We start from the raw sequence: 55,691 nt of genomic DNA, 5'->3' as shown, positions 1-55,691 counted from the left end.
CCGATGAGGGCTCGCGCCGCCTCGGCGAGGTCGCCCTGGTGCCGCATTCCTCGCCGATCTCGAAAAGCGGGCTTCTGTTCTTCAACACGCTCTTCGACGAGAACGCCGCCTGCCACATCGCGCTCGGCCAGTGCTATTCGAAATGCTTCATCGACGGCGCGAAGCTGACGCCCGAGCAGATCGCCGAGCAGGGCGGCAATAAGAGCTTCATCCATATCGACTGGATGATCGGCTCGGACCAGGTCGACATCGACGGCCTGCGCGCCGACGGCACGGCCGTGCCGGTCTTCAGACGAGGCGAATGGGCGTAAGCCGCCCCGACCCGCTCGGAGACTGTGTGGATACGTCCTGAGCCCTTGTCCTGAGGGGCTGGCCTGAAAAGGGTCAGGCTCTCAGGATGAGGGTTAGAGTTTCCAAGCGGGCTCTCAGCGCATCTGCAGCGGGTCGACCGAGATGGCGCGCTTCAGCGCCCTCAACCCGAAGGTCGTCCGCGTCTGCCTGATGCCGGGCAGGCGATACAGCGTCTCGCGCAAGAAACGCTCGTAATGGTCCGTGCCACTGACCACGACCTTGACCAGAAAATCATAGTCGCCGGTGACAAGATAGGCCTCGATGACCTCGGGCGTCCGCGCCAGCGCCTCGCCGAACAGGTCGAGCACCTTGTCGTCATGCTTGTCGAGCGTCACCTCGACGAAGACGGTGTTGCTGAGCCCGAGCGCGCCGTGGTTGAGCACCGCGACATAGTTCTCGATGACGCCGCTCTCCTCGAGCCGCTTGACCCGCGTCCAGCAGGGCGAGGGCGAGAGCCCGACCTTCTCGGCCAGCGCCTGCGTGGTCAGGCGCCCATCGGCCCGCAGCGCCGACAGGATCCGCCGATCGATGGCGTCGAGATCATCATGGCGTTTGGGTTTCGCAGCCATCGGGAATCCATTCTGTTAAAGGCGCAATCTACAGAAGATCATTCCGCCAGAATGTCATAACGCGGGCATTTACGGGAGATTTCTTTTCCTGAGCCGGGCTAGCCTTTTGTCCAAGGGAGAGAGCGGTGACGAAGCGCACGCAGAGGCGGATCGTGATCAAGGAACCGGCCGGCAGCGCTGCCGAAGCCGCGTTCTGCGCTGTCGTCTCACCCGTTCAGCCTATCCCGCTCGCTATGCCCACGGCACGCCGCCGCGTCGCGCCGGTCCCCGTGGACATCGGCCGTGAGCGGGCGTTTGATCTGCCCCGGGACCGGCGGCGAGGCGTGTTGCCCGCCCTTGCAGGAGTGCGGCCATGAGTCGGCAAACACCCAGTTCGCAAACGCCCAGTTCGCCAACACCCTTGCATTTCCATGTGCCCGAGCCGGCGAGCCGCCCCGGCGGCAAGCCCGATTTCTCCAATGTCGTGATTCCGGAGGCGGGCTCGGTGCGTCGCCCGCCGGTCGATGTCGACCCCAAGGAGATCCGCGATCTCGCCTATTCGATCATCCGCGTGCTCGATCGCGACGGCCAGGCTGTCGGCCCCTGGGTTCCGGAACTCGGCCATGACGAGTTGATCCGCGGCCTGCGCCACATGATGACGCTGCGCAGCTTCGATGCCCGCATGCAGATGGCCCAGCGCCAGGGCAAGACCTCTTTCTACATGCAGCACACCGGCGAGGAGGCTGTGAGCTGCGCCTTCCGCATCGCGCTCTCGCCCGGCGACATGAACTTCCCGACCTATCGCCAGGCTGGCCTGCTGATCGCCCACGACTACCCGCTCGTCGACATGATGTGCCAGATCTACTCGAATGAGCGCGATCCGCTGAAGGGCCGGCAATTGCCGGTGATGTACTCCTCGAAAGAGCACGGCTTCTTCTCGATCTCGGGCAACCTCACCACCCAGTTCGTCCAGGCCGTCGGCTGGGCCATGGCCTCGGCCATCAAGGGCGACACCAGGATCGCGGCCGCATGGGTCGGCGACGGCTCGACGGCGGAATCCGATTTCCACGCCGCGCTCGTCTTCGCCTCGACCTACAAGGCCCCCATCGTCCTCAACGTCGTCAACAACCAATGGGCGATCTCGACCTTCCAGGGCATCGCGCGCGGCGGCTCCGGCACCTTCGCGGCGCGGGGCCTCGGCTTCGGCATTCCGGCGCTGCGGGTCGACGGCAATGACTACCTTGCGGTCTATGCCGTGGCGCAATGGGCAGTCGAACGGGCGCGGCGCAATCTCGGGCCGACGCTGGTCGAATACGTGACCTATCGCGCCGGCGCGCATTCGACTTCGGACGATCCGTCGGCTTACCGGCCGAAGCATGAATCGGATGGCTGGCCGCTGGGCGATCCACTGATCCGCTTGAAGAACCATCTCATCGCAGCGGGGGCCTGGTCGGAGGAGCGCCACAAGCAGACCGAAGCCGAGATCCTGGAGACCGTCATCGCCGCGCAGAAGGAGGCCGAGAGCTTCGGCACCTTGCATTCCGGCTCGAAACCCTCGGCCCGCGACATGTTCGAGGACGTCTACGCCGAATTGCCGCCGCATCTGCGCCGGCAGCGCCAGCAGATCGGAGTCTGACGCGATGGCACGGATGACGATGATCGAGGCGATCCGCTCAGGCCTGGACGTCGCGATGGGACGCGACGAGAATGTCGTGGTCTATGGCGAGGATGTCGGCTTCTTCGGCGGCGTCTTCCGCTGCACCCATGGCCTGCAGCAGAAATACGGCGTCAATCGCTGTTTTGACGCGCCGATCAGCGAGGCCGGCATCGTCGGCACCGCGATCGGCATGGCGGCCTATGGGCTGCGCCCTTGCGTCGAGATCCAGTTCGCCGACTACATGTATCCGGCCTATGACCAGATCGTCTCGGAAGCAGCGCGGCTGCGCTACCGCTCGGCCGGCGATTTCACCTGCCCGCTGGTCATCCGCATGCCGACCGGCGGCGGCATCTTCGGCGGACAGACCCACAGCCAGAGCCCCGAAGCGCTCTTCACCCATGTCTCGGGCCTGAAGACCGTGGTGCCGTCCAATCCCTATGACGCCAAGGGCCTGCTGATCGCGGCGATCGAGGATCCAGACCCTGTGATCTTCCTCGAGCCGAAGCGGCTCTATAACGGCCCCTTCGACGGCCATCACGACCGTCCGGTGACGCCCTGGTCGAAGCATGATCTGGGCGAGGTGCCCGACGGGCATTTCGCCCTGCCGCTCGGCAAGGCCGCTATCCGCCGCGAGGGTTCGGCCGTCACCATCGTGACCTATGGCACCATGGTCCATGTTGCGCTCGCCGCCGTCGAGGAGAGCGGCATTGATGCGGAGGTGATCGACCTGCGCACGCTGCTCCCGCTCGATCTCGACGCGATCCTGACCTCGGTCCAGAAGACCGGCCGCTGCATCGTGCTGCATGAGGCGACGCTGACGTCGGGATTTGGCGCGGAACTGACCGCGCTGGTGCAGGAGCACTGCTTCTACCATCTCGAAGCGCCGGTGATGCGCGTCACCGGCTGGGACACGCCCTATCCGCACGCCCAGGAATGGGACTACTTCCCCGGCCCGGCTCGCGTCGGGGCGGCCCTTCGCCAGATCATGGAGAGCCGCTGATGGCCGAGCGCATCATCAAGCTGCCCGATGTCGGCGAGGGCATCGCCGAAGCGGAGCTGGTCGAATGGCACGTCAAAATCGGCGACATCATCCGCGAGGATGATCTGCTCGCCGCCGTGATGACCGACAAGGCAACGGTCGAGATTCCCTCCCCCGTCGATGGCGAGGTCACCTGGATCGGCGCCGAAATCGGCGACACCGTCGCGATCGGCTCGGCCCTGGTGAAGCTCAAGGTCGCGGGCGCAGCCGGCGCGGAAGAGCCAGCAGCCGCGCCCGAAGCGCCCAGGGAAGCGCCCAAGCCCGGCTCAAAGCCGGCAGCGGCGGCCGAAGCCCCGGCTGCGAAAGCCGAAGCGCTCAAAGCCGAAGCGTCAAAGCCCGCGCCAACCGTCGAGCCGCCCAAGGCGATGACCGTGCCCAAGCCGACGCGCGGCGTGGTCCAGGCGACCGCTCAAAACCCGGCGCCGCGCCGCGCGCCCGGCGAAAAGCCGCTCGCTTCGCCGGCGGTGCGCCTCAGGGCGCGCGAGGCCGGCATCGATCTGCGCCAGCTCTCCGGCACAGGTCCCGCCGGCCGCATCCTGCATGAGGATCTCGACGCCTTCCTGCTGCGCGGCCCCGAGGCCGAGCGCGCGCCTGGCCTGTCCCAGAAGAGTGCCGTCACCGACATCAAGGTCGTGGGCCTCAGGCGCAAGATCGCCGAGAAGATGGCGCTGTCGAAGTCGCGCATCCCGCACATCACCATCGTCGAGGAGATCAACGTCACCCCGCTCGAGGATTTGCGCGCGACGCTGAACAAAAAGCCTGCGCCCGAACGCCCGAAGCTCACCTTGCTGCCCTTCCTGATGCGGGCGATGGTCAAGGCGATCTCGGAGCAGCCGAACCTCAACGCGCTCTATGACGACGATGCCGGCGTCATCCACCAGCATGCCGGCATCCATATCGGCATCGCGACGCAGACGCCGACCGGGCTGATGGTGCCGGTGGTGAAGCATGCCGAGGCGCGCGACGTCTGGGGCTGCGGCATCGAACTCAACCGCATCGCCGAACGGGCCCGGGACGGCACCGCGACGCGCGACGAACTCACGGGCTCGACCATCACCATCACCTCGCTCGGGGCGCTCGGCGGCATCGCGACGACACCGGTAATCAACTATCCCGAGGTCGCGATCGTCGGCGTCAACAAGATGATGATCCGGCCGGTCTGGGACGGCACGACCTTCGTGCCGCGCAAGATGATGAACCTGTCGTCGAGCTTCGACCACCGCGTCATCGACGGCTGGGACGCCGCCATCTTCGTGCAGCGCCTCAAGGAGCTGCTGGAGAATCCGGCGACGCTGTTCATCGATGTCTGAAGCCGGAAACGCATCATGACCGAGATCGCGCTATGACAGAAATCACGTGCAAGCTGCTCGTCATCGGCGCCGGTCCCGGCGGCTATGTCTGCGCCATCCGCGCCGGCCAGCTCGGCCTCGACACCGTCATCGTCGAGAGCACCAAGCTCGGCGGCAGCTGTCTCAATGTCGGCTGCATTCCGTCCAAGGCGATGATCCATGTCGCCGAGGAATTCGAGAAGGCGGCCCATGCCGCGGCCGGCAAGACCCCGTTCGGTCTCACGGCCTCGGCTCCCAAGCTCGACCTGAAGCAGGCCGTGGCCTGGAAGGACGGCATCGTCCAGCGCCTCAACAACGGCGTCGCCGCGCTGCTGCGCAAGTCCAAGGTCAAGATCGTCCATGGCCGAGCCCGCTTCCGCGACGGCAAGACCGTCATCGTTGAGACCGAGACCGGGCCGCGGACGATCAAGGCCGAGACGATCGTGATCGCGACGGGTTCGGCTCCGGTCGAACTGCCCTTCCTGCCCTTCGGCGGCAACGTCATTTCCTCGACCGGCGCACTGGCGCTGACCGAGGTTCCCAAGCGCCTCGCCGTGGTGGGTGGCGGCTATATCGGGCTGGAACTCGGCACCGCCTTCGCCAAGCTCGGCTCGAAAGTCACGGTCGTCGAGGCTCAGGCAAGCATCCTGCCGCTCTATGACGCTGAACTCACCGCGCCCGTCGCCAAGCATCTCGCCGCGCTCGGCATCGAGGTCCTGCTCGGCGCGAAAGCCCGGGGCATGACGCCAAAGGGCGACGCGCTGCTCATCGAAACCGCTGGGGGTGACGAGAAGCGCATCGAAGCCGACAAGGTCCTCGTCACGGTCGGCCGGGCGCCGGTCACCAACGGGCTCGGCCTCGAGGAACTCGTGCTCGACATGGATGGCCGCTTCATCCGCATCGGCGATCGCTGCGAGACCTCGATGCGCGGCATCCATGCCATCGGCGACGTCACCGGCGAGCCGATGCTGGCGCATCGCGCCATGGCCCAGGGCGAGATGGTGGCCGAGATCGCCGCCGGCCTGCCGCGCGCCTGGGACAAGCGCTGCATTCCGGCGGTCTGCTTCACCGACCCCGAGATCGTATCGGTCGGGCTCTCGCCGGAGGAGGCCCGCAAGGCCGGGCTCGAGATCAAGACCGGGAAATTCCCTTTCGCGGCCAATGGCCGGGCCATGACCCGCCATGGCGAGCAGGGTTTTGTCCGCATCGTCGCGCAGGCGCAGACGCAGCTCGTGCTTGGCATCCAGGCGGTCGGCCAGGGCGTCTCGGAGCTGTCCTCGACCTTCGGCCTCGCCATCGAGATGGGCGCGACGCTGGAGGACATCGCCGGCACGATCCACGCCCATCCGACGCTTGGCGAAGCCGTGCAGGAGGCGGCCTTGATGGCGCTGGGCCACGCCATTCACATCTGAGAGCCGGCCCGCGCCCTAGAATCGCGCCATGCGCCGGTCGATCGCGTCCTGCAGATGATACCAGCCGCTGACGATCGGCAGGAACCAGGGCGTGCCGTTGTAGAGCGGCACCACCGGGAAAGCCGGATCATCGAAGGCGCAGGCCCGGTTCTGCCGGCCCAGCAGCTTCAGCGCCGATTGGTGGCCGAGATAGCTCATCAGCGCGACGCCGTTGCCGTTGCAGCCGATGGCGAAATCGACGCCGTCGCGGCGGCCCATATGAGCGATCTTGTCGGCGGTCATGCCGACCTTGCCGCTCCAGCAATGCGTGACCTTGTAGCCGGCGAGTTGCGGCCAGACCTTCAGCATCATCGCATGAAGCCTCGGCGCGGCCTCGCGCTCCGCCATGCTGAACATGCCCGGCCGGCTGCCGAAGAGGATGCGCGTGCCGTCCGGCGAGGGGCGGCTATAGATCAATTCGCGCTTGCTGTCGGTGATCATGCGCCGGCCGGGATTGATCTTGTCCATGAGCTCGGGCGGCAGCGGCTCGGTCGCGATCTGATAGCTGCGCACCGGCACGATGCGCTTCTGCAGATAGGGCTGCGCCTTGTCGGTGTAGCCATTGGTGCCGAAGAAGACGTTGCGGGCACGGATCATGCCGCGACCGGTCTCGACCATGTGGAAACCGCCCTCAGCCGGGCCGACCTTCAGCACCGGCGCGTGCGAACGCAAGGTCGCGCCATTGCCGGCGGCGAGGTGGCGCAGCGCGCGGTGGTATTTTGCCGGATGAAGCCCGCCATAGTCGTCGATGACGATGCCGCCATGATAGAAATCCGTCGCGGTGATCTCGTGCTGGCGGGCCTTGGGGATGTCGTGGACGGTGACGCCGGTGTGCTTCGCCAGGAGTTCGCCTTGACGGCGCAGGCGGTCGTAATGGCTGGGCACATGCGCGCCAAAATAGCGGCCAAGCACGGCGAGATCGGCATCGAGCCCCTGCTCGCGGATCAACGTCTTGAGATGATCGTAGGAAGCAAGCGAATCCTCCAGCAGCCTCTCCATCCGAGCCGCATCGACGCCCTTGATCGCGCCGCCGATGACGAGCTTCTGGCCGCTGGAGACCATGCCGCCGGAGCGGGTCGAGGCACCCGCCCCAAGCTCCTCGGCATCGACCACGGTCACATCGACGCCGTTGCGCGCAAGCTCGGCTGCGGCCGAGAGCCCGCAATAACCGGAGCCGACGACGAGCACATCGGTCCGCGTCGGCAAGGGATCGCGCGCCGACTCGGGCGGAGCCGCATCCCACCAATAGGGATCGGTGGTGAAGTTCGGCGCCAGCACACTGGTTTGGTCAGGCATGGTTCGCCTCCCCGAAGGATCTGATGTTGGACAGGAAGGCGCGCGTGCGCTCATGCCGTGGATTGGCGAAGAATTCGGCGGGCGGCCCCTGCTCGACGATGCGGCCATCGGCCATGAAGACGACGCGGTCGGCAACCTCGCGGGCAAAGCCCATCTCATGGGTGACGACAACCATGGTGGTGCCCTCGCGGGCGAGATCGCGCATCACGTCGAGCACGCTGGTGATGGTCTCGGGGTCGAGCGCCGAGGTCGGTTCGTCGAACAGGATCGCCTTGGGTTGCATGGCAAGCGCTCGCACGATGGCGACGCGCTGCTGCTGCCCACCGGAGAGCGCTGAGGGATAGTCATCAGCCTTATGGGCGAGGCCGACGCAAGCGAGCAGCTTGCGCGCCTCATCCTCCGCGACCGCGCGCGGCAGCTTGCGGCGGCGCTGCGGCGTCAGCGTCATGTTGCGCAGAATGCTGAGATGCGGAAACAGCGCATAATCCTGGAAGACCATGCCGATCTGCGTCCGCAACTCCTGCCAGGCGCCCTCGTCATGAATGTCGATGGCCCGGCCGGCGACCGTCAGCGAGCCCTCGTCGGGCCGCACCAGCCCGTTGATGCAGCGGATCAGCGTGCTCTTGCCCGAGCCGCTCGGACCGATCAGCACGACGACGCTGCCGGCCGCGACATCGAGATCGATGCCCTGCAGCGCGGCATGGGAGCCGAAGCGCTTGCCGATGCCTTTCAGCGAGATCAGCGGGCTGGGATTGCTCATGAGGCGAGCTGGCGCATGTCACGCTTCAGGGCCTCGCGCGCCTGCTGCAAGCGGCTGCGCTTGCCGGCAAGATCGGCGCGGCGCGTCTCCAGCCGCGCCTGGGCTGCTTCGACCGAGCGCGCGACGGCCTCGGGCGCCGGACCGCCCGGCAGGATGCGGGCCGCGACGCTGGCGGTCGGGTCGAGACTGACGCGCACCAGCTCCGGCGACAGGCCGAGCGGCCGGCCGATCTGGTCGCGGGCCGCGTCATCGACCATTTCGGTGGTGATGCCGTCAGCCGCGAGCCCGCGATCCATCGCCGCGCGTACGACGGCGCCGACGATATGATGCGCCTCGCGGAAGGAGAGATCGGCGTCGCGCACCAGCACGTCGGCAAGGTCCGTCGCCGAGGCGAAATCCTCGGTGACGCGGCGCTTCATCAGCGCAGCGTTCGGACGCCCGGTGGCGATGATCAGGTCGAACAAAGCAAGGCAGCGCAGGGCTTCCTCGCCCGCTTCCCAGACGCCGCGCATGCCCTCGCGGTTGCCGTCGATCGTGTTGGTGAAATGCGTGCCCTTCACCGCCGTGGCGGAGGCGACATAGAGTCCGAGCAGATGGCCGGCCTTGCCCTTGAGATGCTCCAGCACGACCGGGTTCTTCTTCTGCGGCATGATGCTGGAGGTGCCGGTGACGCGATCAGGGAATTCGATCGTCTGGAACTCATGCGAGACCAGCACGTGATAGTCCTGCGCGACGCGGCTCCAGCCGATCGCGATCTGCGAGAGATCGGCCAGGATCTCGAGGCCGAAATCGCGGGTCGCCACCGCATCGAGCGTGTTCTCGATCAGCCCCTCGAAGCCGAGCGTCGCGGCGACCGCATGCCGGTCGATGGCGAAGGTCGTGCCGGCAAGCGCACCTGCGCCGAGCGGGCTGATATTGGTGCGCGCCCAGGCATCGGCGAGCCGGCCGAAATCGCGCTCGAAGGATTGCGCCACGCCGGCGAGGTAGAAGCCATAGGTCACGGGCTGGGCCGGCTGCAGATGGGTGTAGCCCGGCATCACCGCGTCGCGGAAGCGGAAGGCGCCGTCGAGCGCATGTTCCTCGACCTGGAGCAGCGCCTGTCCGGCGTCGAGCAGGAGATCGCGGGCGCGCAGCCGGTCGAGTGCGGCGGTAAGGTCGTTGCGGCTGCGGGCGATATGCATGCGCCCGCCCGCATCCGTGCCGATCAGCTTGATCAGATGGGCCTCGTAGTTGAAGTAGGAATCCTCGCGCTGCGGATCGAGCTCGACGACCTCGGGCCCCTCCTCCTCCATGCGCAGCAGGCCGGCCGCGAGCGTCCTGGCGGCATCAGGCGAGATCAGCCCGCAGCGCGCCAGCATCAGCACATGGGCCTGGTTGAGATCGGTCATGTAGCCGAAGACGGCGCGGAAATCGCGGGCGAGGCGCGGCCCGTAGATATGGTCGCAGACTTCCTGCGCGACCGTCTCGGTCAAGCGGCGGCTGACTTTCGATTCCATGGCGATATCCTCAGGCGTTGTCTTGTTGTGCGGATGAGAGTCAGGGCAGCTGCGTCAGCGGCTTGACGAGCAGCGGGCCCACTGAGGCGGGCCTGCGCTGGTCGTTCTTCAGGCGGCGTTCGAGCCAGCGGCCGAACCAGGTCAGCGCGGAGCAGATGACGAAATAGATCAGCAGCACCGCGCCATAGACGGTGAAGGCCGGGTTCCAGCCCTCCATCATCGTGGTGCGCTCGACGATGATCTGGCCGACCTTGAAGAACTCGCTGACTCCGACGAGGGCGCCGAGCGACGTCGCCTGCACGAGCAGCGTCAGCAAGCCGACGAAGGGCGGCAGGATCGAACGCAGCGCCTGCGGCCCGGTGATGAAGAGATAGACCTCCCAGGGCTTCAGCCCGAGCGCGGCCGCGCTTTGCCACTGATGCCTGGGCACCGAGGCGAAGCCGGCGCGCACGATCTCGGTTCCGTTGGCGCTGCCCCAGAGCGAGAGGCCGACCGTGACGGCCGCAAAAGGTGACAGCTCCATGCCGAACAGCGGCGCGACGAAGAAGACGAAGAAGATGTTCACGATCAAAGGGATGTCGCGGAACAATTCGACATACGCCTTGACCAGCCAGCGCAGCCAGCGGAAGCGCAGGGTCGCCAGGATGCCCAGGATGAAGGCGATCACGGTCGAGATCAGCAGCGTCGCCAGCGCCAGCGCCAGCGTCATTCCGATGCCCTGGAGGATGAAGGGCAGGTTCTTGATGAGGAGTGTCATGCTCGCCTCCTCAAACCCGGAACGGCTTGTTCAGCCGGTTCTCGAGACGGTTGGCGAAGACGGAAAGCACCAGGACGAGCGCGAGATAGATCACGCAGATCGCGACGAACATCTCGATCGTGCGGAAATCCATCGAGATCCGGTCGATCGCGACATAGGTCAGCTCGGCCAGCCCGATCGCCTGGAGATAGGACGAGTTCTTCAACAGCGAGATCGAGGTGTTGAGCATCGAAGGCAGGCCGACCCGGATCGCCATCGGCGCCGCGATCAGGCGGAAGAAGCGCCAGGGCGTCAGGCCCAGCGAAAAAGCCGCCTCGCGCAGGCCTTTCGCGACCGTCTCCAGCCCGCCGCGGATGTTCTCGACCTGATAGGCGCCGGCCCAGAGCGTCAGGCTCAGCACGCCCGACCAGAACAGCGAGAGCTTGAGGCCGATCGTCGGCAGCCCGTAGAAGATGAAGAAGAGCTGGGCGAGCAGCGGCGTGTTGCGGATGAACTCGACGTAACCGATGACGAGCTTGTCCAGCACCGGCAGCTTCAACACCCTGACCGCCGCGCCCATCAACCCGATGACGATCGACAGCACGATGGAGATCGCGCTGACCTGCACGGTCAGCCACAGGCCGCGCATCAGCGCCGGCCCTTGCGCCATCAGATAGGCAAGGTCGAATTCCATCCTGCGGATATCCCCTGCGCGACAAAGAGAAGGCCGGAAGAGAAGGCCGGAGCGGCGACGCCGCCCCGGCGATCGCGGCTAGATCACGTCGCATTCGGACGGGTTCGTCCGAATGCGAAAAACGTGATCGATTCCTGGAGTTTAGAGCATTGCTCCAGCGAAAAACCGGTACCCACTTTTTCGCGCAATGCTCTAACGCGCGGTCGGCTTCGGCTTCTCGAAGGCCTCTGTGTAGAAAGGCCGGATATCGGCCGGGATCCACTTGTCGACCCATTTCGCGTAGAGGCCCTCGGCCTTCATCCGGTCGAGCGCGGCATCGACATAGGCGAGCCATTCCGCCTCGTTCTTGCGCACGCCGACGGCGGCGTCGGAAATCGCGAAGGGCTCCCCGACGAGGCGCAGGATCGGATCCTTCGCCGCGATCACGATCAGCGTCGCCGCGTCATGGGTATAGGCGTCGCCGCGCCCCTGCTTCAGCGACTGCAACGCGTCGGAAGCCGTGTTCAGCCTGAGGTTGTCGACCTTCGGCATGTTGTCCTCGAACCATTTCGCCTGGGTCGAGCCCTTCAGCATGATCACGACCTTGCCGGCGACATCGTCGAGCTTCTTGATCGGGCTGTCCTTGGCGACCAGCATGTCGCTGCCGCCCCAGCGATAGGGTTTCGAGAAATCGATGACGCGGGCGCGCTCGGGTGTGACGCCGAGCGTCGCGATCAGCAGATCGACCTTCTTGCCGGAGAGCTGCGGAATGCGGTTCTCCGCGGTCACGCAGGTCAATTCGATCTTGTCGGGCGAGCCGAAGGCCCAGGCGGCGATCTGGATCGCCATGTCGGTCTCGACGCCGGCGAATTTGCCGGTCTCGTCCTTGTAGCCATAGGGTGGCTGGTCGCAGCGCACGCCGGCCTTGAGAAGGCCTGCGGCCTTGATCGCCGCGGGCAACGGCGGCAGGGTCTGCGCGCTCACAAGCCCGGCGGACAAGGCGGTCGCGGCAAGGGCCGCAAGCGTCGAAAGCATCGGCAAGCGCCGGCTCTGAAACTGCATCATGGTCATCCGTTATCCCTCTGATTGGGCCATTTGGCCTGTTGTTGATTCCGTTCCGACTGCGGCCGGCCCCCCGCCCCATCCGCATCGCGGAGGCCCCAATCTTCGTCCGCCATCTCAGTCAAATCCCTGAAGCCCGATCCGGTCAGGATCAGCACGGCGTGGCGCCCGCCAAGCGAGCCGTCCTGCGCCAGTTCGACGAGCGCAGCGAGAGCCGCCGCCGCTGACAGCTCGGCATGGAAGCCGATTGCCGCAAGTCTTGCGCCAGCTGCGCGCGTCGCATCATCGCCGACCGGGACGGCGCAGCCGCTACTGCCCCGCAAGGCCTGGACGGCCTGCCAGGTGACGGTGCTTCCAGCGATCGAGAATTGCGCGGTCGCGCCGGCGAAGTCGCCGCGATAATCCTCGCCCGCCATCACGCGCGAAAGCCGCGGGAAAGGCTCGGCCGCCACCAGCCTCGGCATGCCGCGCCCGATCTCCGCAAAGCCGAGCGACAGGCCCGAGAGCAGATCGCCGCGCGAGCAGGGAATGACGACGAGATCGGGCATGGCGGATGCGGCGATCTCGGCTGCGACCATCTTGTATCCCTCGACCCCGAACGGGTCGGTCCCGACCGCCGGCAGATGATAATTGGTCGCGGCGAAGGCCCCCTCCGCCACGCGGATGGCGAGATGGCGCCAGCGCTCCAGGCTGTCGGCGAAGGTCGCGATGCCGGCGCCATGGGCGCTGATCGCCCGGCGATAGGAGGCGGGCAGGTCATCCGTCGCCGCGATCTCGGCGGCGAGGCCGGCGCGCGCCGCGTAAGCCGCGAGCGACAAGCCGCCATTGCCGCTGGACGCGGCGACGACCAGCCGCGCGCCGCAATCCTGTGCCCGCGCCAGCAATTGCGCGCTCATCCGGTCCTTATGCGAGCCGGTCGGGTTGCACCATTCGAGCTTCAGCGACAGTCGGCCGACGCCGACAGCCGCGGCGAGCTCCGGGACCTCGACCAATGGCGTCCCGCCCTCGCCCAGCGAAAGCGCCTCAGGAAACGGCAGCGCGATCATTGTCGCCTGCGCCGCTTCACCCGGCGCATAGACCAGGCGCAGATTGGAGGCGTGCCCGTCGCGCGCACAGCGTGGACAGCCGCCCTCATGCGTCGCGACCGGCAAAACCAGATCGCAGCGCAGACAGGCGAGGCCGGTCAAACGCGGATTGCGGACTGGGGCCAAGGCTTGGGCTGAGGGCATGACCATGGGTAAAAAGTATTGAGGCCCGTCCCCATCTGGTCAAATCTCATTTTTTCGGGTTGCTATTCATTTGTGATATGGGGTCTTGCATGAACCTGAGGCAAATCGAGGCTTTTCGCCTCATCATGCTGCGCGGCTCGATGACGGCCGCCGCGCAGGAATTGCACACCTCGCAACCCAGCATCAGCCGTTTGATCGCCGAACTCGAGGCCTCGATCGAGTTGCGGCTGTTCGAGCGCAAGGCCGGTCGCCTGACGCCAACGGACGAGGGACTGACCTTCTACCGCGAGGTCGAGCGCAGCTTCCTCGGCCTGGAGAACCTGGCGCAGGCTGCCAAGGACATCCGTTTCTTCGGCACCGGGCGTCTGCGCATCGCGGCGATGCCGGCGGTGGCGCTGGGCTTCGTGCCGCGCTGCATCCGCATCTTCAAGGAGCGCTATCCGAATGTGACGATCTCGCTGCAGATGCGCAGCGAGGCGACGGTGACGCGCTGGTCGTCCTCGCATTATTGCGACATCGGCTTCGTCGCCAACATCGTCGGTTCGCCCTCGATCGAGGTCCGCCATCTCTACAGCCTGCCGGGCTATTGCGCGCTGCCGCCGGGACATAAGTTGGCGAGCCGCGAGGTCATCGTCCCCGAGGATCTGGAGGGCGAATCCTTCATCTCGCTGGCGCTGGAGGACGGCGCCCGGGCGCGCGTCGACCGCGTCTTCGAGCGGCTGGGCGTCAAGCGCCAGCTTGCGCTGGAATCACCCTTCGGCGCGACGATCTGCGCGCTAGTCGGGCAGGGCCTCGGTATCGGCATCGTCAACCCGATCGTCGCCGACGACTATCGGCATACGGGGATCACATTCCGCCCGTTCAAGCCCGCGATCGTCTTCGAAGGCAACGCGCTGTTTCCGACGCATCACGAAGCCAATGTCCTCGTCGACGGCTTCCTGCAGATCGTCCGCGACGAGTTGCGGCAATACGAACCGGCGGAATGACCACCGCGCGCGGCATGGCGCGAAGCGTCCCAGGTCAGGAGGCGGGCGGACTCAAGGGCGGCAGGCTCGCGAAGCCGGCATCGGCATCGCGCGCAAGTTCGGCGATCGCCGTGCGGACCTTGTCGGCGAGTTCCAGCGCCAGCGCCGAACGCAAGCGCCCGGTCGCCCAGACCACGCCGATATCGTATTTCAACGCCGGCTGAAAAGGGCGCACGACGATACCGCGTCCATCGTACTCGGCTGCAGTGAATGGATCGACGATCGAGAGCCCGGCACCGGCCGCCACCAGCGAACACGCGATCATCGACAGAGGCGTCTCGACCCGCGTCAACCGGGTCACACCCGCGGTCGCGAATATCGCGTCGATCCGGTAGCGCGTCTGTGTCGATTGTTCGAGCGAGACGAAAGGCTCGTCGACGAAATCCCGCGGCTCCAGCACAGCCTTCGCCGCCAGCCTGTGACCCACCGGAATGACCGCCACGCTCTGCACCAGCGGCAGCCATTCGACGTCGATATTGGGGAAGTCGAGCGGCCCCTGTGCGAAGCCGACATCGCAGAAACCGCTCGCGACCCACTCGACAACCTGCGACGAAATGCTGCCGTAGATAGCGAGCTCGATCTCGGGTTTTTCCTTGAGGAAAGCGCCGACGATATGCTGCAGGAATCCGACATTGAAGGTCGGCAGCGCCGCGATCCGCAGCCGCCCGGAGCGACCTTCGCGCAGATTCTTCGCCGCGCTCTCGATACGCTCCAGGCCAACGAACTGGCGTTCGACCTCGCGATAGAGCGAGAGCGCCTCATTGGTCGGGACCAGGCGCGTGCCGCGCCGCTCGAACAGACGCAGGCCGAGCGCGTATTGCAGATCATGGATCAACCGCGTCACCGCCGGCTGGGTGATGTGGAGCGCGCGCGCCGCCGCGGTCACGCCGCCGGTGACGATCACGGTGCGGAAAGCCTCGATCTGGCGCGGATTTAGCATGCGATGACGTTGCCCCTCGCAGACCATAACATTTCGGCATGGATTGAACGAATCATTCGATTTGACCAAGTCGAAACTGTCGCAGACCCTCCCGCCATCACTCAAAAAATGAGGAGGGGTCTATGAAATTCGCTTGGGTAGGACTGCTGCTGACCACGACGGCGCTCGGCACGGCCGGCGCGGCCATGGCGCAGCAGAAGACAATGTTCGTCGCCGGCTATGGCGGCTCCTATGAGCAGACGATGCGCAAGGAGGTCATTCCGGCCTTCGAGAAGCAGGCCAACGTCAAGATCGAATACGTCGCCGGCAACTCCACCGATACGCTGGCCAAGCTGCAGGCGCAGAAGGGCAACCAGCAGATCGATGTCGCCATCGTTGATGACGGCCCGGCCTATCAGGCTGTGGCGCTCGGCTTCTGCGGCACGCTGACCGACGGCCCCGTCTACAAGGACGTCGCGCCGGTGATGAAGTTCAAGTCGAACAAGGGCGTAGGGCTCGGCCTCGTCGGCACCGGGCTTTTCTACAACAAGAAGATTTTCGACGAGAACAAGTGGCCGGCGCCGACCTCCTGGAACGATCTCAAGGCCAAGACCTATGGCAAGAAGATCGTGGTCCCGCCGATCAACAACACCTACGGCCTGCACGCCCTCATCGCCTTCGCGCAGCTCGGCGGCGGCGGCGAGAGCAACATCGAGCCCGGCTTCAAGGTCTTCAAGGACGAGATCAACCCGAACATCGTCGCCTATGAGCCCTCGCCGGCGAAGATGACCGAACTGTTCCAGAACGGGCAGGCCGTGCTCGGCGTCTGGGGTTCGGGCCGCGTCAAGGCCTTCGCCGACACCGGCTTCCCCGTCGAGTTCGTCTATCCCAAGGAAGGCGGCTATGCGCTCGGCGTTGCCGCCTGCCCGATTGAGGGCTCCAAGAACGCGGCCGAGGCCAACGCCTTCATCCAGTTCATGCTCTCGCCGCCGATCCAAAAGGTGATGGCGACCGGAGCCGGCTTCGGCCCGGCCAACACCACGGTGACGCTGACGACCGAGGAGCAGAAGGGCCTGCCCTATGGCGAGGATGTGAAGAAGCTCAAGGCGGTCGACTGGGACATCGCCAACGCCAAGCGCGAGGAGTGGACCAAGCGATGGAACCGCGAGGTTGAGCGGTAAGCCACGAAGCCGTCATTCTCGGGCGCCGCGCAGCGGCGACCCGAGAATCTCGTGACATGGGCATTCGCCCAAACCGCACGAGATGGTCGGGGCAGGCCCGACCATGACGCCCGCGCTCAAGCAAAAAGCGATTCAAAACACATGTCGCATCTCGTTCTCGAAGGGCTGGGCAAGTCCTACGGCAGCGCCATCGCCGTCGAAGGGCTCGACCTTTCGGTCGAGCGCGGAGAATTCGTCTCGCTGCTCGGCCCCTCCGGCTGCGGCAAGACCACGACCCTGCAGATGATCGCCGGCTTCGTGTCCGTCGACCGGGGCCGCATCCTGCTCGATGGCGGCGATCTCGTCGCCGTGCCGCCCAACAAGCGCGGGCTGGGCATCGTCTTCCAGAGCTATGCGCTGTTTCCGCATATGACGGTGGCGCAGAATATCGCCTTCGGGCTCGAGATGCGCGGGATCGGCAAGGCCGAGCGCGAGACGCGCACGCTGGAGGCGATGGCACTGGTCGGGCTGAAGGGCTTCGCCGAGCGCTATCCCAAGCGCATGTCGGGCGGGCAGCAGCAGCGCGTCGCGCTCGCCCGCGCTCTGGTGATCAAGCCGGCCCTGCTCCTGCTCGACGAGCCGCTCTCCAATCTCGACGCCAAGCTGCGCGAGGAGATGCAGAGCGAATTGCGCCAGATCCAGCGCTCGATCGGCACGACGACGATCCTCGTGACCCATGACCAGCACGAGGCGATGGCGCTCTCGGACCGTATCGTGCTGATGAACCAGGGCCGCGTCGAGCAGATCGGCGCGCCCGACGCCGTCTATGGCAAGCCCGCCAGCGCCTTCGTTGCAAGCTTCCTCGGCAAGACCAACGTGCTGCGTGGCACCGGCGATGGCAGCGGCGCGGTCAGCATCGGCGCCTTCTCCCTGCCGATCCCGGGCGCAGGCGCAGGCCCGGTCCAGCTCGCGGTCCGGCCGGAGCGGCTCAGCCTGGCTGCGGCAGGCGCGTCCGGTTTCGAGGCGCGCGTGACCAGCCGCGTCTTCCAGGGCGCGCATTGGCTGCTGACAGCCGACAGCGCAGCCGGCCCGCTCATCCTAATGCGCCATAATGACGGCCACCCCGTCCCCGCCGAGGGCGACGCCGTGAGGCTGAGCTTCGCAGCGGCGGACGCCGCGCTGCTTGCGGCGGGGGATGCGAGATGAATCGCGCCCTCTCACAACGCGCCACGCCCTATTGGCTGACAGGACCGGCCCTGCTCGTCTTCCTCGGCCTGGTCGTCATTCCCCTGGCGATGACCGTGCTGCTCTCCTTCTACGATTGGGGCCAGTACAAAGGCATCGTGCCGGAGTTCACGCTGAAGAACTTCCACGAGATCTTCACCGATTCCTATTTCTTCGAGATCTTCCTGCGCACCTTCCGGATTGCCGTGCTGGTGACGCTGTTTTGCATGCTGATCGGCGTGCCGGAGGCCTATATTCTCAACCGCATGTCGCCGGCCTGGCGCGGCATCTGCCTGCTCGCCATCATCGGGCCGCTCCTGGTCTCCGTCGTGGCGCGCACGCTTGGCTGGGCACTGCTCTTGGGCTCGACCGGCCTCGTCAACCAGGGACTGATGGCAGCGGGACTGATCCGCGCTCCACTCGAATTCATGTTCACCGAAACGGGCGTGGTCGTGGCGCTGATCCATGTCCTCATCCCTTTCATGATCCTCGCCGTCTGGGCCTCGCTGCAGCGGCTCGACCCGCAGATCGAGAACGCCGCGCTCTCGCTCGGCGCGAGCCGGATCACGATCTGGCGGCGCGTGATCCTGCCGCAGATCGTGCCCGGTATGCTGTCTGGCGGCATCATCGTCTTCGCGCTGGCGGCGAGCGCCTTCGCCTCGCCCGCGATTATTGGCGGAAGACGACTCAAGGTCGCCTCCACGCTCGCCTATGACGAGTTCCTGAACACGCTGAACTGGCCGCTCGGCGCGGCCGTCGCCGTGCTGCTGCTCTCCGCCCTCGTCGCCATCACCGTCGGCTCCAACCGGCTGATCGAACGCCGCTACGCACAGGTGTTCGAATGAGACGCAACGGCCCGCTCGCGCTCTGCTTCCACGCACTTTTCGTCATCTTCATGCTGGCGCCGCTGCTGATCGTCTGCGTCGTCGCCTTCACGCCCGAGGGCTATCTCTCGCTGCCGACGCGCGGCCCGAGCCTGCGCTGGTTCAAGGCGATCTTCGACTATCCCGAATTCATCCGCGCCTTCCGCGACTCGCTCTGGCTCGCGGCCCTGTCCTCGACGGTCGCGATCATGCTCGCCGTGCCCGCCGCGCTCGCCATCGCCCGCCACCGCTTTCCCGGGCGCGAGGCTTTGACCACGCTGTTCATGTCACCCTTGATGGTGCCCCATGTCGTGCTCGGCATCGCCTTCCTGCGCTTCTTCACCCAGATCGGGCTCTCCGGAACCTTCCTCGGCCTGGTGCTCAGCCACATCATCGTGGTGCTGCCCTTCGCGCTCCGGCTCGTGCTCGCCGCCTCCTACGGCATCGACCAGCGCATCGAGCATGCGGCGATCTCGCTCGGCGCCGGCCATGCCACGGTGTTCCGACGGGTGACGCTGCCCTTGATCCTGCCCGGCGTGGTCTCGGGTTGGCTGCTGGCCGCGATCAACTCCTTCGACGAGGTGACGATGACCGTCTTCATCGCCTCGCCCGCGACCGTGACCTTGCCCGTCCGGATGTTCCTCTACATCCAGGACAATATCGATCCTCTCATCGCAGCCGTCTCGGCCTGCCTGATCGCCCTCACCGCCGGTCTCCTGATCGCGCTGGACCGGCTGTTCGGGCTCGACCGGCTGTTCGTCGGAACCGGAAAAGGCTGAAGCAGCGTGTCGTCCAAGAGCAATCGTCCATGAGCAATCACACGGAACCTGACGTCGTCGTCATCGGCGGCGGCGTGGTCGGCGGCGCGATCGCGCTGGGGCTCGCCCGCAGCGGCGCGCGCGTCACCATCCTCGACGAAGGCGACACGGCGTTTCGGGCCTCGCGCGGCAATTTCGCGCTGGTCTGGGTGCAGTCGAAAGGCTTCGGCATGCCGGAATACGCGATGTGGTCGCGCCGTTCGGCCGATGACTGGCACGGGCTTGCCAACATCCTCAGTGAAGAGACCGGTATCGACCTCGCCCACAGCCAGCCCGGCGGCTTCATGCTCTGCCTGTCGCAGGACGAACTCGGGAAGCGCGTCGATGCGATGCATCGCCTGCACAACCAGACGACGCTGACCGACTTCCCCTATGAAGTCCTCGACCACGCCGAGACGAAACGGCGCCTGCCCGATATCGGCAAGGACGTGGTCGGCGCGATCTACTCCCCGCTCGACGGCCATGTGAACTCGCTCAAGCTGTTCCGGGCGCTGCGCGAGGCGACGACACGTCGCGGCGTCGATTACCGACCCAACTGCCCGGTCGAGAGCATCACGCCGCGTGATGGCGGCTTCCGCATCAATGGCCCCTGGGGCGAGATCGCCACGGCCAAGGTCGTGCTCGCAGCCGGGCTCGGTAATGCCCGGCTCGCGCCCATGGTCGGCCTGGACGCGCCGGTGAAGCCGAGCAAGGGCCAGATCATCGTCACCGAGAAGACCGCGCCCTTCCTGCACAACCCGATGGTGACGGTCCGCCAGACCGATGAGGGCGGCGTCATGATCGGCGACAGCCAGGAGGATCGCGGCTTCGACACCGTCGTCGGCCAGCCGATCCTCTCGGTCATGGCCGAACGCGCGGTCAGGATGTTCCCGCGCCTCGCCGGGCTGAACGTGGTGCGGACCTGGTCGGCGTTGCGCGTGATGAGCCCGGACGGCTTCCCGATCTATGACCAGTCGCTGAGCTGCCCGGGCGCCTTCGTCGTCACCTGCCATTCCGGCGTGACGCTGGCCGCCAACCATGTCCTGACGCTCGCCCCCGCCATTCTCTCCGGCGTGCTGCCCGAGGCGGTCGCGAGCTTTTCCGCACGGAGGTTCCATGTTTAGGCCCATGCCTGACGCCAAGAGCGCCGCCACGCTCAGCTTCAGCTTCGACGGCCGCCGGCTGAGCGGCCGCGACGGCGACACGGTCGCGGCCTCCCTGCTGGCGAACGGCGTCACAGTCTGCCGCGAGACCCCGGTCTCCGGCGCACCGCGCGCGCCCTATTGCCTGATGGGCGTCTGCTTCGAATGCCTCGTGGTCATCGACGGCGTCGGCAACCGGCAAGGCTGCATGGTGCCGCTGCGCGATGGCATGACGATCGAAACCCAGCATGGCCGGCGTCAGCCCGAGGAGACGCAAGGATGAAGCCCCTCACCGAAATCGGCCAGCTCGCCGAGCATTACGACCTCGCCGTCGTCGGCGCCGGTCCCGCCGGCCTCTCGGCCGCGGCACGCGCGAGCGAGCTCGGCCTTTCCGTGCTGCTCGTCGACGAGAACCCGGCGCCGGGCGGCCAGATCTACCGTTCGATCACGACGACGCCGGTCTCCGACCGCGCCGTGCTCGGCCAGGACTATTGGCGCGGCCTGGACATCGTCGCCCGCTTCGAGCGTTCGGCAGCCGCCTATGCTGCGCGCTGCACCGTCTGGTCGATCGCCCCCGACGTGGAGTCGGATGGATCGCCCTTCGAAATCGGCCTCTCCCTCGGTGGCCGCGCCCGCCTGATCACCGCCGGGCAGGTCATTCTGGCGACCGGCGCGCAGGAGCGCCCCTTCCCGATCCCGGGCTGGACCCTGCCCGGCGTGATGACGGCCGGCGCGGCGCAGATCGCGCTGAAGAGTTCGGCGATCATCCCCAAGGGCCGCACCGTGATCGCCGGCTGCGGGCCGCTGCTCTATCTCCTGGCGGGTCAGCTCGCTGCTGCCGGCGCCGAGATCGTCACCGTCCTCGACACCACGCCCCGGCGCAACTGGCCGGCCGCGCTCGCGGCACTGCCGGACTTCCTGCGCTCGCCCTATCTCGCCAAGGGGCTCAAGCTGATGGCCAAGGCGCGCCGCAGCCTGCGCTTCCTTGGTGGCGTCACCAGCCTCGCAGTCGAAGGCTCGGGCCGGCTCTCCGCCGTCCGCTTCGAGCGCAGCGGCGCCTCCGAGAGCATCGCCTGCGATACGCTCCTGCTGCATCAGGGTGTCATCCCGAGCGTCAACCTCTCCAATGCCGCCGGCTGCGCGCATGATTTCGATACCGTCCAGCATTGCTGGGTGCCGCAGCTCGACGACTGGTTCGCCTCTTCCGTGCCGGGCATCGCGATCGCCGGCGACGGCGCCGGCATCGGCGGGGCCGAGAGCGCGGCGCTGCGCGGCGAGATCGCGGCACTCGACACGGCCAGGCGGCTTGGCCGTATCACCACCCCGGAGCGCGATAATCACGCTGCTCCGATCCGAGCGGCACTCGGGCGCACGCTGCGCGGCCGCCGCTTTCTCGACCTGCTCTACAAGCCGGCCGCGCAATTCCTCGCTCCAATCGTGGACGACACCATCATCTGCCGCTGCGAGGAGGTCACCGCCGGGCAGGTGCGCGACGCCGCCAAGCGTCTCGGCGTCACCGGCCCCAACCAGATGAAGGCTTTTCTGCGCTGCGGCATGGGTCCCTGCCAGGGGCGGCTTTGCGGGCCGACCGTGGTCGAGCTGATCGCAGAGGCGCGCGGCACGACTCCCGCCGAGGTCGGCTATTACCGCCTGCGCCCGCCGGTGAAACCGGTGACGCTGGCCGAGCTCGCCTCGCTGCCGCAGAGCGAGGCGGCCGTCAAAGCGGTGGTCCGGTGAGCGCAGAGCGCCGCAGCGCCGATGTCATCGTCATCGGCGGCGGCATCCATGGCTGCTCGACCGCGCTGCACTGCGCCTTGCGCGGCCTCTCGGTCATCCTGATCGAGAAGGACCATGCCGGCCGCCATGCCTCGGGCGTCAATGCCGGCGGCGTGCGCCAGCTCGCGCGCCATGTCGCGGAAATCCCACTCTCCAACACCTCGATGGCGCTCTGGCATGGGATCGCCGCGCTCGTCGACGATGATTGCGGCTTCACCTCGGACGGCCAGGTGCTGGTCGCAGAAAACGAGGCCGATCTCGCCGGTTGCCGCGCCCGCGTCGAAGATCTCAACCTGCGCGGCTTCCATCATGAGGAGATGATCGACGCCAGGGAGCTGCGCGAGATCGTCCCGGCCGTCTCCGAAACCTGCCCCGGCGGCGTGATCTCGCGCCGCGACGGCGCTGCCATTCCGCTGCGCGCCACCCAGGCTTTCAAGCGCAAGGCCGCCGAAATCGGTGCGACGATCCGCGAGGGCGTCAAGGTCACGAAGGTCGAGCGCGACGGCGCGAACTGGCGCGTCGTCACCGATGCCGGTGATTTCCTCAGCCCCCGCATCGTCAACGCCGCCGGCGCCTGGGCCGACCGCATCGCGGCTGATCTCGGTGAGCCCGTGCCGCTGGAGGTGATCGCACCGATGCTGATGATCACCGCGCCGATGCCGGCCTTCATCAAGCCCGTCGTCATCCTGCGCGGCCGAAAACTCTCCTTCAAGCAGTTCGGCAACGGCACCGTCCTGATCGGCGGCGGCTATCTCGGCCGCGCCATCCGCGACGAGAACAGGACGATTCTCGACTGGGGCAAGCTCGCGACCAACGCGAAGACGGTCTGGGACCTGTTCCCGATCATGCGCGGGGCGCCGATCCTGCGCGCCTGGGCCGGGATCGAGGCGCGCATGCCCGACGATCTGCCCTGCTTCGGCCCAAGCGCCAGGCATGAGGGCGTCTATCACCAGTTCGGCTTCTCGGCCCATGGCTTCCAGCTCGGGCCGGGCGCCGGCGCCGTCATGGCCGAGATCATCGCGACCGGCCACAGCAATGTGCCCATCGACGGGCTCGACATTGCCCGCTTCGCGCCAACGGCGCACTAACCTTTTCAACCTGGAGAAAGACCATGACGATCACCCGTTCCATCCGCACGCCGATCCAGAACCGCGTCGTCCAGACCGGTGGGCTGGTCTTCGTCGGCGGCACCACCGCCGATGACACGACACAGTCGATGGGACCGCAGACCCAGAACATCCTGACCAAGATCGAGGGCTATCTCGGCGAGGTCGGCCTCGACCGGACAGCGATCGTCGCCGCGACGATCTTCGTCACGGACCTGTCGATGAAGAAGGAGATGGACCCGGTCTGGACCGCTTTCTTCGGCGAAGGCCTGCCGACCCGCGCCACCGTCGGCGTCGCCGATCTCGGCGGCACCACACTGATCGAGGTCGTGGTCACCGCCGCCAAGGGCTGATCGAGCATTTCAAACCAAGCGCCTCCGCCTTCAGGCGGAGGCGCTTGGTCTCATGTACCGCACTTATAGGCGGTGCCCGCCGTGCTCGGGCCTTTCCACTTGATGTCGGCGACGGATGACTCGACATGGGTCGCGCCCAGCTCGGCGCCGCCGGCCTTCAACCGCGCCAATGCCGCATCGCGCGCCTGATCCCTGAGCAGCACCTTGCCCAATGGCGATGCGCCCTCAAGCTCGCCGAGCTTCTGGCACTTCTCGACGACGCTCTTGGTATCGGTGACGACCACCGTATTCGAGCGCGAGTTCGGGATCACGCAGGCCGAAAGCGCGAGCAGGGGCAAAAGCAGGAGGGAACGCAGCATCGGGCCTATCCTTAGAGCGTTTTCGAGCGAAGTGGACAGCGGTTCGCGTGAAGAAAACGCGTTAAAATAAAAATGAGCAGCAGCGCGCGACGCGCCCGCCGCCATGATCCCCGCTATTGCCGTATTTTCAAGGCCCGGTCGCGAGAAAACTAGAGCGTTTTCGAGCGAAGTGGATACCGGTTCGCGTGAAGAAAACGCGTCAAAACAAAGATCTAGAGCAATTGAACGATCCAATCGGATCGGAAATTGCTCTGGCCGCCGGCCTCAGGCAGGCTCCGGCATTCGCGTCGTCGGGCCGCCGAGATGAAGCACGGCATCGAGCAATTCGCGCGCATAAGCCGTCGCGGGCGCGCTGAACACCATGCGGCTTTCGCCCTGTTCGACCACACGCCCGTTCTGCAGCACGACAGTGCGCTCGCACATCATCCTGACCACGTTGAGGTCATGGCTGACGAAGAGCAGCGCCAGCCCATCCTCGCGACGCAAGCGGTCGAGCAGTTGCAGGATCACCGCCTGGACAGAGACATCGAGCGCCGCCGTCGGCTCGTCGAGCACGAGCAGCCGCGGCCGGCAGGCGATGGCGCGCGCGATGCCGACGCGCGCCTTCTGGCCGCCCGAGAGCTGGTGCGGAAAGCGCTCCAGCAATTCGCTCGGCAAACCGGCGCGCTCGGCGCATTCGCTGACCCGCCCCGCCAGCGCCGACCCATTCTTCATGCCGAGCAGGCGACGCAATGGGTGGGCGATGCAATCGAAGGCATTGAAGCGCGGATTGAGACTGTCGGTCGGATCCTGAAAGACGATCTGGATATCCCTGCGGAATTCGCTGCGATGGAAATCGCGCGCCGGCAGCGAACCGATCGCGCGGCCATCGAACAGGATCTCGCCTTCGCTCGGGTCGATCAACCGGCAGATCATGCGCGAGATCGTACTCTTGCCCGAGCCGGATTCCCCGACCAGGCCCAGACTCTCGCCGGCCGCAATGCTGAAGGAGACGTCGTCGACCGCCGTGACGCCGCCATCATAGCGCTTCACCAGATTCTGAACCTCAAGCAGCAGCGGAGTGCCGGGAGCGGGCTTGGGGCGTAAGAGTTCGACGGCCGGCACGGCGCCGGCGCCTTCCGGCGCGAGATCGGCGATCGTCGAGGTCGCAGTCGGAGAAGCAGCGACGAGGCGCTTGGTATAGGGGTGCTGCGGCGCGCTGAAGAGCGTCGCGGGCGCGGCCTGTTCGACGACCTGGCCCCGCTCCATCACCACCGCACGCTGGCAATAGCGCGAGGCAAGGCCGAGATCATGCGTGATCAGGATCATCGCCATGCCACGCTGCGCCGTGATGCGGGCGACGAGGTCCATCACCGTCTTCTGCGTGGTGACGTCGAGCCCCGTCGTCGGCTCGTCGGCAATCAGCAGGGCCGGCTCGCAGGCGATCGCTATCGCGATCATCACGCGCTGGCACATGCCGCCCGAGAGTTCGTGCGGGTAGGCGTCGAGCCGCTTTTCCGGATCGCGGATCAGCACCGCCTTGAGCAGGTCGAGCGCGCGCGCCCGCCCCTCGCTCGCCGAGATGGGCTCATGCGCCATGATCGCATCCGCGATCTGCCGGCCGACGCTGCGGATCGGGTTCAGCGCGCCGCGCGGGTTCTGGAAGATCATCGAGATCGCCGCGCCATGCAGGGAGCGCAATTGCTTCGACGAGGCCCTGCTGATGTCCTGCCCCTTGAAGCGGATGCTGCCTTGCGAGATGCGCCCCGCCGCGTCGAGCAATCGCGTGATCGCGAACGCCGTCACCGATTTGCCCGAGCCGCTCTCGCCAACGATGCCCAGCGTCTCGCCGGCGGCAACGGAGAGGCTGACGCCGCGCACGGCCTCGACGGTTCCGCTACGGGTCGAGAAGCGCACATGCAGATCGTCGATGGCGAGCAAAGGCTCGCTGATCATGGCGTCCATCGCCTTTAAGTCCGCATGCGCGGGTCGAGGATGTCGCGCAGCCCATCGCCCAGCAGGTTGAAGCAGAGCACGGTCAGCATCAGCGCCAGCCCCGGAAACGCGACGAGCCACCATTTCCCGGTCGAGATGAAGCGTGCGCCCTCGGCGACCATGATGCCCCATTCCGGCGTCGGCGGCTTGACCCCGAGCCCGATGAAGGAGAGCCCTGCGGCGTTCAGGATCGCCCAGCCGAGATTGAGCGAGACCTGCACCGCCATTGCCGGCAGCACATTGGGCAAGAGGAAGCGCAGCACAACCGAGACATGGCTGTCGCCGCAGGCGCGCGCCGCCTCGACCCAGCCGGCATTGCGCCGGACATTCACCTCGGCGCGGGCGAAGCGGATATAGAAAGGCAGGTTGATGATCGCGGTCGCGATGACGATGTTCTCGACCCGGTTGCCGAGCGCCGCCACCATCGCCATGGCGAGCACGAACAGCGGAAACGCCATCAGCACATCGACGAAGCGCCCGACATAACGGTCGAGCCGGCCCCCGGTATAACCGCAGAGCGCCCCGATGACCGCCCCGATGACGAAGGAGAGCGTCACCGCCGAGGCTGCGATCGCGAGATCCAGCCCCGCCGCCACGATCAAGCGGCTGAAGACGTCACGGCCGAGTTGGTCGGTGCCCGCCCAGTATTTTGCGCTCGGCGGCAGCAACGCGTTGGGCACGTCGGACGCGATCGGGTCATAAGGCACGATCCACGGCCCGATGACGGCGAGCACGCAGAGCGCGAAGGCACCCGCCGCTGCGAACGCCGTGACCGGGTTGCCGCGCAGGATCCAGACGGTGTGGCGCAGCGTCGCGGAGGTCATAGACAAGCTCCTCCGTCATTCCGGGGCGCGCCGAAGGTGCGAACCCGGAACCCACGACTGGGTGATCGCCAGGGTTTTCCCGAGTTCACCCGGTCGTGGGTTCCGGGTTCATCGTGGAGTTTATCCTTGGGCCGACCACAGGTCGGACCCGAGGGCGATGCCCCGGAATGACAGATGTGGGCACAAGCCATCATTCCACCGACACCCTCGGATCGGCGATGCCGTAGAGCACGTCCACCGTCAGGTTCACCAGGACGAAGATCGACGCCATCAGCAGTACGAAACCCTGTACCGGCGCGTAGTCCGAGGAAAGCAGCGCGTCGAGCGCATAGGACGCGACGCCCGGCCAGGAGAACACCTTCTCGACCAGCACATTCGCGCCCAGCATGGTCGAGAACACGATGCCAGCGATGGTCAGCACCGGCAGAAGCGCGTTCCGCAGGGCGTAGGTGACGATGACCTTGCGCCGCGACAGGCCAAGCGAGCGCGCGGTGCGGACGAAATCGCTGCCGAGTGAGGCCAGCATCGCCGCGCGCGTGATCCGCGCCAGCGGCGCGACCACGAAGAGCGCCATGGTGAAGGCGGGCAGCACGAGTTGGCTCGCAGCGGCGCGCCAACCCTCCCAATCACCGGCCAACGCAAAATCGATCAGCAGGAAGCCCGTCACCAAGGGTGGCGGCGAGGTGAAGATGTCGACCCGTCCGGTCGGATCGGGCGCGAAGCCGAGCAGGTAGTAGAAAACATAGATCAGCAGCAGCCCGGAAACGAAGGTCGGTACGCAGACGCCGAGCGCGCAGATGAAGCGCACGATATGGTCGATGCCCGAACCTTGCCTCAGCGCAGCCGCGACACCGAGCGGCACCGCCGTGACCAGCGCGATCAACAGCGCGGAGAAGGTGAGTTCGAGTGAGGCCGGCAGCCGCGACTTCAGATCGCTCAGCACCGGCTGGCCCGTGGTCAGCGAGCGCCCGAGATTGCCCGTGCCGATATCGCCGAGATAGCGCAGGAGCTGCTCCGGCACCGGCTTGTCGAGCCCCATCTGCTTGCGGATCGTCTCGATTTCCTCCTTGCCCGCCGTCGGGCCCGAGGCGAAGAACACCGCCGGATCGCCCGGCAGCACCCGCATCAGCAGGAAGGTGAAGACGAGCACGCCGAACAATGCCGGCAGGGACGAGGCGAACCGCCAGCCCGCGCGCTTGGCCGTGATGGAGAGCTGGGACATGTCAGGCCTTGTCCACGCATCCTTGCGCCGTCATTCCGGGCGCAGCCCCCGGGTCCGATCTTCGATCGGCCCAAGGATAAACTCCGCGGAGACCCGGAATCCATCGTAGGGCGCTGTCGAACTCTATGATGGATTCCGGATCGGCGCCGCTTCGCGGCTTGTCCGGAATGACGAAGGAGGCTGCTCCTCTCACTTCCGGCTCAGATCGCGGAAATCGATCTGCCGGTGGAACTGGTAGACATAGCCGTCGATCGACGACGCCATCACCGCGTCCTGCGAGGGCTGCCAGAGCGGGATCTGCGGCATCAGTTCGAAATGGCGCGTGTTCAGATCCTTGCCATAGCTTGCGTATTTCGCCTTGTCGGCCTCGAAGCGGGCGGCCTGCGCCCATTCCGTGATCTTGGCGTCGTCGAGCGAGGCATAGTTCCAGCGGATCGGGCCGATATAGAAGTTGCGGTAGAAGTAATCCATCGAGGGCAGCCAGGCGACGATGCCCTCGGTGAAGAACGGCACTTTCTTCTCATTGATCAGCGTCGACATCTGCGCGTCCGGCAGCTTCTGGATATCGACCTTGATGCCGACCTTGCCGAGCGATTCCTTGAGCAGCGCCGCCATCGGCTCGGCCGTGCCGGCCTGGCCGACATTGAAGGAGAAAGTGGTCGAGAAGCCGTCGGGGAGGCCGGCCGCCGCAAGCTGCTTCTTGGCCTCGGCGAGGTCCGTCTTCAGCGGCTGCGGGATCGGGAAGACCTCTCCGGTCGGGGCCTTGCCGTCAGGCCAGTTCGCGCCATAAAGCGGCGCCCCGCGCCCGAACAGGGCCGCCTTGAACATGTCGTCATAGGGCAGCGCCGCGGCGATGGCACGCCGGACCTCGATCTTGTCGAAGGGCGGCATCTGGTTGTTGAACGAGACGAAGGTGATCGAATTGTACTGAGGCGTCGAGACGACCTTGAGCTTGCCCTTCTTCTCCAAGTCGGCGGCATCGGTCGCCTGCAGGTCGATGACGATGTCGGCATCGCCTTTCTCGACCAGATTGGCGCGCGTGGCGGCTTCCGGCACGGTCTGGGTGATGATGCGCTTGAAGCTCGCCGGTTTGTCGGCCGAGCCACGATTCCAGTCCGGATTGCGGCGCAGGATCGTGGTCTCGCCCGGCTTGTAGCTTTCGATGATGTAGGCGCCGGAGCCGGCGGTGTTGTCCTTGAGCCAGTTCAGCGCCCAGGGATCCTCAGCCGTCGCATGCGACTTCGCCAGCTTCGAATTGATGATCACGGGATAGACCACAGCAAGGTTCGCCAAGGCCAGCTTGTCGGGCTTGGGCAGCGTGACCTCGAAGGTGTGGGCGTCGATGATCTTGAACTGATCCGGGCTGGTCAGCGAGCCGGTCAGCAATTGGCCCTTGCCCAGGACATTGGCGCTGACTTCACGGTCGAGCGACCATTTCACATCCTCGGCCGTCACCGGCGTTCCGTCGTGGAACTTCGCGTCCTTGCGCAGATTGAAGGTGATCTTCAGCCCGTCGGGGCTGACCGTGTAGCTCTCAGCCAATTCCCCGCGGATGCTGTCGAGATCGAACACCCATTTGCCGTTGAGCTGCTTCCTGCCGAAGGAGAGCAACCGGTCATAGGTCAGGAGGCTCAGGCCGAAGGCCTCGCGGGTCGAGCCCGGAATGTTGGGGTCGAGTGTGTTGATGGCCGCGCCGGTGACATGGCGCAGCGTCTCGGCGCGTGTCTGCGCCAGCGCCGGCGCAACCAGGAGCGCAGTCGAGGTCAAGAGCGCGGCTGCAAGCCAGCCCGTCCGCACGATCGTCATAGTCGTTTCCCTCTTCATCGGCGCAGTCGTCAGGTTGGTTCCTAGAGCCGGATGATTTCAGATGGGATCACAGAGTGATCCCATCTGAAATCTGAATCCGTCTCTCATCCAGGAGTGAGAGCAGGATTCTATGCGAAAAACCGGTGCCCACTTTTTCGCATCCTGCTCTCGCGGAACCGGATGCAAGCGTGGTGCCATGCAACGCATCATCTCCCCTCCCGCCCGAGGCGGGAAGCATCCTTTCCCTTCCACCCGAGAAAGGATCAGCGCAGCACGGCTTGGGGCACGTCATAGGCCTGGAACGAAGCCCAGTGCCGCTCGACATCGGCGCGGAACAGCCCGCGCGTGATGCCCGAGACGAGCTTGGGCACCGCCGTGGTCATCGCGTTGATCGAGGAACCGGACGCCCCGAAACTCATCGTCGAGGCAATGGTGAAGAGATGGATGTCGCGGATCCAGGGCGTCGCGCCCGGCGCGCGCTCGGTCAGCGCGTAATCATCGGCGAGATAGGGGAAGCGGCCGAGCCGGTCGTCACGCTCGGCAGCCGGCGGCGCATAGCGGTCTGCCCAGGAGGCGATGTTGCCGGCAAAGCCCGCAAGCTCCGGCCGCACGGAGAGATCGATCTCGATACCAGCGGCAGCGATGACGAAATCGACCGTGAGCGAGCCTTGCGGCGTCGCGATCTCGACACCGCCGGACCCGTCGATCGCGCTCAGAGCAGGCGCGCCGAGATGCAGGGAAAAGGCGTCGTGGCGGGCGCAGCGGTCATAGGTCGCTTGCGGAAACCCTTCCCGCAGCGCCAGGACGGCGCTCATGAAACGCCAGCGCCAGGCATCGTCGAGGTCGCTGAGATGGCGCAGGAAGCCGCGAAAGGTCAGCCAGCGATAGGGCTGGATCACTTGCGCCTCGGGCCGGCGGCAGAGCAGATGCACCTGCGCCGCCCCGGCCTCCAGCGCTGTCGCGGCATTGTCGAAAGCCGACGCACCGGCCCCGATCACCGCGACACGCTTGCCCGCAAGCGCGGCGAAATCGATCGGCTCGGCGCAATGCGCGCAGCGTGAGGCCGGCAGCGCCATGAGCGGCGCCGGCATGGTCCAGTCGCCCAGGCTCTCCTGCCCGGTTGCGAGCACGATCTTGCGGGCATGCAGCGTCTCGGCCTTGCCACCGCAGCGCAGCGTCACCGCCAGCAGCCCGCCGGCGGGGGCGATATCGACCACCTCCGCCTCGTTGCGAACGGGGATGCCGACGACATGGCGAAACCAGCCAAGATAATCCGCCCAGAGTCCTTTCGGGATCAACGCCAGCTCATCCCAGCTTTCGACACCGAATTTGGCCTCGTGCCAGGATTGGTAGGTCAGGCTCGGCACATCGAGATCGGGGCCGGTGAAATCCTTCGGGCTGCGCAGCGTGTGCATGCGCGCATAGGAGCGCCATGGCCCTTCTTGCCCCGCAGCCGCCTTGTCAAGCACCAGGATGTTGGTGACTTGCGAGCGCTGCAGGCCGAAGGCTGTCGCCAGCCCCGACTGGCCGCCCCCGACCACGATCACGTCATAGGCCGGCTTGCCGTCCGGCCCCGGAACCGGCTCGAGCCAGGGCGCGCTGGGATGGGCGGTGCGGGCGAGATCGCCAGCGATGCGGCTCTCGAGAACCGATAATCCGTCATGCTTCATGGCAACATCCCATGCAGTGATCATGCCGGAAACCGGTCACGCGGCAAGCCAGCCGCCATCGACCACCAGCGTCGTCCCCGTGCTGAACGAGGAGGCGTCGCCGGCGAGATAGAGCGCGGCTTGCGCCACCTCCTCGGCGCGGCCGAAGCGCTTCATCGCATGGCGGTTGCGCGAGGCCTCGCGCAGCGGCTCGGGCTCGGCATGGCGGGCAAAACTGCGCCGCAGCATCGGCGTATCGATCGCGCCCGGAGCGATCGCGTTCACGCGGATGCCGTCTCCGGCATAGTCCAGCGCCATCGTCCGGGTCAGACTGAGGATTGCCCCCTTAGCCGCGATATAGGCGCTGTTGCCGCGCCCACCGGCCAGAGCCAGTTGTGAGGCGAAGGTCACGATCGCCCCACCACCCTGCCGCTGCATCGCCGGGATCACAGCCTTGGCGAAGAGGAAGGTGCCACCGACATTGGCGCGGAAGACGGCGTCCCAATCCTCGGGTGTGGTCGTCGTCACCGTACCGCCGCAGGAAAAGCCGGCAGCCGTCACCAGCACGTCGATACGGCCGAAGCGCGCGAGCACCTGTTCCGCCACGCCATCGGCGAAGCCCGGCAAGCCGACATCGCCGATATGAGCACAAGCCTGCCCGCCGGCCTCGATGATCAGCACCACCGTCGCCTGCGCCGCCTCGGCATCGCGATCGATGACTGCGACGCACGCGCCTTCGCGAGCAAAGAGCAGTGCGCTCGCCTGCCCGATTCCCGAGCCGGCGCCGGTCAGCAGCGCGACCTTTCCCTCAAGCTTCATCGCCCAGGCCCCTCATCGTCCAAGTCCTTGTCATCGTCCAAGTCCTTGTCATCGCCCGAGCCCCCGGCCATGCGCCCGCCACCAGACGGCCAGTGCATTTGCCGACTCCGCCACACCAGTTGCGGCAGCCCAGCCGAATTCCTCCCTCATCCGCAAAGTGGACAGCGGCGCGCGGTCGCCCGGTCCGTGCAGGTCGATCGTCGCCGCCTCGCCGGGCTCAGCCAGGCGGCAGGTGAAACCGGGAAAATTGGCCGCCAGCGCCTGGCCCCACTCCAGGGCCGCGAAGTGCCGTGCCGTCGAGATGTTGTAGAGCCGATGGCGCAAGGCCGGCGCGCCCACCACGATCCGCACCGCCTCGGCGAGATCGGGCGCATAGATCCAGTCGCGCAGGCCCGGTCGGGGCAGGATCGCGGGCTCGTCCTTCCCAGCAGCGGCGAGGATCTGGCCTTGCGGACTCAGTGTGTCGCGTACGCCCGTCGCACGCTCCCAAGGGCCGAAGACGCCGCTGAGCCGCAAGGAGACCAGGTCGAGCCCCCAGAGATCGGCCAGCCGGCCGCCGACGCGCTCGCTCGCCCATTTGCTGATCGCATAGAGGCTGACCGGATCGCCCGGCGTCTCCTCGCCGAGCTCCGGATAGTGCTCTCCGGCCATCCCATAAGCAGCCGCCGAACTCAGATTGACGATGCGCCGCACACCCGCAGCCCGCGCCGCCTCCAGGATCGGCACCTGAGCGAGCAGATTGACCTGCAGGATCGTCTCGGGGTCGCGCGCATCGCGCGCCGCTCCAGCGGTGATCGCAGCACCCATGATGACGACGTCCACGCCGGGCTTCACCACTTCGGCAATCGCGACCTTGTCGGTGACGTCCCCCTGGACAGCGGTCAAGCGCCCCGGCAGCCGGGAAAAGGCCTTCCCGATGGCGGCAGGCAACGCCAAGCGGTCGAACACAACAACGTCGTCGCCTTTCGCCAACATCGCCTCCGCGATGTTGAGCCCGACGAAACCGACACCGCCAAAGATCAGGATTCTCAAGAAACGCCCCTTCACACAGCTTGTGGGCAGCACGGCTGACCTAAGCGCCCAGCCGTGTCACCCACAAGCCCGACCGATCCCGATCATGCCCGCATCTTTGGCGCGGCGGCGCAAATTTCGCCCATCCTGGCCGCGCGCTTCCGTGGAACCGGGCCGGCATGTCGCATTGCATCGGCGCGAACCATGGTCTAGGCGTCGCGCGACACCTGCAGAGGCCGCGCGCCACCCGCCGCCGCGCCTGGAGCAGGATGCGAAAAGTGGGAACCGGTTTTTCGCATAGATCCAGCTTTCACCTTCGGTGAGAGACGGTTTCAGACATTGGGACTTCAGCCGCCGCATCGCGCGGCCCGTCCATTTTCCGAAAGGACCCGATCATGGCCCGCAAGAAATCGAAGCCGCTCGATGCCGAATTCGTGATGTTCGACGTCGTCTATACCGACGGCTCGCGCCGCTCCAACCGGCGGGTGCCGACCGCATTGCTCGGCGGCCTCGACGGCGACGAGCCGGCGCGCGAGGCCATCATGGAGCAGGATCGCGCCATCGCCGAGAAATCCGGCATGCCAGCCCTGGAAATCGCCACTCTCGCCCGCTCGGGCAAGGTCGTGGAGAAACCTGGGCGCAAGGCCGGCTAAACGAAGGCGCTCGCAAGGCCACGCAGTATTCCCATGACGATCGGACCGGCTTAAACCAACAGGCGCGGTTGTTCTTGACCTGCAACGGCGCGTGTATTTTAAGTCCTTGCTCCATTGGGAGGCTGAAAAGGAAAAATTGATGCGTACCCTTCTCATCGTTGGCGCCCTGGCCGCCGTAGTTGCTGGCTGCCAGACGCGGCAGGAATCGCTGGTCGACGCCGAAATCACCTGCGAGTCGCAGGGCTTCCGCCCCGGCACCCGCGCTTATCAGCAGTGCCGCTCGGCCAACTACACCGAGAACCGCCGCGCCAACTCCGAAGCCAGCAGCGCTGTTGCGGCCGGCGTCGCCGCTGGCGTCATCGGCGGCGCGCTCGTTGCCGCTGACAACCGCTCCTATTATGGCCGTGGTTACTATGGCCGCCGTGGCTACTGGTATTGATAGCTGAACACCGACGAGCCCATCTGATCTGACAGGCTCGTCCGTGTGAAAATCAAAACCCCGCGGCCGAAAGGCTGCGGGGTTTTTCGTGGCCACAAGAGCATTGCGCGAAAAAGTGGGGAGCGGCTTTTCGTGGGGAGCAATGCTTTCAGCTCCTGGATCGATCACGTCGCATTCGGACGTTTCCGCCCGAATGCGACGTGATCGAGGCCGGGCTGTCAGCGCTTCGGTGCGGCGCGCTTGCGCGCAGGAGCCGCGTCGCTGCTCGACGAACCCAGCAACGATCCGAGCGCATAGACCGCCAGCCCGATCCCGAGCAGCGCCGCGATCGGCTCCTTCTGAGCCCGCTGCGCGATCATACGGCCGCCATAGCCGGCATAGTCGCGCGCATCGCCGCCATAGGCGTTCAGCCATTGCTGGCCGCTCTTCAAAGCGCCCTCGCCTGACTTGGCGGCATCCTTGCCGTAATCACCGATCAGGCCACGCAGCCTGTCGAAATCAGGCTGGTAGCGCTCCCAGCGCGATGCGGGCGGTGAGCGCAGGCTCGCCCAGGCGATCAATCCGATGCCCAACGCACCCAGCCCGAATGCGACGACGGGATTGCGCTCGACCACGCGTATCACCGCCTGGCCGCCCTCGCGGGCGGTCTCGACCGGGTCGATATCCGTCAAGGCGTCCTTGGCGCGGGAGTAGCCGCCCCTGACCGTCTCCGTCGCCCTGTCGGCGACATCGGCGGCCTTGGCCCGCAGGCCGCTGGTCGCGTTGTCGATCTCGTCGCCGGCTTCGTTCCAGCCTTTCGGCATGTCGGGCGGAAACTTGTTCATGGTCGCCATTGCGAACCTCCTTCCATACACAGATCCATGCCTAATGAACGAGGCAGCGATGCGAGAGTTCCGCCCGGCGGAAAGGACGCGACGCATCGACGCCCGGTTTCCGCCCTTCGCCAGCCCTTAATTCACGCGGGCGCGGGCCTGCGCGCAAAGCCGGGCCTGCTCGCAAAGTATTGCCGGCAAAGGCTTGTTTCGGACGGCCCTCGGTCATGACAGCGCCAAGATTGGATGGGATTCAGCATCATCCATCCCAATCGAGCAATCATTCCAATCGAGAAGGAGACGCTCATGCAAACACAGCACCTCCAGATCGCGCGCCCTGGCGTGATGTCGGACCCGGAATGGATCGCCCTCGAGAGCATCGACGAGCAGACCACCCATTTCATCTTCGACGATGAGATGCTGGTCGTGCTGAAGGATCGTGGCCTCGTCGAACCGCTCGGCGGGCGCTGGCTCGTCACCGAGCATGGCCAGAAGGCGCTGAACGAGCGCAGCCTCTAGAGCATTGCGCGAAAAGTGGGCACCGGTTTTCGCGTGAGCAATGCTCTAAGCTTTTAGAATCGACCACGTTTTTCGCATTCGGCGTTTCCGCCCGAATGCGACGTGATCTGAGCCCACTCTCCTCTGGCCCACCCAGACTTCGCAGCCTATCCTTCATCCCGACGCGACTGCACATGCCGCTGGAACTCTGGCGACCCTGGTATGGGCGCGTCTGCCGCCGCTCCTTCGACTGCGAATCCCATGGCCAAGCCCGTCAGCATCACGATTTCCCATGAGCTCGGCCGCGAGGCCGCGCTCGCGCGCATCCGTGGCGGCGTCGATCGCATCCGCGACAAGCTCGGCATGGTGAAGATGCAGCTCGTCGAGGAGGAGTGGCGCGACGACACGCTGGATTTCGGCGTGGCCGCGCTGGGCTACACGGTGCGGGGCAGCCTCACCGTCGAGGAGACGCTGGTGCGCGTCGAGATGATGCTGCCCTGGGTGCTGGCGACATTCGCCGAGGCACTGAAGCTCGGCGTCGAGAAGCAGGGTCGCGTCCTGCTGGACAAGCCGAAGGCCTGAGGCCACCGATCGTGCCGACGGCCGCCTGGCGGAAACGCCACCTCGCCCCGTCGAAAGCGCTCTGAAAAGACCGCCTCAAGGTTGAAATTGCGTGACCCAGACGCCATGCTTCGAGTGTTCTCTCGAGCCACCATCTGCCTTCCGTAGTCCTGCCGCCTTCCGTAATCCTGCCCGCCTTCTGGAGACCTGATGCATCCTGGCCCGCTGATCGCCATTCTCGTCGCGGGCCTGTGCCTCGCCTTCATCTTCGGAGCGCTTGCTCAGAAGCTGCGCTTCTCTCCCCTGGTCGGCTATCTCCTCGCTGGCGTCGCAGTCGGGCCCTTCACCCCCGGTTTCGTCGCCGATCAAGGCCTCGCCAACGAACTGGCCGAGATCGGCGTCATCCTGCTGATGTTCGGCGTCGGCCTGCATTTCTCGCTGAAGGACCTGCTCTCGGTCAAAACGATCGCGGTCCCCGGCGCTCTCGTCCAGATCGCGGTGGCGACCTTGCTCGGCCTGGGCCTGGCGCTTTCGCTCGGCTGGGGCTGGGTCGCGGGTCTCGTCTTCGGGCTCGCGCTCTCGGTCGCCAGTACCGTCGTGCTGCTGCGCGCACTCCAGGAGCGCCGGCTGGTCCAGACCGAGAAAGGCAAGATCGCGGTCGGCTGGCTGATCGTCGAGGACCTCGCCATGGTGCTGGCGCTCGTCCTGATCCCGACCATCGCCGACGCCCTGAATGGTGCCAGGCCCGGTACGCCCGTTCCGCTCTCCGGGCAGTTCGACCTTGGCCTCTGGGGCGTGCTGGGGCTGACGCTCGCCAAGGTCGTGGCCTTCATCGCCTTCATGCTCATCGTCGGGCGGCGCGTCATCCCCTGGGTGCTGCATTGGGTCGCCCATACCGGCTCGCGCGAGCTGTTCAGGCTCGCAGTGCTGGCCCTGGCGCTCGGCGTCGCCTTCATGGCGGCGAGCCTGTTCGGCGTCTCGTTTGCGCTCGGCGCCTTCTTCGCCGGCATGATCTTGAACGAATCGCCGTTGAGCCAGCGCGCCGCCGAGGAATCGCTGCCGCTGCGCGACGCCTTTGCGGTGCTGTTCTTCGTCTCCGTCGGCATGCTGTTCGACCCCGGCATCCTGCTGCGCGCGCCGCTGCCCTTGCTGGCGACACTCGCCATCATCCTGTTCGGAAAATCGCTCGCCGCCTGGCTGATCGTGCGTGCCTTTGGCCGCTCGAATGCCGTCGCCCTGACCATTTCCGCGTCGCTGGCGCAGATCGGCGAGTTCTCCTTCATTCTGGCGGGCCTGGGCGTCTCGCTGGCGATCCTGCCTGAACAGGGCCGCGACCTGATCCTGGCGGGCGCGATCCTTTCGATCCTGCTCAACCCGGTGCTGTTTGCGATCATCGAGCGCTTCACCATGGAGGCGAGCCCGGCGAAGCCCAAGCCGAGCGCCGCCAAGCCGGAGCCCGAGCCGGAGCCCGAGCGCGACATCGTCCCCACGACCTTGAGCGATCACATGGTCGTCGTCGGCTATGGCCGGGTCGGCGCGCTCCTGGGCGCGGGCCTTGTAGCGCATGGCGAGACCCTGCTCGTCATCGAGGAACAGCCCGAAGCCGTCGCCGCAGCCAAGGACCAGGGTGCCGCGGTGCTCATCGGCAACGCTGCCGATCCAGACGTGCTGGCCGCCGCCGGCCTGGCGCGGGCGCGCCGGCTCTTCGTCGCCATTCCCGAGAGCTTCGAGGCCGGCCAGGTCTGCGAACAGGCGCGACGCGACAATCCCGAATTGCCGATCATCGCCCGCGCCCATTCCGACGCGGCAGTCGAGCATCTGACCAGATGCGGCGCGAGCCTGACGATCATGGGCGAGGCGGAAATCGCCCGTGCCATGCTGGCGCTATGCGGCGCGCCTCCAGCGAATGGCGAAGCCTCTGCGGACAAACAATCGGTTTAAGATCGCCCGAACCACGTCGTCATCCTGGGCGACCATAGGTCGTCCGGGATGACGGAGCGCGCCGGGCAATCGCCTGCACTCAGCCCCGGCCGGCGGGAAAGGTCAGCGGCGAGATCTCGAGATGGTCTCGCTTGGCCCAGTCGAGACCCTTGACGTTGGGCTCGGCCCGGCGCTGCGCCTCCTCCAGTTCGGCGGCAGCGCTGGCATAATCCATGGTCAGCACCTTGCCGTTCTCCACCACCGTGACGCCGTCGACGATCACGGTCGTCACCGCGCGCTCGCCCGCCGCATAGATCAGGCTGCGGAGCGGATCGCGCAGCGGGCGCATCATCGGATGGGTGACGTCGACCAGCACGATGTCGGCTTTCGCGCCCTTGGCGAGCCGGCCGATATCGTCGCGGCCGAGCGCCTTGGCGCTGCCCAGCGTCGCTGCGTTGAAAGCGTCCGAGGTCCGCACGTCATAGACGTCCTCGGCCATCATGCGCGAGCCGATGCAGACGGCGCGCAATTCCTCCAGCATGTGGTGGGGATAGGTGTCGGTGCCGATACCGACATTGATGCCGGCAGCGACATATTGCCCGAAGCTCTGCATCGCGATGCCGCGGCGCTGGAACACGATCGGGCAATGCGCGACATTGGTGCCGGTTTCGACCAGCGCGCCCATATCGTCGGTCGCCGGCCACTTCACCGAGGAGTGATGGTCGAGGAAGATGCCGTGGCCGATGATCGAGAACGGCCCGAGCACGTCGAGCTCCTCCAGCCACTCCACCGGCGTCATCCCGTGCCGGCGCGTGATCTCATGAAATTCGACCACGCTCTGGGCGGCATGGATCTGGAAGGGGAGTTTTCGCGTCTCCGCCTCCTCATAGCTCGCCTGGATCAGTTCGGGCGTGCAGGTGTCGATCTGCGAGGGCGAGACCATGCCTGAGAGCCTGCCCGTTGCGTCGGTCGCAACCTGGTCCAGCAGTTTCATGGCCTGCGCCATCGCCTTCTCGCCGGCTCTGGCATCCCACTCATATTTCGCCAGATGGCCGTTATCGGTGTACCAGCGCGCCGAGCGGTACATCGGCGCGAACACGGCGCGAAGGCCCGAGGCCTTGAAGGTCTCGAACCAGCCGTCCCAGGCGGCGGACATGTCGACCAGCGTGGTGACGCCCGACATCAGCAGTTCGGAATAAGTCACCTGCGCGCAGGGCTTGACGCCTGCTGCGTCGCAGCGGAACAGCGGCATGAACTCGTAGAGCGCCGTGCCGTACATCTTGGCGCTGCCGAGCTCGTCGTTCCAGCCCTTGCACATCGCCTCCGAGGAGGGGTGCGAGTGGATGTTGACGAGACCGGGCATGACCATCTTGCCGCGCCCGTCGATCGTCGCATCGGCCTTGCCCTTATAGCTGCCGCCGACCTGCAGGATGCGGTCGCCCTCATAGGCGACATCGCCATCGCGCAGATAGACATGGCCCTTGGCCTTGGCGTCGTAGGCGACGATCCAGCTGGCGTTGCGGATAAGGGTGATCGGCATGGGCTGGGCTCCGGCGTGGCTGGACTTGAAATGGCAGGCTCTTCCCTTCTCCCACCCATCTCGGGCTTGCCCGAGATGGGCAACCCTAAGTGTCAAAGTCGGCAACAGCCGACTTTGATGCGGGAGAAGGTGGCTCGGCAAAGCCGAGACGGATGAGGGGGCTCCGTGCGCTATCCGGACGGCGTTGCAAGAGCCAGCCGGCAACCGTTGCGCGCCCCCTCACCCCAACCCTATCCCGCGAGGGGAGAGGGAGTAGGATGGCGCTTCTCGCGCCCTTACCTGACGAACTTCAGGTCCAGCCCCTTATACAGCCCGCAACCATAGATGTTGTGGGCCTTGAAGGGGGCGAGCCTTGCCGAGGCCGCGATCTTCATCGGCTCGTGATAGAGCGGCAGCCAGACCGCCGCCTCATGCACCTTCGTCAGAACCTCGCCATAGGCGGCCGCGCGGTCGGCTTCGTTCAGCGCGGTGATGCCCTTGGTCAGCAATTCGTCCGTCGCCGGGTCCTTCCAGTTCATCCGGTTGGGAGTCGGTGCATTGGCCGAGGGGAAATACAGGTTCAGCGCATCGCCGGCCGAGATGTAGGGGAAGCTCATCCCGAACATGTCGAACTCCTGCGTCGCCATCTTGCCCCAGGCGATGGTGGCATCGAAGAGCTGGACCCTGAGATCGACGCCGATCTTGCGCAGATCGCCCTGGATCGCCTCCATCAGCTTCTGCCAGGTCGAGCCGGTGAAGCCATAGACGACCGGCGAGAGCTTCTTGCCGTCCTTCATGCGGAAGCCGTCGGGCCCCTTCACCCAACCCGCCGCGTCGAGGATCTTGTTGGCCTCGGCGACATTGGTCTTGATCAGGTTCGGCGTCAGCGCCTTGTTCCAGTCCAGCGCCTCGGTCGAGATATAGCTATAGGCCGGCTCGACCTCGCCGAAATAGAGGTTCTCGGCGATCGCCTTCTGATCGACGGCCATCACCATCGCCTTGCGCACGGCCGGATCGCTGACGCCCTCCTTGTCGATTTTGAAACCTACGAAATAGGTCCAGAACGCCTCCTTCGACTCGACGATCCTGAGGTTCTTGTTGGCGCGCATCTGGGCCATGCCGGAATAGGGCACATATTGCGTCACCTGGGTCTGGCCGGTCATCACCGCAGCCAGGCGGGTGTTGTCCTCCGGCACGATGCGCCAGACGATCTCCTCGATCTGCGCCGGCCCGGTGTTCTGATAGATCGGCGGGCCCCATTTATAGGCGGCGTGGCGCTTCAGCCGGAACTCGTTGCGCGGCTTCCAGTCACCCCAGCAATAGGGGCCGGTGCCGTTGAAGCCTTTGACCCCGAAATCGGCGCCGAGCGCCTCGACATTGGCCTTGTCGACGACGACAGCGAAGCTCTGGGTGAGCTGGTAGAGCAATTCCGAGAACGGCGCCTTGAGCTTGTATTCGACCGTGTAATCATCGGTTGCGACGATGTCCTCGATCTTGCCGGCGCGCCAGGCCACGGGCGAGCGCGTCGCGGGATCGATCCAGCGCTTGATCGAATAGACCACATCCTGCGCCGTCAGCTTCTTGCCGTCACAGAAGGAGACGTCGTTGCGCAGCTTGAAGGTGTAGGTCTTGCCGTCAGGCGCCATCGTCCAGGAGGTGGCGAGGCCGGGCTTGATCGTCGCCATGTCGTGGTCGAGCGAGACCAGCGTGTCGGCCATCATGAAGAGGACTTCGGAGGCCGAGCGCGCCGTCGAGCGATGCGGATCATAGCGGTCGCTGTCGACCTCGCGCACGATGGTGAGGCTGGCATTGGAGCCTTGCGCGAGCGCCGGGCCGGCAAAGGCAGCAAGGCCGAGGCAGGCCCCCATGACGATGGATTTCAGCTCTCTCACGATCTTTGTCCCCTTTGTTATGAATTTAAGTGTCGGTGGCGCGCCTCACATGTTCCTCATGCGCGGATCGAGCAGATCGCGCAGCGCATCGCCAAGCAGGTTCACGCAGAGCACGATCGCGATGATCGTGAGGCTCGGCAGCAGCGAGATATGCGGCGCAAAGAACAAGGCGTCGCGCCCGAGCGAGGCCATCATGCCGAGCTCCGCCTCGGGCGGGCGCACGCCCAGCCCCAGGAACGACAGCGCCGCCCCGATCAGGATGATCTGGCCGAAGCGCAGCGTCATGAAGACGAAGACCGGCGAGATGCAGTTCAGCGCCAGATAGCGCCAGATCAGCGTTCTGTCCGGCAGGCCGAGCGCACGGCCGGCCTCCATGTAATCCTGCCCCATCACCACGATCGCGGCGCTGCGGGTGATACGCGCGACATCCGGCACGGTAGCGATCGAGAGCGCGATCACGATGGCCGTCAGCCCGGGACCGACGACGGCGGCGAGCGCCAGCCCCAGCAGGATAGCGGGGAAGGACAAAAGGATGTCGGCTGAGCGCATCACATAAGGATCGAGCCGCCGGTAGAAGGCGCCGAGCAAGCCCAGCATCGCGCCGAGCCCGCCGCCGAGGATGATCGAGGCCAACCCCATCACCAGCGTCAATCGCGTCCCGTAGAGCAGGCGCGAGAGCATGTCGCGCCCCTGCCCGTCGGTGCCGAGCCAGTATTGCGGCAGCGAACCCTCGCTCCAGCGCGGCGGAATGAAGGGGCGGCGCGTCGTTTCATAGGGGTCGAAGGGCGCAAGCCAGGGCGCGAACAAAGCCGCGAGCACGATCGTCAGAAGGATGATCGCTGCCGCCAAGGCGAGCTTGTCGCCAAGGATCCGCCGCCAGATCGGCGAAAGCCAGCTCCGTTGCACCGTCACCGGCGCGGCCTGGGTCGTCAGGTCAGCCATGGCTCTCGACCCTCGGATCGAGCACGGCATAGAGCATGTCGACGATCAGGTTGATCACCAGGAAGGCCAGCGCCAGCACCAGGATCGCGCCTTGCGCCAGGGGGAAATCGCTCGCCAGGATCGCCCCGACCGCGAGCCGCCCGACGCCCGGCCAGGAATAGATCGTCTCGGTGACGACCGCGCCGCCGAGCAGATAGCCGGCCTGAAGGCCGATCAGCGTCACCACCGGAATCAAGGCGTTGCGCAGCACATGCTGGAGGATGACGGTGCGCTCGGCCAATCCCTTGGCGCGGGCGGTGCGGACATGGTCGGCGTTCAGCACTTCGAGCGCGGCGGTCCGCGTCATCCGCGCGATCGGCCCGATGAAGACCAGCCCGAGCGTCAGCGCCGGCAGCACGATCGAGGCGAGCCCCTCCAGGCTCCAGAGCGGCCCGCCGCGCCCGATGAAGGGCAGCAGCTCCCAGTGGTAACCGATATACTGCATCAGGATCAGCCCGATGAAGAACACCGGCGTCGAGACGCCGGCGACCGAAACCGCGATCACCAGCCGGTCGAGCAGGCGTCCGCGATAGACCGCAGCGATCGTCCCGAGCGCGATGCCCAGCGGCACCGCCCAGACCAGGCAGGCGAACATCAGCTCGGCGGTCGGGCCGATCGCCTCGGCCAGCTCCGTGGTGACGCGGGTGTTCGAGATCAGCGAGACGCCGAGATCGCCCTGCAGCACGCGCCCCATATAGATCGCGAACTGAACGATGATCGGCCGATCGAGCCCCATATCCTGCCTGATCTGCGCGACCAGCTCGGGGCTCGCCATCGGCCCGGCGATGATCGCGGCGGGATCCGCGGGGACAAGCTGCAGCAGCAGGAAACCGAAGAGCAGCACGCCGAACAGCACCGGCACCGAAAGGGCGAGGCGCGAGGCGACGTGGTTCAGCATCGACGAGCGCCCCCCGTCATTGCGAGGAGCGAGGCGACGAAGCAATCCAGCGGCGGCCGGGCTCTACGCCCTTCCGAATTGCTTAGCTGCGCTCGCAATGACGACGCCATCACGCCTCCGCCTCGTACACGACCTTGCCCTCGATGATCGTCAGGTCGCAGCGGGTCTCGTGCAAGAGCTGTTCCGGCGTCGCCTTGGAGAGGTCGCGCGAGAATACGGCGACATCGGCAGCCATGCCCGGCAGCAGCCGGCCGCGATGTGTCTCAGAGCGATTCACATAAGCGCCGAAATCGGTGTAGGCCGCGATCACCTCGTCGATCGTCAGGGTCTGGTCGCCGCCGATCACCGTCCCGCGCGAGCTCTTGCGGGTCAGCATGGTGTAGATGTTGGGCCAGATATTCGCGTCGCAGACCGGCGCGTCGGAGGAGGCCGCGGGCTTCAGACCCGCCGCGATCCAGTCGCGCATCGGGTAGCTCTCGCTGGCGCGCTTCTCTTCGAGCACCGAGAGATAGAGATCGCCGAAATCATAGATGAAGACCGGCTGCGGCACCGGCTCGATGCCGAGCCGGGCCATGCGGGCGATCTGCTCGGGCGAATTGAAGCCGCAATGCTCGATGCGATGGCGGCGGTCGGGATCGGGATGGTCGTTGAGCCCCGCCTCCATCGCATTCAGCGTCTGCTCGATCGCGGCATCGCCGATGGCATGAACCGCGAGTTGATAGCCCCTGGCGTGATAATCGCGCGTCAGCGCGTCCATCTCGGGGTCGGTCAGGCAGAAGATGCCGCTGGTCTCGGGCTCGCCGAGATAAGGCTCGCTCATCGCCGCGGTGCGCCCTCCGGCCGAACCGTCGGTGAAGATCTTGACCGGGCCGACGCTGAGCCAGTCGTCGCCCGCGCCGGTGACGAGACCGTCGGCAAAGCATTGCTCGACGATGCCGTTATGCCCGCCAAGCAGGCACATATTGGTGCGCACCGGCAGGCGGCCCGTGCGCTGCGCCGTGCGATAGGCCGCGACCTCGCGGTAATAGGAGCGGATGCCGACGGCCGCATCCATCACGCTGGTGATACCGAAGGAGTTGCAATAGCGCCCGGCGCGCTCGATCGCCGCGACCAGCTCCTCATCGGTCGGGTCCGGGATCACAGCCTTGATCGGGTCGCGCCCGTTCTCGGCCATCAGGCCGGTGAGCGAGCCGTTGACCTGCTCGATCGCGCCACCCGGCGGCACCGGCGTCGCCTCGGTGATGCCGGCGATCTTCAGGGCCATCGAATTGGCGACCGAGAGATGGCCGCAGGCACGCACGATATAGACGGGGTTGTTCGGCGCGGCCTTGTCGAGCTCGGTGCGATGCGGATGGCGCTTCACGTCGAGCTCGAACTGGTCGTAGCCGCGCGCCAGGATCCATTCGCCCGGCTTCACCTCGGTGGCGCGCTTCGCAATCATCTCCAGCAGGCCGTCGAGCGTGCGCACGACGCGCGGCCGGATGTCGAGCTCCAGCATGGTCAGCCCGAGCGGCAGCAGATGCAGATGCGCCTCGTAGAGGCCCGGCGTCGCCGTCCGGCCGGCAAGCTCGATCACCTTGGTGGCGGGACCGATCAATGGCGCCATCTCGGCGGGCGTGCCTGTCGCGAGCACCCTGCCGGCCCAGAGCGCCACCGCCGTAGCATATCCTTCTCTCAAACCGAGATAGACCGGCCCGTTCTGCAGGACCATGTCGGCTTTCGGAAACGCGACCATCGATTTCGTTCCTCCCGGTACGAAATCATGGCCGCTTCACGACAGCCGGGCAATCCGCGCGGCGCGCGAATTTTCGGCGCGCCTGCGCAAGATTCTGCCGCCGGTCGATCCGGCACCTTGGAGGAACGCGCGGGAATTCGCTAGAGCCGGATGACTTCAGCTGGGCTCACAAAGTGATCCCAGCTGAAGTCTGAATCCGTCTCTCATCTAAAAGTGAGAGCAGGATCAATGCGAAAAACCGGTTCCCACTTTTTCGCATCCTGCTCTACGACGAGTTGACTGGCGTGGCTGTCGAGAACCGGGGCGCGGCGGACATGTGTCCGTGAGCACCGGAAGCACAAGCGGCCGCGTCAGACGACCGTCCCGGTAGAATTCACGCCAGCTCGAACTTGATCTCCTGCGCGCCTTCCCACAGCGTCTTGCGGCCGAGCGTGTAGAGGTTTTCCAGTCCCGAGGTCAGCGTGATGAAGTGGTTGCCGGCGAGCTGGCCCATCTTGCTGGCGAAATGCACGCCGCCATAGGCGAGCAGGATCTCGGTCTCGCTGATGCCGCCGGGATAGAGGATGATCTGGCCAGGCGCCGGGTAGCTGGTGTGGTTCTCGTAGCCGACGCCGAAATCGAGATCGCCGAGCGGCATCCAGACGCCCTCGCCGCTCCAGCGCACATGCACGATCTTGCTCTCGAACGGCATGTGCCGGAGGAAGGCGGCGCAGGTCTTGGGTGCGGCTTCCAGCTCGAGCTTGGCTTCGAAGGTGAAGGGGCCGGCGGTGACGATCAGCTTGGTCATGGAAATCTCTGTCTCTCGAAACGGCTTCGGAGGGTGATTGCCCGTTTGGCCAGGCTTTCGCAAGACCCGGGTGCTCGTCATGACGGCCGACAGGATTACGAGATCGCCTCCTTGAGGTCGAGCGTGCCGGCCTTGCCGATCGCCTCGTAATTGCGCTTGAGCCAGCGCTTGGCCGCCGCCCGGCCCATGTCGCGCAGGCGCAGCAGGAAGTCCCAATCCGCATTCATCCGCGAGGACGAGGTCAGCTCTGCCAAGGGCGGCCCGCCATCGATCCGGTGCATCAGCACGCGCTTGTACTCGTCGGTCGGCAGCTTGCCGCCGTCGACGAGCTTGTTGACGAAGTCGATCGCGCGCAGTTCGCGCAAAAGCGAGGCGTTGAAGGTGATCTCGTTCAGCCGGTCCTGGATCGCGCGGGCATTGGTGGGCAGTTCCTTGCGCTGCAGCGGGTTGATCTGCACCAGCATGATGTCGTCGCAATGGGCCTCGTAGAACAGCGGGAACAGCGCCGGATTGCCCATATAGCCACCGTCCCAATAGGCCTCGCCTGCGATCTCGACCGCCTGGAACAGCATCGGCAGGCAGGCCGAGGCCATCAGATGGTCGGGGCTCAATTCCGCACCGGTGAAGACCTTGATCTTGCCGGTGCGGACATTGGTCGCGGCGATGAAGAGCTTGACGTCCTGGCTCGCGCGGACCTTCTCGAAATCGATCAGGTCGGCGATGACGCCGCGCAGCGGGTTGATGTTGAGCGGGTTGACGTCGTAGGGGCTCGCGACCTTCGAGAACAATTCGAACCAGATCATGCCGGGCGGCGTGCCGTTACTGCCCCAGGCACCGAGCATGGTGTCGATCAGCGAGCGCTCCGAGCCGCCATATTTGCCGTCGACACTGATCGCCCGCCAGAAGCTTTCGAGCTTGGCGCGCGCGCCTTCCGCGCCGCCTTCGAGCCAGCCCTCGCTCAGCACGACGGCGTTCATCGCGCCGGCGCTGGTCCCCGACAGCGCCTCGATCGCCAGCCGCCCATCCTCCAGGATCGCGTCGAGCACACCCCAGGTGAAGGCGCCATGCGCGCCTCCGCCCTGGAGCGCCAGCGAGACGGTCTTCTCGGCCTTGGGGCCGGCGAGCCCCTTGACCCGCGCCGAGCTGCGCCTGCGCCGACCGGTCACGCCGCGGTCCAGCCGCCATCTATCGGCAAAATCGTGCCGGTGATCGACTTCGCCGCATCCGTGCACAGGAAGACTGCGAGCGCTGCGACCTGCTCGACCGTGACGAACTCCTTGGTCGGCTGCGCCGTCAGCAGCACGTCGTTGATGACCTGCTCCTTGGTCATGTTGCGCGCCTTCATCGTGTCGGGGATCTGCTTCTCGACCAGCGGCGTCCAGACATAGCCGGGCGCGATCGCGTTCACGGTGATGCCGTTGGTCGCGACTTCCAGCGCCACCGTCTTGGTCAGGCCGGCGATGCCATGCTTGGCCGAGACATAGGCGGATTTGAAGGGCGAGGCGACGAAGGCATGCGCCGAGGCCGTATTGATGATCCGGCCCCAGCCCTTCGCCTTCATCTTCGGCAGCGCCGCGCGGGTGGTATGGAAGGCCGAGGTCAGGTTGATCGCGATGATCATGTCCCAGGTCGCGATCGGGAATTCCTCGATCGGGGCGACATGCTGGATGCCGGCATTGTTGACGAGGATGTCGACCGCCCCGAAAGCGGCCTCGGCCTGGGCGATCATACCGGCGATCTGGTCGGGCTTGGTCATGTCGGCGGGCGAGAACAACGCCTTGACGCCGAACTCGCTTTCGAGCCCGGAACGGAGCTTTTCGGCGTCGTCAGCGGGCAGGATGCCGTTGATGACGAGATTCGCGCCTTCCTTGGCGAGCGCATGGGCATAGGCGAGGCCGATGCCTGAGGTCGAGCCGGTGATCACGGCGCAGCGGTCTTTGAGGAACATGAACGTCAAGGCTCCTGACATTAGGGATAGAAATGCTTAGGTTCGGTGCCGAGCGGGCGATATGTCAGTGACCGGAAAAGGGTCGCGGCGCGGCGCCTGATGACCTATTGCAACGCAACATGACCAAAATGCAGCCACACGCACACGATCATGACGGCGCTGACGATGCAATCTGCCGGCATGCGCATGACCATCGCAATCATGCAGCCCAGGCCCTGGCCCGGGCCGAGCATCTCTGCCGCGAGCGCGGTCTCAGGCTGACGCCGATCCGCCGTAAGGCGCTGGAGGCGCTGCATGCCGACCACCGCCCCGTCGGAGCCTATGATCTGGCCGACCGCATCTCGCCGGCCGGCGGACGCCGTCTCGCGCCGATCTCGATCTATCGCGCGCTCGATTTTCTGGTCGAGCAGGGCTTCGTCCACCGGCTCTCCTCGCGCAACGCCTATATCGCCTGCCTGCACGGCCATGGCGCCGACGAGGTCGTCGCCTTCCTGATCTGCGAGGCCTGCGGCGGCGTCGACGAAGATTCGTCGCCCGCCATGAAGAAGGCCGTGGCGGCGATCGCGCAGACGCGACAGTTTTCCCCCTCGCATCAGGTGGTCGAGATCGTCGGCCGCTGCGAGCATTGCCGGAGCGTTCAAGGATGAACGAGCGCGTGTCGCCTCCCTGCCTTCCCGATCAGGCCGGACCGCAGCCGCGCCGACTGACCGTGCCGGTCCAGGTCGGCCCCGTCACCGTCGGCGGCGGGGCGCCGATCGTCGTGCAATCGATGACCAACACCGACACCGCCGATATCGCGGGCACGATCGCGCAGGTCGCGGCGCTCGCCCGGCAGGGTTCGGAGCTCGTCCGCATCACGGTCGACCGCGACGAGGCCGCCGCCGCCGTCCCGCATATTCGTGAGCGGCTCGACCGCATCGGTATCGACGTGCCGCTCGTCGGCGATTTCCACTATATCGGCCACAAGCTGCTGACCGACCATCCCGCCTGCGCCGAGGCGCTGGCGAAATACCGCATCAACCCCGGCAATGTCGGCTTCAAGGACAAGAAGGACCGGCAGTTCGGCCAGATCGTCGAGCTCGCGATCAAACATGGCAAGGCCGTGCGCATCGGCGCGAACTGGGGCTCGCTCGACCAGGAATTGCTGACCGTCCTGATGGACGAGAACGCCGTCTCGGCCACCCCGCTCGACGCCCGCGCCGTGATGCGCGAAGCGATGGTGCAGTCCGCCCTCCTCTCTGCGCAGCGCGCCGAGGAGATCGGATTGGGCCGGGACCGCATTATCCTTTCGGCCAAGGTCTCGGGCGTGCAGGATCTGATCGCGGTCTACCGCATGCTGGCCAACCGGGCCGACTACGCCATCCATCTCGGCCTCACCGAAGCCGGCATGGGCTCGAAGGGCCTCGTCGCCTCCTCGGCCGCGCTCGGCATCCTGCTGCAGGAGGGCATCGGCGACACGATCCGCTTCTCGCTGACGCCTGAGCCCGGCGGCGACCGCACGCTCGAGGTCAAGGCCGCGCAGGAATTGCTCCAGACCATGGGCTTCCGCGCCTTCGTGCCGCTGGTGGCGGCCTGCCCCGGCTGCGGCCGCACCACCTCGACTGTGTTCCAGGAACTGGCACGGGACATCCAGAGCTGGATCTCGAGCTCCATGCCGGAATGGAAGACGCGTTATCCCGGTGTCGAGACACTGAACGTCGCGGTGATGGGGTGCATCGTCAACGGACCCGGCGAGTCCAAACATGCCGATATCGGCATCTCGCTGCCCGGCACGGGCGAGGCGCCGGTTGCCCCCGTTTTCGTCGACGGCCGCAAGGTCACGACCCTGCGCGGCCCCGCCATCGCCGCCGAATTCAAGACAATGGTCGATGGCTATATCGCGCGGCGTTATGGTGGGTTGAGCGATGCGGCGCAGTGAGATCGAACCGGCACGCCTTTGCGCGCCGGCCTGCTTGTGTTAGACGCCCCGGCCTTTCGCTGCACCGCAGCGCGCGCGGAGATCCCTAATGGGGCATGATCAGCCGAATCCACCGACCACACGGCCGGAGGATTCCCGTTTCGGCCTCGATGATGGTCATGGTGGCGCGAGCAAGCACGGCCATTCGACCAACAGCTTCGCGGTCCTGGCGCTGGGCGCGCTCGGCGTCGTCTATGGCGATATCGGCACGAGCCCGCTCTACGCCCTGCGCGAGACGGTTCTGGCCGCGACCGCGGCCCATGGCGCGCTGACCAATGCCGCAGCCAACGCGCCGGTGCCGCGCGACATCGTCATCGGCGTGCTGTCGCTGATCCTGTGGTCTCTCGTCATCGTCGTCACGCTGAAATACGTGCTGCTGCTGATGCGTGCCGACAATAATGGCGAAGGCGGCATCCTGACGCTGGTCGCCCTGGCCCAGCGTGGCCTGGGCCGCATGCGCGGCGGCTTCGTGTTGTTTTTGGGAATGGCGGGCGCGGCGCTGTTCTATGGCGACGCGGTCATCACGCCGGCGATCTCGGTGCTCTCGGCTGTCGAGGGCATCAAGCTGGTGACATCGGCGCTGGACGACTATGTGATCTGGATCGCCTCGATCATCCTGATCGTCCTGTTCATGGTGCAGAGCGGCGGCACCGAAAAGGTCGCGAATTTCTTCGGCCCCGTCATGCTGGTCTGGTTCGTGGCGCTGGCGGGCCTGGGCATCTATCACATCGCCGACGAACTGACCGTGCTCACCTCGGTGAACCCCTATTACGGCCTGCGCTTCTTCGTCGACCATCCCACAGTGTCGCTGGCCGTGCTCGGCTCGGTCTGCCTGGCCGTCACGGGCGCCGAGGCGCTCTATGCCGATATGGGCCATTTCGGCCGCGGGCCGATTCAGAGCGCCTGGATCTGGCTGGTGTTTCCCTCGCTCTGGCTGAACTATCTTGGCCAGGGCGCGCTCATCCTCTCAGACCCTTCTGCGATCGACAATCCGTTCTACAAGCTCGCGCCGGACTTCCTGATCCTGCCGCTCGTCATCCTGGCGACGATCGCGACCATCATCGCGAGCCAAGCGGTGATCACCGGAGCCTTCTCGCTGACGCGTCAGGCGATCCAGCTCGGGCTGTTGCCCCGGCTCGAGATCAGACACACCTCCGAGCACACCTCCGGGCAGATCTACATCCCGCGCATCAACTGGATGCTGCTCGTCGTCGTGCTGATCCTAGTCTTCGCCTTCCGGACTTCGTCCAACCTCTCGCACGCCTACGGCATCGCCGTGTTCGGCACCATGGTGGTGAGCTCGCTGCTCGCCTTCATCGTGATTCGCCGCAACTGGGGCTGGAGCCTGCCGGCGACGGTGGCGCTGATCGTGCCGTTCCTGGTCATCGACGTCGCCTTCTTCGCCGCCAACATGCTGAAGCTGTTCAGCGGCGGCTACATGCCGGTGCTGCTGGCGATCTTCCTGGTCGTGCTGATGTGGAGCTGGGTGCGCGGCACCAAGATCCTGTTCGACAAGACGCGCAAGACCGACGTGCCGCTGCTTGAACTCGTCGGCATGCTGTCGAAGAGCCCACCCGTGCGCGTCAAGGGCATGGCGGTGTTCCTGACAAGCGATCCCGAGACGGCGCCCGCCTCGCTGCTGCACAATCTCAAGCACAACAAGGTGCTGCATGAGCGCAATGTGATCCTGACCGTGCGCTCGGCCGACACGCCGCGCGTCGCCGACGAGGAGCGCGTCAGGCTCTCGCGGATCACCGACGATTTCTGGCGGGTCGAGATGGTCTACGGCTATATGGAGAGCCCCAACATCCCCAAGGGGCTCGCCGTGCTGCGCAAGCAGGGCTTCAAATTCGACATCATGTCGACCTCGTTCTTCCTGTCGCGCCGCTCGATCAAGGCCTCGCCGCAATCGGGCATGCCGATCTGGCAGGACAAGCTCTTCATCAGCCTGACCAAGAGCGCGACCGACGCCACGAGCTTCTTCCAGATCCCGACCGGCCGCGTCGTCGAGGTCGGCACGCAGGTCTCGGTCTGAGGACTGCACATCTCCACCTTTCAGCCCCCATCCTGAGGAGCGGCCATCGGGCCGCGTCTCGAAGGATGCTCCAGTGCCTTCTGAAACATCCTTCGAGACGCCGCTTTCGCGGCTCCTCAGGATGAGGGCTGAGGGTTAGAGGGTCGCAAGCAGGCAGGCTTCAATCCAGCCGCGCCGAGCCCTCGGGCACATGCCTGACCCGCTCCCGGTAGAGCAGGTACAGCCCCGAGGCGATGACGATGGTCGCGCCGACGAAGGTCCAGCGGTCCGGCCACTGGCCGAAAGCGAACCAGCCGAGCGCGATCATCCAGACGATCTGCGAATAGATGAAGGGTGCAAGCACTGTCGCCGGCGCGAGCCGATGCGCCAGAATCAGCAGCCAATGGCCGAAGCCACCGAGCACCCCGGTCGCGAGCATCAGCAACCAGACCAGCGGGCTTTGCGGCATCGTCCAGAAGAACGGGATCAAGGGCAGCATGGCGAGCGTGCCGGCGACGCCCGAATAGACCATCGTCGTCTCCGGCGGATCGAAGGCGGCAAGCTTGCGCGTCGCCAACGAATAGAACGAGTAACAGACGCAGCCGAGCACGCTGAGCAGGGCGGCAGGATGCATCCCGCCGAAGCCCGGCCGGGTGATCACCAGCACGCCGAGAAAACCGACGCCGATGGCGATCAGCCGGCGCGGGCCCGGCCATTCCCCCAGGAGCGGGCCGGAGACCAGCGCCACCAGGAGTGGTCCCGCGAACATGATCGAGACGGTCTCGGCGAGCTGGAGATATTTGACCGCGATGAAATTCAGCATCGTCGAGCCCAGCAGCAGCAGCGAGCGGACCGCCTGGAGCCAGGGCCGTTGCGTCCGCAGGATGCCGGGGTGGCTCCACGGATTGAGCAGCAGGCAGACCAGCGCCATGCTGCCGGCATAGCGGGCGAACACCACCTGCACCGGATCCATCGAGGCCGACAGCCATTTCGCGCTGGCATCGAGCATGGCGAAGCACAACACGGCCCCACACATCAGCGCGATCGCGGCCAGTCGCGTGCCACTGGTTTCCGGAGTGTGGGGATGGGCGGCCAAGAAAGGTTCCGTCATGCGCTGGCAGAATGCCAGAGGCAGATTTAACCGTTTTACGGCCTCAAGCCAGTCGATGGCTGCATGCAATCCATGCGCGTATCAGCCGTCGCTGTCGGCCTCGTCACCATCGACATCGCTATCCTCGATCTCGACGCCGGCTTTCGACAATCCTTTGGCGGCTTTGCGGAGAAGCTTGCGCAGCTGCTTGCGCTCCTTCGCGTCGAGACGTTCGAGCAACTCGTCCTCGACCTGGTTCCAGACCGCGTCCAGCGTCGCGGCGGTCTTCTGGCCGAGTTCGGTCAGCGCGACCTGAACCAGGCGTCCGTCGCGGCTGCCGCCCTCGCGCGTGACGAGCCCCTGCAACGAAAGCCGGCCGATCGTCTTGGAGACCGTCGGCGGCTTGACCCGGAGCAGGGTCGCAAGCTCGCCCATTGTCATCGGCGCGGGCTGCAGCGCCTTCAGCGCCTGCTCCTGGCCCGGAAACAGGCCAAGCGCGTTGAGCCGTTCGCCCATCCGCGCGCGATGCAGCCGCGCGGTCACGAGCAGGGCACGGCCGACGCTCTTCTCCAGCGACTTGGTCATGAGCCGGTCCTTGCTAATGGTTTAGGCGATCGTTCGCCGGCTCTCAGATCGCCCGCGATCATGACACGCTGATGACATAGGTGAGACAGATGCTTCACAGCCGGCCGATATTAGCACGAACCCGCTCGAAAAATGCTTGGCGGGTCTCCGGCGTCGCGCGGTTCATGTCGTAATGCGCCAGATAGAGCGGCCGCGCGCTCGGGTGGCAGACCGCGCGCAGCACCCGCCTGACCAGCTTGCGCGGCGGATCGCCCATCAACAGCGCGCGCCAGCGCGACCCGCCATAGGTCGTCACCGCCGCAAGCTTGCGGATGTTCCAGAGATTGGGCCTGACCTTGCCGTCGACCAGCTTGAACGAGATGCCGGGCAGGAAGACCCTGTCGAAGAACCCCTTCAGGATCGCCGGATAGCCGAAATTCCAGACCGGAAAGCACAGCACCAGCGCCTCGGCTCGTTGCAGCCGCTCGACATAGCCGGCAACGGAACGCGTGTTGCTGGCGAGGTCATGATAGCCCACGCGCTCGACCCGGCTCAGCACGGCGTCAAAACCCTCGGCATAGAGATCGCAATCATCGACCTCGTGCCCCGCCTGCTTCAGGCTCGTCACCACGGCCTCGTGCAGCGCCGCGCCATAGCTCTCCGGATCGGGATGGGCATAGAGCACGAGCACCCGCATCCTCAGCCCACCCCGGCTTCGGACAGGCTGCGGAACAGGAACGTCTTGCCTGACGCGTAATCGTAGGCCGGGTCCTCCCAGGCAATCATCTTGCCGGGGTTGAGCAGCCCTTGCGGATCGGCCTGCCGCTTGAAGGCGAGCTGGGCGTCATCGGTCTGCTTCATGCCCCCCTCCTCCAGCGTGTAGCGATGTGGGTTGAAGATCGGCGCGCCCATCGCCTCATGGATCGCCATGATCTCCTCCAGCCGCTCTTCCGTGGTGAAGCGCACCAAGGGCAGCCCGAAGCAGGTGATCTTGCCGTCGAAGCGGACGAATTCAAGATGGCAGAGCACTTCGTCGCCGAAGCGCGCATGGATCGCCTCGACCAGCTCGACCTGGTTCGGGAACGGGTAGAGCACCTGGAGATAGGTGATGGCGGGATCCACGCGCAGCGCCCTGAGCGTGGTGTGGTTCCAGCCGAGCTCATAGGCGGGCGGCAGGCCTTTCGCCTCCTCCGAGGAAAGCGTGTCCGAACGCATCAGCAGTTCGGCGCCCCTGAAACGCCTCGCATAGGCGAGCAGCGAGTCGACCGCGAAATCGGCCGCCATGACGATGACGAGATGGCTGTCACGCGGCAGGAATTTCCTGTGCCGCAGGAAATAATCATGAGGAGCCGGCGCAGCGACGACGGCAAGGTTCTTCAGCGCCAGCCCGTCCTGCTCGCCCAGCTCATTGGCGAACTCCGTCGCGGCCCGCAAACTACCGAAGCCGAGGATGACATCGATCCAGTCGTAAGCCGGCGCCAATGGCATCTCGACCTCGGTGATGATGCCGTTGGTGCCATAGGCATGGGCGACCTTGTGCAGATCCTCGCCGCTCAGCTCCAGAATGCGCGGCGAGGCTTCCATCGTCGCGACCTTGAGCGCGATGATGTTGCCCCAGTCGCGCAATCCGCCCCATTTGATCGAGCCGACGCCGCCCGAGCCGCCGGCGATGAAGCCGCCGATCGAGGCAGTCTGATAGGTCGAGGGGTGGAGCCTGAGTTCCTGGCGCGAATGCCGGCGCGTCTCGTCATCGATCCGCGCCATGATC

General features: G+C 65.9%; 53 protein-coding genes (2 of these 53 cut by a window edge). 23 read left to right on the top strand and 30 right to left on the bottom strand.

Annotated elements, in window-relative coordinates; translation table 11 throughout:
* A protein-coding gene (locus ACSQ3P_RS18620) for an aminopeptidase (RefSeq protein WP_436166994.1) crosses the window boundary here: on the top strand, positions 1–311 show its end. 946 nt of this gene lie to the left of the window's left edge; the window shows 311 of its 1,257 coding nt (coding positions 947–1,257); its start codon lies off the left edge, out of view; it ends in the stop codon at positions 309–311.
* A 114-nt stretch (positions 312–425) separates the two neighbouring features.
* Here ACSQ3P_RS18620 and ACSQ3P_RS18615 read toward each other — a convergent pair whose 3' ends face one another.
* The gene (locus tag ACSQ3P_RS18615; protein WP_436166993.1) at positions 426–920 is read right to left on the bottom strand and encodes an Lrp/AsnC family transcriptional regulator; all 495 of its coding nucleotides are present in this window, start codon (positions 918–920) and stop codon (positions 426–428) included.
* A 352-nt stretch (positions 921–1,272) separates the two neighbouring features.
* Here ACSQ3P_RS18615 and ACSQ3P_RS18610 point away from each other — a divergent pair, with 352 nt between their 5' ends.
* From ACSQ3P_RS18610 to lpdA, 4 genes are read left to right on the top strand one after another with little or no spacing between them, the layout of a single operon-like run.
* Complete coding sequence (locus ACSQ3P_RS18610) at positions 1,273–2,535, top strand: 3-methyl-2-oxobutanoate dehydrogenase (2-methylpropanoyl-transferring) subunit alpha (protein WP_436166992.1); 1,263 nt, start codon at positions 1,273–1,275, stop codon at positions 2,533–2,535.
* A 4-nt stretch (positions 2,536–2,539) separates the two neighbouring features.
* A complete protein-coding gene (locus ACSQ3P_RS18605) occupies positions 2,540–3,556 on the top strand; it encodes an alpha-ketoacid dehydrogenase subunit beta (RefSeq protein WP_436166991.1) in 1,017 nt (338 codons plus the stop codon).
* Complete coding sequence (locus ACSQ3P_RS18600) at positions 3,556–4,905, top strand: dihydrolipoamide acetyltransferase family protein (RefSeq protein ID WP_436166990.1); 1,350 nt, start codon at positions 3,556–3,558, stop codon at positions 4,903–4,905. Before ACSQ3P_RS18605 ends, ACSQ3P_RS18600 begins: the two co-directional genes overlap by 1 nt.
* Before the next feature lie 32 nt (positions 4,906–4,937).
* Positions 4,938–6,335, top strand: coding sequence for a dihydrolipoyl dehydrogenase (gene lpdA / locus ACSQ3P_RS18595; RefSeq protein WP_436166989.1), 1,398 nt, complete (start codon positions 4,938–4,940; stop codon positions 6,333–6,335).
* Positions 6,336–6,350: 15 nt separating this feature from the next.
* On the opposite strand, the gene ACSQ3P_RS18590 is transcribed toward lpdA, so the two are convergent.
* The 7 genes from ACSQ3P_RS18590 to ACSQ3P_RS18560 all read right to left on the bottom strand — a co-directional run bounded on the left by ACSQ3P_RS18590 (position 6,351) and on the right by ACSQ3P_RS18560 (position 13,632).
* Complete coding sequence (locus ACSQ3P_RS18590; protein WP_436166988.1) at positions 6,351–7,670, bottom strand: NAD(P)/FAD-dependent oxidoreductase; 1,320 nt, start codon at positions 7,668–7,670, stop codon at positions 6,351–6,353.
* Positions 7,663–8,430 (bottom strand): amino acid ABC transporter ATP-binding protein, encoded by a 768-nt coding sequence (locus ACSQ3P_RS18585; RefSeq protein ID WP_436166987.1) that lies wholly within the window; start codon positions 8,428–8,430, stop codon positions 7,663–7,665. Before ACSQ3P_RS18585 ends, ACSQ3P_RS18590 begins: the two co-directional genes overlap by 8 nt.
* Entirely contained in the window at positions 8,427–9,926 is a 1,500-nt protein-coding gene (gene argH / locus ACSQ3P_RS18580; RefSeq protein ID WP_436166986.1) for an argininosuccinate lyase, read from the bottom strand. Before argH ends, ACSQ3P_RS18585 begins: the two co-directional genes overlap by 4 nt.
* Before the next feature lie 40 nt (positions 9,927–9,966).
* The gene (locus ACSQ3P_RS18575; RefSeq protein WP_436166985.1) at positions 9,967–10,683 is read right to left on the bottom strand and encodes an amino acid ABC transporter permease; all 717 of its coding nucleotides are present in this window, start codon (positions 10,681–10,683) and stop codon (positions 9,967–9,969) included.
* 10 nt (positions 10,684–10,693) lie between these two features.
* Positions 10,694–11,356, bottom strand: a complete 663-nt coding sequence (locus ACSQ3P_RS18570; RefSeq protein ID WP_436166984.1) for an amino acid ABC transporter permease — start codon at positions 11,354–11,356, stop codon at positions 10,694–10,696.
* Between the two features lie 192 nt (positions 11,357–11,548).
* A complete protein-coding gene (locus ACSQ3P_RS18565; protein ID WP_436166983.1) occupies positions 11,549–12,400 on the bottom strand; it encodes a transporter substrate-binding domain-containing protein in 852 nt (283 codons plus the stop codon).
* Between the two features lie 2 nt (positions 12,401–12,402).
* Entirely contained in the window at positions 12,403–13,632 is a 1,230-nt protein-coding gene (locus ACSQ3P_RS18560) for a PLP-dependent lyase/thiolase (protein WP_436166982.1), read from the bottom strand.
* An 83-nt stretch (positions 13,633–13,715) separates the two neighbouring features.
* On the opposite strand from ACSQ3P_RS18560, the gene ACSQ3P_RS18555 reads away from it, so the two are divergent.
* Complete coding sequence (locus ACSQ3P_RS18555) at positions 13,716–14,612, top strand: LysR substrate-binding domain-containing protein (RefSeq protein ID WP_436166981.1); 897 nt, start codon at positions 13,716–13,718, stop codon at positions 14,610–14,612.
* Positions 14,613–14,646: 34 nt separating this feature from the next.
* Here the strand turns inward: ACSQ3P_RS18555 and ACSQ3P_RS18550 are convergent, their stop codons facing one another.
* On the bottom strand, positions 14,647–15,591 hold the full coding sequence (locus tag ACSQ3P_RS18550; RefSeq protein ID WP_436166980.1) for a LysR substrate-binding domain-containing protein: 945 nt from the start codon (positions 15,589–15,591) through the stop codon (positions 14,647–14,649).
* Positions 15,592–15,713: 122 nt separating this feature from the next.
* Between ACSQ3P_RS18550 and ACSQ3P_RS18545 the strand changes: the two genes are divergently transcribed.
* The 9 genes from ACSQ3P_RS18545 (at position 15,714) to ACSQ3P_RS18505 (ending at position 23,991) form a co-directional block, all read left to right on the top strand.
* Positions 15,714–16,751: an ABC transporter substrate-binding protein gene (locus tag ACSQ3P_RS18545; RefSeq protein WP_436166979.1), complete on the top strand. Its 1,038-nt coding sequence runs from the start codon at positions 15,714–15,716 to the stop codon at positions 16,749–16,751.
* 141 nt (positions 16,752–16,892) lie between these two features.
* On the top strand, positions 16,893–17,936 hold the full coding sequence (locus tag ACSQ3P_RS18540) for an ABC transporter ATP-binding protein (protein ID WP_436166978.1): 1,044 nt from the start codon (positions 16,893–16,895) through the stop codon (positions 17,934–17,936).
* Complete coding sequence (locus tag ACSQ3P_RS18535) at positions 17,933–18,799, top strand: ABC transporter permease (RefSeq protein ID WP_436166977.1); 867 nt, start codon at positions 17,933–17,935, stop codon at positions 18,797–18,799. The genes ACSQ3P_RS18540 and ACSQ3P_RS18535 overlap by 4 nt, the downstream gene beginning before the upstream one ends.
* Positions 18,796–19,596, top strand: a complete 801-nt coding sequence (locus ACSQ3P_RS18530; protein ID WP_103718419.1) for an ABC transporter permease — start codon at positions 18,796–18,798, stop codon at positions 19,594–19,596. Before ACSQ3P_RS18535 ends, ACSQ3P_RS18530 begins: the two co-directional genes overlap by 4 nt.
* A gap of 29 nt (positions 19,597–19,625) precedes the next feature.
* Positions 19,626–20,738 carry an NAD(P)/FAD-dependent oxidoreductase gene (locus tag ACSQ3P_RS18525; RefSeq protein WP_436166976.1) on the top strand — a complete coding sequence of 371 codons (1,113 nt, stop codon included), beginning with the start codon at positions 19,626–19,628 and terminating at the stop codon, positions 20,736–20,738.
* Complete coding sequence (locus ACSQ3P_RS18520; protein WP_436166975.1) at positions 20,731–21,039, top strand: (2Fe-2S)-binding protein; 309 nt, start codon at positions 20,731–20,733, stop codon at positions 21,037–21,039. The genes ACSQ3P_RS18525 and ACSQ3P_RS18520 overlap by 8 nt, the downstream gene beginning before the upstream one ends.
* A complete protein-coding gene (locus ACSQ3P_RS18515; protein WP_436166974.1) occupies positions 21,036–22,493 on the top strand; it encodes an FAD-dependent oxidoreductase in 1,458 nt (485 codons plus the stop codon). Before ACSQ3P_RS18520 ends, ACSQ3P_RS18515 begins: the two co-directional genes overlap by 4 nt.
* Entirely contained in the window at positions 22,490–23,620 is a 1,131-nt protein-coding gene (locus ACSQ3P_RS18510; RefSeq protein ID WP_436166973.1) for an NAD(P)/FAD-dependent oxidoreductase, read from the top strand. Before ACSQ3P_RS18515 ends, ACSQ3P_RS18510 begins: the two co-directional genes overlap by 4 nt.
* 23 nt (positions 23,621–23,643) lie before the next feature.
* Positions 23,644–23,991, top strand: a complete 348-nt coding sequence (locus ACSQ3P_RS18505) for a RidA family protein (protein ID WP_092171893.1) — start codon at positions 23,644–23,646, stop codon at positions 23,989–23,991.
* Between the two features lie 50 nt (positions 23,992–24,041).
* On the opposite strand, the gene ACSQ3P_RS18500 is transcribed toward ACSQ3P_RS18505, so the two are convergent.
* The 8 genes from ACSQ3P_RS18500 to ACSQ3P_RS18465 all read right to left on the bottom strand — a co-directional run bounded on the left by ACSQ3P_RS18500 (position 24,042) and on the right by ACSQ3P_RS18465 (position 33,676).
* Positions 24,042–24,350: a hypothetical protein gene (locus tag ACSQ3P_RS18500; protein ID WP_310159452.1), complete on the bottom strand. Its 309-nt coding sequence runs from the start codon at positions 24,348–24,350 to the stop codon at positions 24,042–24,044.
* A 264-nt stretch (positions 24,351–24,614) separates the two neighbouring features.
* Positions 24,615–26,282: a nickel ABC transporter ATP-binding protein NikE gene (gene nikE / locus ACSQ3P_RS18495; RefSeq protein ID WP_436167188.1), complete on the bottom strand. Its 1,668-nt coding sequence runs from the start codon at positions 26,280–26,282 to the stop codon at positions 24,615–24,617.
* A 17-nt stretch (positions 26,283–26,299) separates the two neighbouring features.
* The gene (locus ACSQ3P_RS18490) at positions 26,300–27,148 is read right to left on the bottom strand and encodes an ABC transporter permease (protein ID WP_436166972.1); all 849 of its coding nucleotides are present in this window, start codon (positions 27,146–27,148) and stop codon (positions 26,300–26,302) included.
* A gap of 190 nt (positions 27,149–27,338) precedes the next feature.
* A complete protein-coding gene (locus tag ACSQ3P_RS18485) occupies positions 27,339–28,370 on the bottom strand; it encodes an ABC transporter permease (RefSeq protein ID WP_069688812.1) in 1,032 nt (343 codons plus the stop codon).
* Positions 28,371–28,559: 189 nt separating this feature from the next.
* Positions 28,560–30,176: an ABC transporter substrate-binding protein gene (locus ACSQ3P_RS18480; protein WP_436166971.1), complete on the bottom strand. Its 1,617-nt coding sequence runs from the start codon at positions 30,174–30,176 to the stop codon at positions 28,560–28,562.
* Between the two features lie 263 nt (positions 30,177–30,439).
* Positions 30,440–31,846, bottom strand: coding sequence for an FAD-dependent oxidoreductase (locus ACSQ3P_RS18475; RefSeq protein ID WP_436166970.1), 1,407 nt, complete (start codon positions 31,844–31,846; stop codon positions 30,440–30,442).
* A 36-nt stretch (positions 31,847–31,882) separates the two neighbouring features.
* Positions 31,883–32,644 (bottom strand): SDR family oxidoreductase, encoded by a 762-nt coding sequence (locus tag ACSQ3P_RS18470; RefSeq protein ID WP_436166969.1) that lies wholly within the window; start codon positions 32,642–32,644, stop codon positions 31,883–31,885.
* 48 nt (positions 32,645–32,692) lie between these two features.
* Entirely contained in the window at positions 32,693–33,676 is a 984-nt protein-coding gene (locus tag ACSQ3P_RS18465) for an NAD-dependent epimerase/dehydratase family protein (protein WP_436166968.1), read from the bottom strand.
* 374 nt (positions 33,677–34,050) lie between these two features.
* Between ACSQ3P_RS18465 and ACSQ3P_RS18460 the strand changes: the two genes are divergently transcribed.
* Together ACSQ3P_RS18460 and ACSQ3P_RS18455 are read left to right on the top strand one after the other, a co-directional pair.
* Positions 34,051–34,308: a hypothetical protein gene (locus tag ACSQ3P_RS18460; RefSeq protein ID WP_436166967.1), complete on the top strand. Its 258-nt coding sequence runs from the start codon at positions 34,051–34,053 to the stop codon at positions 34,306–34,308.
* A gap of 139 nt (positions 34,309–34,447) precedes the next feature.
* Positions 34,448–34,747: a hypothetical protein gene (locus tag ACSQ3P_RS18455; protein WP_436166966.1), complete on the top strand. Its 300-nt coding sequence runs from the start codon at positions 34,448–34,450 to the stop codon at positions 34,745–34,747.
* 218 nt (positions 34,748–34,965) lie between these two features.
* On the opposite strand, the gene ACSQ3P_RS18450 is transcribed toward ACSQ3P_RS18455, so the two are convergent.
* On the bottom strand, positions 34,966–35,580 hold the full coding sequence (locus ACSQ3P_RS18450) for a hypothetical protein (RefSeq protein WP_436166965.1): 615 nt from the start codon (positions 35,578–35,580) through the stop codon (positions 34,966–34,968).
* A gap of 285 nt (positions 35,581–35,865) precedes the next feature.
* Between ACSQ3P_RS18450 and ACSQ3P_RS18445 the strand changes: the two genes are divergently transcribed.
* From ACSQ3P_RS18445 to ybaL, 3 genes are all read left to right on the top strand, one after another.
* Positions 35,866–36,078, top strand: coding sequence for a hypothetical protein (locus ACSQ3P_RS18445; RefSeq protein WP_436166964.1), 213 nt, complete (start codon positions 35,866–35,868; stop codon positions 36,076–36,078).
* 240 nt (positions 36,079–36,318) lie between these two features.
* On the top strand, positions 36,319–36,639 hold the full coding sequence (locus ACSQ3P_RS18440) for a polyhydroxyalkanoic acid system family protein (RefSeq protein ID WP_436166963.1): 321 nt from the start codon (positions 36,319–36,321) through the stop codon (positions 36,637–36,639).
* Between the two features lie 189 nt (positions 36,640–36,828).
* A complete protein-coding gene (gene ybaL, locus ACSQ3P_RS18435; RefSeq protein ID WP_436166962.1) occupies positions 36,829–38,559 on the top strand; it encodes a YbaL family putative K(+) efflux transporter in 1,731 nt (576 codons plus the stop codon).
* Between the two features lie 79 nt (positions 38,560–38,638).
* On the opposite strand, the gene ACSQ3P_RS18430 is transcribed toward ybaL, so the two are convergent.
* The 8 genes from ACSQ3P_RS18430 to ACSQ3P_RS18395 form a co-directional block, all read right to left on the bottom strand.
* Positions 38,639–40,078, bottom strand: a complete 1,440-nt coding sequence (locus ACSQ3P_RS18430; RefSeq protein ID WP_436166961.1) for an amidohydrolase family protein — start codon at positions 40,076–40,078, stop codon at positions 38,639–38,641.
* A 275-nt stretch (positions 40,079–40,353) separates the two neighbouring features.
* The gene (locus ACSQ3P_RS18425) at positions 40,354–41,949 is read right to left on the bottom strand and encodes an ABC transporter substrate-binding protein (RefSeq protein ID WP_436166960.1); all 1,596 of its coding nucleotides are present in this window, start codon (positions 41,947–41,949) and stop codon (positions 40,354–40,356) included.
* A 45-nt stretch (positions 41,950–41,994) separates the two neighbouring features.
* Positions 41,995–42,891, bottom strand: a complete 897-nt coding sequence (locus ACSQ3P_RS18420; RefSeq protein WP_436166959.1) for an ABC transporter permease — start codon at positions 42,889–42,891, stop codon at positions 41,995–41,997.
* Positions 42,884–43,828 carry an ABC transporter permease gene (locus ACSQ3P_RS18415; protein ID WP_436166958.1) on the bottom strand — a complete coding sequence of 315 codons (945 nt, stop codon included), beginning with the start codon at positions 43,826–43,828 and terminating at the stop codon, positions 42,884–42,886. Before ACSQ3P_RS18415 ends, ACSQ3P_RS18420 begins: the two co-directional genes overlap by 8 nt.
* 109 nt (positions 43,829–43,937) lie before the next feature.
* Positions 43,938–45,563: an amidohydrolase gene (locus tag ACSQ3P_RS18410; protein ID WP_436166957.1), complete on the bottom strand. Its 1,626-nt coding sequence runs from the start codon at positions 45,561–45,563 to the stop codon at positions 43,938–43,940.
* A 373-nt stretch (positions 45,564–45,936) separates the two neighbouring features.
* Positions 45,937–46,350, bottom strand: coding sequence for a DUF3830 family protein (locus ACSQ3P_RS18405; RefSeq protein ID WP_436166956.1), 414 nt, complete (start codon positions 46,348–46,350; stop codon positions 45,937–45,939).
* Positions 46,351–46,445: 95 nt separating this feature from the next.
* A complete protein-coding gene (locus ACSQ3P_RS18400) occupies positions 46,446–47,516 on the bottom strand; it encodes a patatin-like phospholipase family protein (protein WP_436166955.1) in 1,071 nt (356 codons plus the stop codon).
* Positions 47,513–48,298: a 3-hydroxybutyrate dehydrogenase gene (locus tag ACSQ3P_RS18395; protein WP_436166954.1), complete on the bottom strand. Its 786-nt coding sequence runs from the start codon at positions 48,296–48,298 to the stop codon at positions 47,513–47,515. The genes ACSQ3P_RS18400 and ACSQ3P_RS18395 overlap by 4 nt, the downstream gene beginning before the upstream one ends.
* 128 nt (positions 48,299–48,426) lie before the next feature.
* Here ACSQ3P_RS18395 and ACSQ3P_RS18390 point away from each other — a divergent pair, with 128 nt between their 5' ends.
* From ACSQ3P_RS18390 to ACSQ3P_RS18380, 3 genes are all read left to right on the top strand, one after another.
* Complete coding sequence (locus ACSQ3P_RS18390) at positions 48,427–48,945, top strand: Fur family transcriptional regulator (protein ID WP_069693329.1); 519 nt, start codon at positions 48,427–48,429, stop codon at positions 48,943–48,945.
* Positions 48,942–50,216, top strand: a complete 1,275-nt coding sequence (gene ispG, locus ACSQ3P_RS18385) for a flavodoxin-dependent (E)-4-hydroxy-3-methylbut-2-enyl-diphosphate synthase (protein ID WP_436166953.1) — start codon at positions 48,942–48,944, stop codon at positions 50,214–50,216. Before ACSQ3P_RS18390 ends, ispG begins: the two co-directional genes overlap by 4 nt.
* 88 nt (positions 50,217–50,304) lie before the next feature.
* The gene (locus tag ACSQ3P_RS18380) at positions 50,305–52,290 is read left to right on the top strand and encodes a potassium transporter Kup (RefSeq protein ID WP_436166952.1); all 1,986 of its coding nucleotides are present in this window, start codon (positions 50,305–50,307) and stop codon (positions 52,288–52,290) included.
* Positions 52,291–52,450: 160 nt separating this feature from the next.
* Here ACSQ3P_RS18380 and ACSQ3P_RS18375 read toward each other — a convergent pair whose 3' ends face one another.
* The 4 genes from ACSQ3P_RS18375 to ACSQ3P_RS18360 form a co-directional block, all read right to left on the bottom strand.
* Positions 52,451–53,365, bottom strand: a complete 915-nt coding sequence (locus ACSQ3P_RS18375; protein ID WP_436166951.1) for a DMT family transporter — start codon at positions 53,363–53,365, stop codon at positions 52,451–52,453.
* A 96-nt stretch (positions 53,366–53,461) separates the two neighbouring features.
* Positions 53,462–53,944: a MarR family winged helix-turn-helix transcriptional regulator gene (locus tag ACSQ3P_RS18370; protein WP_103718449.1), complete on the bottom strand. Its 483-nt coding sequence runs from the start codon at positions 53,942–53,944 to the stop codon at positions 53,462–53,464.
* Positions 53,945–54,038: 94 nt separating this feature from the next.
* On the bottom strand, positions 54,039–54,620 hold the full coding sequence (locus ACSQ3P_RS18365; RefSeq protein ID WP_436166950.1) for an NAD(P)H-dependent oxidoreductase: 582 nt from the start codon (positions 54,618–54,620) through the stop codon (positions 54,039–54,041).
* A 2-nt stretch (positions 54,621–54,622) separates the two neighbouring features.
* Positions 54,623–55,691: the 3' portion of an FAD-binding oxidoreductase gene (locus ACSQ3P_RS18360; RefSeq protein WP_436167187.1), read on the bottom strand. The gene runs 356 nt beyond the window's last position; 1,069 of the gene's 1,425 nt are visible here — the last part of the coding sequence; the start codon falls outside the window, past its right edge; it ends in the stop codon at positions 54,623–54,625.

It is taken from the genome of Allobosea sp. LjRoot9, assembly GCF_964252745.1.
Taxonomy (GTDB): Bacteria; Pseudomonadota; Alphaproteobacteria; order Rhizobiales; family Beijerinckiaceae; genus Allobosea.
This window is presented reverse-complemented; position numbering and strand designations above follow the sequence as displayed.

Excerpts from the sequence above, each read along its gene's own strand:
- ACSQ3P_RS18615 (WP_436166993.1), bottom strand. The coding sequence starts at position 920 with ATGGCTGCGAAACCCAAACGCCATGATGATCTCGACGCCATCGATCGG.
- ACSQ3P_RS18610 (WP_436166992.1), top strand. The coding sequence starts at position 1,273 with ATGAGTCGGCAAACACCCAGTTCGCAAACGCCCAGTTCGCCAACACCC.
- ACSQ3P_RS18605 (WP_436166991.1), top strand. The coding sequence starts at position 2,540 with ATGGCACGGATGACGATGATCGAGGCGATCCGCTCAGGCCTGGACGTC.
- ACSQ3P_RS18600 (WP_436166990.1), top strand. The coding sequence starts at position 3,556 with ATGGCCGAGCGCATCATCAAGCTGCCCGATGTCGGCGAGGGCATCGCC.
- lpdA (WP_436166989.1), top strand. The coding sequence starts at position 4,938 with ATGACAGAAATCACGTGCAAGCTGCTCGTCATCGGCGCCGGTCCCGGC.
- ACSQ3P_RS18590 (WP_436166988.1), bottom strand. The coding sequence starts at position 7,670 with ATGCCTGACCAAACCAGTGTGCTGGCGCCGAACTTCACCACCGATCCC.
- ACSQ3P_RS18585 (WP_436166987.1), bottom strand. The coding sequence starts at position 8,430 with ATGAGCAATCCCAGCCCGCTGATCTCGCTGAAAGGCATCGGCAAGCGC.
- argH (WP_436166986.1), bottom strand. The coding sequence starts at position 9,926 with ATGGAATCGAAAGTCAGCCGCCGCTTGACCGAGACGGTCGCGCAGGAA.
- ACSQ3P_RS18575 (WP_436166985.1), bottom strand. The coding sequence starts at position 10,683 with ATGACACTCCTCATCAAGAACCTGCCCTTCATCCTCCAGGGCATCGGA.
- ACSQ3P_RS18570 (WP_436166984.1), bottom strand. The coding sequence starts at position 11,356 with ATGGAATTCGACCTTGCCTATCTGATGGCGCAAGGGCCGGCGCTGATG.
- ACSQ3P_RS18565 (WP_436166983.1), bottom strand. The coding sequence starts at position 12,400 with ATGATGCAGTTTCAGAGCCGGCGCTTGCCGATGCTTTCGACGCTTGCG.
- ACSQ3P_RS18560 (WP_436166982.1), bottom strand. The coding sequence starts at position 13,632 with ATGGTCATGCCCTCAGCCCAAGCCTTGGCCCCAGTCCGCAATCCGCGT.
- ACSQ3P_RS18555 (WP_436166981.1), top strand. The coding sequence starts at position 13,716 with ATGAACCTGAGGCAAATCGAGGCTTTTCGCCTCATCATGCTGCGCGGC.
- ACSQ3P_RS18550 (WP_436166980.1), bottom strand. The coding sequence starts at position 15,591 with ATGCTAAATCCGCGCCAGATCGAGGCTTTCCGCACCGTGATCGTCACC.
- ACSQ3P_RS18545 (WP_436166979.1), top strand. The coding sequence starts at position 15,714 with ATGAAATTCGCTTGGGTAGGACTGCTGCTGACCACGACGGCGCTCGGC.
- ACSQ3P_RS18540 (WP_436166978.1), top strand. The coding sequence starts at position 16,893 with ATGTCGCATCTCGTTCTCGAAGGGCTGGGCAAGTCCTACGGCAGCGCC.
- ACSQ3P_RS18535 (WP_436166977.1), top strand. The coding sequence starts at position 17,933 with ATGAATCGCGCCCTCTCACAACGCGCCACGCCCTATTGGCTGACAGGA.
- ACSQ3P_RS18530 (WP_103718419.1), top strand. The coding sequence starts at position 18,796 with ATGAGACGCAACGGCCCGCTCGCGCTCTGCTTCCACGCACTTTTCGTC.
- ACSQ3P_RS18525 (WP_436166976.1), top strand. The coding sequence starts at position 19,626 with ATGAGCAATCACACGGAACCTGACGTCGTCGTCATCGGCGGCGGCGTG.
- ACSQ3P_RS18520 (WP_436166975.1), top strand. The coding sequence starts at position 20,731 with ATGTTTAGGCCCATGCCTGACGCCAAGAGCGCCGCCACGCTCAGCTTC.
- ACSQ3P_RS18515 (WP_436166974.1), top strand. The coding sequence starts at position 21,036 with ATGAAGCCCCTCACCGAAATCGGCCAGCTCGCCGAGCATTACGACCTC.
- ACSQ3P_RS18505 (WP_092171893.1), top strand. The coding sequence starts at position 23,644 with ATGACGATCACCCGTTCCATCCGCACGCCGATCCAGAACCGCGTCGTC.
- ACSQ3P_RS18500 (WP_310159452.1), bottom strand. The coding sequence starts at position 24,350 with ATGCTGCGTTCCCTCCTGCTTTTGCCCCTGCTCGCGCTTTCGGCCTGC.
- ACSQ3P_RS18490 (WP_436166972.1), bottom strand. The coding sequence starts at position 27,148 with ATGACCTCCGCGACGCTGCGCCACACCGTCTGGATCCTGCGCGGCAAC.
- ACSQ3P_RS18485 (WP_069688812.1), bottom strand. The coding sequence starts at position 28,370 with ATGTCCCAGCTCTCCATCACGGCCAAGCGCGCGGGCTGGCGGTTCGCC.
- ACSQ3P_RS18480 (WP_436166971.1), bottom strand. The coding sequence starts at position 30,176 with ATGACGATCGTGCGGACGGGCTGGCTTGCAGCCGCGCTCTTGACCTCG.
- ACSQ3P_RS18475 (WP_436166970.1), bottom strand. The coding sequence starts at position 31,846 with ATGAAGCATGACGGATTATCGGTTCTCGAGAGCCGCATCGCTGGCGAT.
- ACSQ3P_RS18470 (WP_436166969.1), bottom strand. The coding sequence starts at position 32,644 with ATGAAGCTTGAGGGAAAGGTCGCGCTGCTGACCGGCGCCGGCTCGGGA.
- ACSQ3P_RS18460 (WP_436166967.1), top strand. The coding sequence starts at position 34,051 with ATGGCCCGCAAGAAATCGAAGCCGCTCGATGCCGAATTCGTGATGTTC.
- ACSQ3P_RS18455 (WP_436166966.1), top strand. The coding sequence starts at position 34,448 with ATGCGTACCCTTCTCATCGTTGGCGCCCTGGCCGCCGTAGTTGCTGGC.
- ACSQ3P_RS18450 (WP_436166965.1), bottom strand. The coding sequence starts at position 35,580 with ATGGCGACCATGAACAAGTTTCCGCCCGACATGCCGAAAGGCTGGAAC.
- ACSQ3P_RS18445 (WP_436166964.1), top strand. The coding sequence starts at position 35,866 with ATGCAAACACAGCACCTCCAGATCGCGCGCCCTGGCGTGATGTCGGAC.
- ACSQ3P_RS18440 (WP_436166963.1), top strand. The coding sequence starts at position 36,319 with ATGGCCAAGCCCGTCAGCATCACGATTTCCCATGAGCTCGGCCGCGAG.
- ybaL (WP_436166962.1), top strand. The coding sequence starts at position 36,829 with ATGCATCCTGGCCCGCTGATCGCCATTCTCGTCGCGGGCCTGTGCCTC.
- ACSQ3P_RS18430 (WP_436166961.1), bottom strand. The coding sequence starts at position 40,078 with ATGCCGATCACCCTTATCCGCAACGCCAGCTGGATCGTCGCCTACGAC.
- ACSQ3P_RS18420 (WP_436166959.1), bottom strand. The coding sequence starts at position 42,891 with ATGGCTGACCTGACGACCCAGGCCGCGCCGGTGACGGTGCAACGGAGC.
- ACSQ3P_RS18415 (WP_436166958.1), bottom strand. The coding sequence starts at position 43,828 with ATGCTGAACCACGTCGCCTCGCGCCTCGCCCTTTCGGTGCCGGTGCTG.
- ACSQ3P_RS18410 (WP_436166957.1), bottom strand. The coding sequence starts at position 45,563 with ATGGTCGCGTTTCCGAAAGCCGACATGGTCCTGCAGAACGGGCCGGTC.
- ACSQ3P_RS18405 (WP_436166956.1), bottom strand. The coding sequence starts at position 46,350 with ATGACCAAGCTGATCGTCACCGCCGGCCCCTTCACCTTCGAAGCCAAG.
- ACSQ3P_RS18395 (WP_436166954.1), bottom strand. The coding sequence starts at position 48,298 with ATGTTCCTCAAAGACCGCTGCGCCGTGATCACCGGCTCGACCTCAGGC.
- ACSQ3P_RS18390 (WP_069693329.1), top strand. The coding sequence starts at position 48,427 with ATGCAGCCACACGCACACGATCATGACGGCGCTGACGATGCAATCTGC.
- ispG (WP_436166953.1), top strand. The coding sequence starts at position 48,942 with ATGAACGAGCGCGTGTCGCCTCCCTGCCTTCCCGATCAGGCCGGACCG.
- ACSQ3P_RS18380 (WP_436166952.1), top strand. The coding sequence starts at position 50,305 with ATGGGGCATGATCAGCCGAATCCACCGACCACACGGCCGGAGGATTCC.
- ACSQ3P_RS18370 (WP_103718449.1), bottom strand. The coding sequence starts at position 53,944 with ATGACCAAGTCGCTGGAGAAGAGCGTCGGCCGTGCCCTGCTCGTGACC.
- ACSQ3P_RS18365 (WP_436166950.1), bottom strand. The coding sequence starts at position 54,620 with ATGCGGGTGCTCGTGCTCTATGCCCATCCCGATCCGGAGAGCTATGGC.